This window comes from Segatella copri, assembly GCF_026015465.1.
GTDB lineage: Bacteria > Bacteroidota > Bacteroidia > Bacteroidales > Bacteroidaceae > Prevotella > Prevotella copri_E.
On sequence record NZ_JAPDUQ010000004.1, the window covers coordinates 230685 to 288355 of the forward strand.

Annotated in this window: 51 protein-coding genes and 1 tRNA gene (2 of these 52 cut by a window edge); 22 read left to right on the plus strand and 30 right to left on the minus strand. The window is 46.4% G+C overall.

Going from position 1 to position 57671, the window contains the following annotated elements; all coding sequences use genetic code 11:
- Positions 1 to 1403 carry the 5' portion of a cytochrome ubiquinol oxidase subunit I gene (locus tag ONT08_RS14320; protein WP_264960310.1) on the minus strand. It extends 133 nt beyond the left edge of the window, so 1403 of the gene's 1536 nt are visible here — the first part of the coding sequence; it begins with the start codon at positions 1401 to 1403; its stop codon lies off the left edge, out of view.
- Between the two features lie 80 nt (positions 1404 to 1483).
- The gene (locus ONT08_RS14325; protein ID WP_006847201.1) at positions 1484 to 1744 is read right to left on the minus strand and encodes a DUF4492 domain-containing protein; all 261 of its coding nucleotides are present in this window, start codon (positions 1742 to 1744) and stop codon (positions 1484 to 1486) included.
- Between the two features lie 229 nt (positions 1745 to 1973).
- Between ONT08_RS14325 and ONT08_RS14330 the strand changes: the two genes are divergently transcribed.
- Entirely contained in the window at positions 1974 to 2342 is a 369-nt protein-coding gene (locus ONT08_RS14330; RefSeq protein ID WP_264960311.1) for an MmcQ/YjbR family DNA-binding protein, read from the plus strand.
- A 3-nt stretch (positions 2343 to 2345) separates the two neighbouring features.
- On the opposite strand, the gene ONT08_RS14335 is transcribed toward ONT08_RS14330, so the two are convergent.
- Positions 2346 to 2795: a cupin domain-containing protein gene (locus ONT08_RS14335; protein WP_119235698.1), complete on the minus strand. Its 450-nt coding sequence runs from the start codon at positions 2793 to 2795 to the stop codon at positions 2346 to 2348.
- Positions 2796 to 3057: 262 nt separating this feature from the next.
- Here ONT08_RS14335 and ONT08_RS14340 point away from each other — a divergent pair, with 262 nt between their 5' ends.
- The 3 genes from ONT08_RS14340 to ONT08_RS14350 all read left to right on the plus strand — a co-directional run bounded on the left by ONT08_RS14340 (position 3058) and on the right by ONT08_RS14350 (position 6454).
- Positions 3058 to 3426, plus strand: coding sequence for a winged helix-turn-helix transcriptional regulator (locus tag ONT08_RS14340; RefSeq protein ID WP_119235697.1), 369 nt, complete (start codon positions 3058 to 3060; stop codon positions 3424 to 3426).
- A 211-nt stretch (positions 3427 to 3637) separates the two neighbouring features.
- Entirely contained in the window at positions 3638 to 4615 is a 978-nt protein-coding gene (locus tag ONT08_RS14345; protein WP_118201933.1) for an IS982 family transposase, read from the plus strand.
- Positions 4616 to 4663: 48 nt separating this feature from the next.
- Positions 4664 to 6454 (plus strand): 1-deoxy-D-xylulose-5-phosphate synthase, encoded by a 1791-nt coding sequence (locus tag ONT08_RS14350; protein WP_264960278.1) that lies wholly within the window; start codon positions 4664 to 4666, stop codon positions 6452 to 6454.
- Positions 6455 to 6605: 151 nt separating this feature from the next.
- Here the strand turns inward: ONT08_RS14350 and ONT08_RS14355 are convergent, their stop codons facing one another.
- Positions 6606 to 7145: a hypothetical protein gene (locus tag ONT08_RS14355; RefSeq protein WP_264960279.1), complete on the minus strand. Its 540-nt coding sequence runs from the start codon at positions 7143 to 7145 to the stop codon at positions 6606 to 6608.
- 372 nt (positions 7146 to 7517) lie between these two features.
- Here ONT08_RS14355 and ONT08_RS14360 point away from each other — a divergent pair, with 372 nt between their 5' ends.
- Genes ONT08_RS14360 through ONT08_RS14370 form a run of 3 tightly spaced genes read left to right on the plus strand, consistent with a single transcriptional unit; the run spans position 7518 to position 12868 of the window.
- A complete protein-coding gene (locus ONT08_RS14360) occupies positions 7518 to 8588 on the plus strand; it encodes a metallophosphoesterase (protein ID WP_264960280.1) in 1071 nt (356 codons plus the stop codon).
- A gap of 41 nt (positions 8589 to 8629) precedes the next feature.
- Entirely contained in the window at positions 8630 to 11431 is a 2802-nt protein-coding gene (locus tag ONT08_RS14365; protein ID WP_264960281.1) for a TonB-dependent receptor, read from the plus strand.
- A 42-nt stretch (positions 11432 to 11473) separates the two neighbouring features.
- Positions 11474 to 12868 (plus strand): hypothetical protein, encoded by a 1395-nt coding sequence (locus tag ONT08_RS14370; RefSeq protein WP_264960282.1) that lies wholly within the window; start codon positions 11474 to 11476, stop codon positions 12866 to 12868.
- A 461-nt stretch (positions 12869 to 13329) separates the two neighbouring features.
- On the opposite strand, the gene ONT08_RS14375 is transcribed toward ONT08_RS14370, so the two are convergent.
- From ONT08_RS14375 to lysS, 7 genes are all read right to left on the minus strand, one after another.
- A complete protein-coding gene (locus tag ONT08_RS14375) occupies positions 13330 to 14532 on the minus strand; it encodes a uracil-xanthine permease family protein (RefSeq protein WP_117691623.1) in 1203 nt (400 codons plus the stop codon).
- Between the two features lie 15 nt (positions 14533 to 14547).
- Positions 14548 to 15756: a GDP-L-fucose synthase family protein gene (locus ONT08_RS14380; protein ID WP_264960283.1), complete on the minus strand. Its 1209-nt coding sequence runs from the start codon at positions 15754 to 15756 to the stop codon at positions 14548 to 14550.
- A 27-nt stretch (positions 15757 to 15783) separates the two neighbouring features.
- Positions 15784 to 16893: a GDP-mannose 4,6-dehydratase gene (gmd, locus tag ONT08_RS14385; protein WP_117586001.1), complete on the minus strand. Its 1110-nt coding sequence runs from the start codon at positions 16891 to 16893 to the stop codon at positions 15784 to 15786.
- A gap of 65 nt (positions 16894 to 16958) precedes the next feature.
- Positions 16959 to 17684 (minus strand): HAD family hydrolase, encoded by a 726-nt coding sequence (locus tag ONT08_RS14390; protein ID WP_119235741.1) that lies wholly within the window; start codon positions 17682 to 17684, stop codon positions 16959 to 16961.
- Positions 17685 to 17687: 3 nt separating this feature from the next.
- On the minus strand, positions 17688 to 19043 hold the full coding sequence (locus ONT08_RS14395) for a glucose-6-phosphate isomerase (protein WP_118140204.1): 1356 nt from the start codon (positions 19041 to 19043) through the stop codon (positions 17688 to 17690).
- A gap of 83 nt (positions 19044 to 19126) precedes the next feature.
- Positions 19127 to 20125 (minus strand): NAD(P)H-dependent glycerol-3-phosphate dehydrogenase, encoded by a 999-nt coding sequence (locus ONT08_RS14400; protein WP_264960284.1) that lies wholly within the window; start codon positions 20123 to 20125, stop codon positions 19127 to 19129.
- A gap of 35 nt (positions 20126 to 20160) precedes the next feature.
- Positions 20161 to 21891, minus strand: a complete 1731-nt coding sequence (lysS, locus tag ONT08_RS14405; RefSeq protein ID WP_117587576.1) for a lysine--tRNA ligase — start codon at positions 21889 to 21891, stop codon at positions 20161 to 20163.
- Positions 21892 to 22163: 272 nt separating this feature from the next.
- Here lysS and ONT08_RS14410 point away from each other — a divergent pair, with 272 nt between their 5' ends.
- The 4 genes from ONT08_RS14410 to menB all read left to right on the plus strand — a co-directional run bounded on the left by ONT08_RS14410 (position 22164) and on the right by menB (position 26603).
- Positions 22164 to 22610, plus strand: a complete 447-nt coding sequence (locus ONT08_RS14410; protein ID WP_117587578.1) for a PaaI family thioesterase — start codon at positions 22164 to 22166, stop codon at positions 22608 to 22610.
- Positions 22607 to 23785 (plus strand): chorismate-binding protein, encoded by a 1179-nt coding sequence (locus ONT08_RS14415; RefSeq protein ID WP_264960285.1) that lies wholly within the window; start codon positions 22607 to 22609, stop codon positions 23783 to 23785. Before ONT08_RS14410 ends, ONT08_RS14415 begins: the two co-directional genes overlap by 4 nt.
- A gap of 108 nt (positions 23786 to 23893) precedes the next feature.
- A complete protein-coding gene (gene menD / locus ONT08_RS14420; protein WP_264960286.1) occupies positions 23894 to 25702 on the plus strand; it encodes a 2-succinyl-5-enolpyruvyl-6-hydroxy-3-cyclohexene-1-carboxylic-acid synthase in 1809 nt (602 codons plus the stop codon).
- 79 nt (positions 25703 to 25781) lie between these two features.
- Entirely contained in the window at positions 25782 to 26603 is an 822-nt protein-coding gene (gene menB / locus ONT08_RS14425; protein ID WP_022121706.1) for a 1,4-dihydroxy-2-naphthoyl-CoA synthase, read from the plus strand.
- Between the two features lie 71 nt (positions 26604 to 26674).
- On the opposite strand, the gene queF is transcribed toward menB, so the two are convergent.
- The 3 genes from queF to ONT08_RS14440 all read right to left on the minus strand — a co-directional run bounded on the left by queF (position 26675) and on the right by ONT08_RS14440 (position 30448).
- The gene (gene queF / locus ONT08_RS14430; RefSeq protein WP_264960287.1) at positions 26675 to 27130 is read right to left on the minus strand and encodes a preQ(1) synthase; all 456 of its coding nucleotides are present in this window, start codon (positions 27128 to 27130) and stop codon (positions 26675 to 26677) included.
- A 40-nt stretch (positions 27131 to 27170) separates the two neighbouring features.
- On the minus strand, positions 27171 to 27863 hold the full coding sequence (locus ONT08_RS14435) for a queuosine precursor transporter (protein WP_118065346.1): 693 nt from the start codon (positions 27861 to 27863) through the stop codon (positions 27171 to 27173).
- Between the two features lie 338 nt (positions 27864 to 28201).
- Positions 28202 to 30448, minus strand: coding sequence for an inorganic phosphate transporter (locus ONT08_RS14440; protein ID WP_264960288.1), 2247 nt, complete (start codon positions 30446 to 30448; stop codon positions 28202 to 28204).
- A gap of 694 nt (positions 30449 to 31142) precedes the next feature.
- Here ONT08_RS14440 and ONT08_RS14445 point away from each other — a divergent pair.
- The 8 genes from ONT08_RS14445 to ONT08_RS14480 all read left to right on the plus strand — a co-directional run bounded on the left by ONT08_RS14445 (position 31143) and on the right by ONT08_RS14480 (position 36255).
- Positions 31143 to 31598: a hypothetical protein gene (locus tag ONT08_RS14445; RefSeq protein WP_118255536.1), complete on the plus strand. Its 456-nt coding sequence runs from the start codon at positions 31143 to 31145 to the stop codon at positions 31596 to 31598.
- Positions 31599 to 31610: 12 nt separating this feature from the next.
- Positions 31611 to 31871 (plus strand): hypothetical protein, encoded by a 261-nt coding sequence (locus ONT08_RS14450; protein ID WP_118255535.1) that lies wholly within the window; start codon positions 31611 to 31613, stop codon positions 31869 to 31871.
- A gap of 43 nt (positions 31872 to 31914) precedes the next feature.
- Entirely contained in the window at positions 31915 to 32670 is a 756-nt protein-coding gene (locus ONT08_RS14455) for a leucine-rich repeat domain-containing protein (RefSeq protein ID WP_182429662.1), read from the plus strand.
- A 35-nt stretch (positions 32671 to 32705) separates the two neighbouring features.
- On the plus strand, positions 32706 to 33833 hold the full coding sequence (locus ONT08_RS14460; RefSeq protein WP_118255533.1) for a hypothetical protein: 1128 nt from the start codon (positions 32706 to 32708) through the stop codon (positions 33831 to 33833).
- A gap of 189 nt (positions 33834 to 34022) precedes the next feature.
- Positions 34023 to 34334, plus strand: a complete 312-nt coding sequence (locus ONT08_RS14465; protein WP_118200943.1) for a hypothetical protein — start codon at positions 34023 to 34025, stop codon at positions 34332 to 34334.
- Positions 34321 to 35031, plus strand: coding sequence for a hypothetical protein (locus tag ONT08_RS14470; protein WP_264960289.1), 711 nt, complete (start codon positions 34321 to 34323; stop codon positions 35029 to 35031). The genes ONT08_RS14465 and ONT08_RS14470 overlap by 14 nt, the downstream gene beginning before the upstream one ends.
- Complete coding sequence (locus ONT08_RS14475) at positions 35031 to 35159, plus strand: hypothetical protein (RefSeq protein ID WP_264960290.1); 129 nt, start codon at positions 35031 to 35033, stop codon at positions 35157 to 35159. Before ONT08_RS14470 ends, ONT08_RS14475 begins: the two co-directional genes overlap by 1 nt.
- A 385-nt stretch (positions 35160 to 35544) precedes the next feature.
- Positions 35545 to 36255: an HAD family hydrolase gene (locus tag ONT08_RS14480; RefSeq protein ID WP_264960312.1), complete on the plus strand. Its 711-nt coding sequence runs from the start codon at positions 35545 to 35547 to the stop codon at positions 36253 to 36255.
- A gap of 292 nt (positions 36256 to 36547) precedes the next feature.
- On the opposite strand, the gene miaA is transcribed toward ONT08_RS14480, so the two are convergent.
- From miaA to ONT08_RS14540, 12 genes are all read right to left on the minus strand, one after another.
- On the minus strand, positions 36548 to 37450 hold the full coding sequence (gene miaA / locus ONT08_RS14485; protein ID WP_264960291.1) for a tRNA (adenosine(37)-N6)-dimethylallyltransferase MiaA: 903 nt from the start codon (positions 37448 to 37450) through the stop codon (positions 36548 to 36550).
- Positions 37451 to 37549: 99 nt separating this feature from the next.
- Positions 37550 to 38320, minus strand: coding sequence for an acyl-ACP--UDP-N-acetylglucosamine O-acyltransferase (lpxA, locus tag ONT08_RS14490; RefSeq protein WP_264960292.1), 771 nt, complete (start codon positions 38318 to 38320; stop codon positions 37550 to 37552).
- 105 nt (positions 38321 to 38425) lie between these two features.
- Positions 38426 to 39808: a bifunctional UDP-3-O-[3-hydroxymyristoyl] N-acetylglucosamine deacetylase/3-hydroxyacyl-ACP dehydratase gene (locus tag ONT08_RS14495; RefSeq protein ID WP_301331972.1), complete on the minus strand. Its 1383-nt coding sequence runs from the start codon at positions 39806 to 39808 to the stop codon at positions 38426 to 38428.
- Positions 39809 to 39908: 100 nt separating this feature from the next.
- Positions 39909 to 40940, minus strand: coding sequence for a UDP-3-O-(3-hydroxymyristoyl)glucosamine N-acyltransferase (lpxD, locus tag ONT08_RS14500; RefSeq protein ID WP_264960293.1), 1032 nt, complete (start codon positions 40938 to 40940; stop codon positions 39909 to 39911).
- A 202-nt stretch (positions 40941 to 41142) separates the two neighbouring features.
- A complete protein-coding gene (gene pyrF, locus ONT08_RS14505; RefSeq protein WP_006847232.1) occupies positions 41143 to 41985 on the minus strand; it encodes an orotidine-5'-phosphate decarboxylase in 843 nt (280 codons plus the stop codon).
- 55 nt (positions 41986 to 42040) lie between these two features.
- Positions 42041 to 43150: a peptide chain release factor 1 gene (prfA, locus tag ONT08_RS14510; RefSeq protein ID WP_006847233.1), complete on the minus strand. Its 1110-nt coding sequence runs from the start codon at positions 43148 to 43150 to the stop codon at positions 42041 to 42043.
- 106 nt (positions 43151 to 43256) lie between these two features.
- Positions 43257 to 44420 carry an AIR synthase-related protein gene (locus ONT08_RS14515; RefSeq protein ID WP_118064655.1) on the minus strand — a complete coding sequence of 388 codons (1164 nt, stop codon included), beginning with the start codon at positions 44418 to 44420 and terminating at the stop codon, positions 43257 to 43259.
- Between the two features lie 39 nt (positions 44421 to 44459).
- Entirely contained in the window at positions 44460 to 44819 is a 360-nt protein-coding gene (locus ONT08_RS14520) for a four helix bundle protein (RefSeq protein WP_181985808.1), read from the minus strand.
- Between the two features lie 48 nt (positions 44820 to 44867).
- The gene (locus tag ONT08_RS14525) at positions 44868 to 45611 is read right to left on the minus strand and encodes a shikimate dehydrogenase family protein (RefSeq protein WP_117587649.1); all 744 of its coding nucleotides are present in this window, start codon (positions 45609 to 45611) and stop codon (positions 44868 to 44870) included.
- A 12-nt stretch (positions 45612 to 45623) separates the two neighbouring features.
- Positions 45624 to 46358, minus strand: a complete 735-nt coding sequence (gene ubiE, locus ONT08_RS14530) for a bifunctional demethylmenaquinone methyltransferase/2-methoxy-6-polyprenyl-1,4-benzoquinol methylase UbiE (RefSeq protein ID WP_117587648.1) — start codon at positions 46356 to 46358, stop codon at positions 45624 to 45626.
- 123 nt (positions 46359 to 46481) lie between these two features.
- Positions 46482 to 47432, minus strand: coding sequence for a phosphoribosylaminoimidazolesuccinocarboxamide synthase (locus ONT08_RS14535; RefSeq protein WP_006847238.1), 951 nt, complete (start codon positions 47430 to 47432; stop codon positions 46482 to 46484).
- An 84-nt stretch (positions 47433 to 47516) separates the two neighbouring features.
- A complete protein-coding gene (locus ONT08_RS14540) occupies positions 47517 to 48485 on the minus strand; it encodes a PhoH family protein (protein ID WP_117587646.1) in 969 nt (322 codons plus the stop codon).
- Positions 48486 to 48717: 232 nt separating this feature from the next.
- Here ONT08_RS14540 and ONT08_RS14545 point away from each other — a divergent pair, with 232 nt between their 5' ends.
- On the plus strand, positions 48718 to 49593 hold the full coding sequence (locus tag ONT08_RS14545) for a DUF5715 family protein (RefSeq protein ID WP_254972597.1): 876 nt from the start codon (positions 48718 to 48720) through the stop codon (positions 49591 to 49593).
- A gap of 149 nt (positions 49594 to 49742) precedes the next feature.
- Here ONT08_RS14545 and ONT08_RS14550 read toward each other — a convergent pair whose 3' ends face one another.
- From ONT08_RS14550 to ONT08_RS14560, 3 genes are all read right to left on the minus strand, one after another.
- A complete protein-coding gene (locus ONT08_RS14550; protein WP_264960294.1) occupies positions 49743 to 52004 on the minus strand; it encodes a cation:proton antiporter in 2262 nt (753 codons plus the stop codon).
- Positions 52005 to 52254: 250 nt separating this feature from the next.
- Positions 52255 to 53478, minus strand: coding sequence for a peptidase T (gene pepT / locus ONT08_RS14555; RefSeq protein ID WP_254972594.1), 1224 nt, complete (start codon positions 53476 to 53478; stop codon positions 52255 to 52257).
- 34 nt (positions 53479 to 53512) lie between these two features.
- A tRNA-Arg gene (locus ONT08_RS14560) sits at positions 53513 to 53586 on the minus strand.
- Positions 53587 to 53846: 260 nt separating this feature from the next.
- Between ONT08_RS14560 and asnA the strand changes: the two genes are divergently transcribed.
- Positions 53847 to 54884 carry an aspartate--ammonia ligase gene (gene asnA / locus ONT08_RS14565; RefSeq protein WP_153137598.1) on the plus strand — a complete coding sequence of 346 codons (1038 nt, stop codon included), beginning with the start codon at positions 53847 to 53849 and terminating at the stop codon, positions 54882 to 54884.
- A gap of 539 nt (positions 54885 to 55423) precedes the next feature.
- A complete protein-coding gene (locus ONT08_RS14570; RefSeq protein ID WP_264959240.1) occupies positions 55424 to 56710 on the plus strand; it encodes an IS1380 family transposase in 1287 nt (428 codons plus the stop codon).
- 594 nt (positions 56711 to 57304) lie between these two features.
- Here the strand turns inward: ONT08_RS14570 and ONT08_RS14575 are convergent.
- On the minus strand, positions 57305 to 57671 hold the 3' end of the coding sequence (locus ONT08_RS14575) for a DNA polymerase III subunit gamma/tau (RefSeq protein WP_264960295.1). It continues 1550 nt past the right edge of the window; the window shows 367 of its 1917 coding nt (coding positions 1551-1917); its start codon lies beyond the right edge, outside the window — the gene reads right to left on this strand; its stop codon occupies positions 57305 to 57307.

Genomic DNA, 57671 nt, shown 5'->3' on the forward strand with positions numbered 1-57671 from the left:
GCGCTTACTGGCAGCAGGTCTTGGATGGTCCAAGGCTGGCGACCGATTTCTGCTACTATCCAGCCCGATTCTGAGGCGATGTAAGCCAGCGGAATCATGATGATGGCGGAAATGAGGAACCATCGGTATTGGGCGATTTCCTTCTTATAAACCAGGAATAGGCTGAGGGCGAAGAAGAGGATGAGCAGGCAGCCTACTCCCACCATCAGGCGGAAGGCGTAGAAGCAGATTGGGATGCTCGGCACCAGTTCCTTGGCGTCCTTGATGTAACCATATCCGAAGTATTTCATGTTCTCCCTGAGGATAGGGAGCTGGTCTTGCGCCTTGGTTTCGCGATAGGTTTTCAGGGCAACTATCGCTTTCTTGCCCCGAGCTATCTTTTCCTGCACGGATGGTTCACGTGTACCATCCTCTTTAGTGTAACCCTTGATAATATCGTTCACGCCTGGCACGTAGCCATCGGCTGTGCGGGTGGCTAAGAACGAGAGCATGTTAGGGATGGCGATGCGCATGGCTGGCTCCTGCTCGTTTTCATAATCGGGCTGCTGGAAGGGGTGAACGGCTGCTATAGCCGTAAGACCCTCGCCCTTGCCACCATTATATAATGCTTCCATCGCAGCCAGTTTCATCGGCTGCACCTGTGCCACCTGATAGGCAGAGCTGTCGCCGGTCATCGCAGCCAGCAGGGTGGCGATGAGTCCTACTCCGGCACCCATCTTGATGCTCGCCTTCGCCAGTTGGGTTTCTCTCTTCTTCAGGAGATACCAGCAGCTTACGGCTACTACGAAGGTGGCACCGATGATCCAGGAGGAAGTAACGGTATGGGTGAACTTGTTGATGGCGAATGGCGAGAGTGCCACATCCATAAACGAAGTCATCTCGAAGCGCATGGTGTCGGGATTAAATTCCTGCCCTACAGGATATTGCATCCAGGCGTTGGCTACGAGAATCCACCAGGCAGAAATGGTGGCGCCAAGTCCCGTGAGCCAGGTGGAGGCAAGGTGGAAGCCCCGGCTCACCTTATCCCAGCCGAAGAACATTACGGCTACGAAGGTGCTCTCCATGAAGAATGCCAGGATGCCTTCGATGGCTAGGGGAGCGCCGAATACGTCGCCCACGAACCAGGAGTAGTTGCTCCAGTTGGTGCCGAATTCAAATTCCAGGATGATGCCTGTGGCAACGCCCATGGCGAAGTTGACGCCAAAGAGTTTTTGCCAGAAACGGGTTACGTGCTTCCAGAACGGCTTGTTGGTGCGGTAGTAGCATGTTTCGGCGATGCCCATGATTACTGCCAGTCCCAGGGTGAGCGGCACGAACAGCCAATGGTAGATGGCCGTGAGTGCGAATTGCGCCCTCGACCAGTCGATGGTGGCTGATGTAATGTCTAACAATAGATTTGTCATCATAGTTGAATGGTTTTAAAATTGTTATTATATAATGTTTTTGTATTTCTCTCGATAATATAGGATTGAAATCCATAGCTTTATCTGTTTAGAATTTCCTTGGAAACGAAGCCAGCCTTGTCTCCGTTCTTGGCATTCGTATTGATAAAATCAGGAAAGAAAAAGAGCTTGAGCACTAGGAAGATGATGGCAAGCTTGATGAGGATGATTGTCCAGAGCGTCTTGCCCAGGGTCATCGTCCTGAAACCATCGTAATAGAGATGGAAAATCCGGGACAGCAGTCCTTGTTTCATCGGTTTTACATCCGTTTTCATCAGGTTTTTATCCTTTTTCTTCTGCATAAGTACTCCTTCTTAAAAAAATCTGCAGCAAATCTACAATAAAATTATGTAACTACCAAATATTTTCTTGAAAAAGTTACAAAAAGATTGCTTTCAGGTATCCCATAAGGGAGTTATTTTAAAGTTTTTCTTTTTTTTTATGGAATAAGGCTTGCCGTTTCATCAGAATTTATTATCTTTGTCCCCTAAAACATAGAAACATTTTAATCAGAAATAATCAGAAGAAATGATGAATATAGAATCTGTTAGAGCGTATTGCCTCTCGCTTCCCCTCGTAACCGAGGCTTTTCCTTTTGATGAGCGGACCTTGGTGTTTCGCATCTTGGGCAAAATCTTTGCCTGTGTTGACCTGGAGCGCCCCGAGTGGGTTACGATGAAATGTAATGCCGATTACGCCCTCGAACTCCGGGAAGTGCATCCCGAAATAGAAGGCGCATGGCATTGGAATAAGAAATACTGGAATCAGGTAAACCTTTATGGCACGCTGGAAGATGATTTCATCCAGGCCCTGATTCGCCACAGCTATTCCGAAGTGGTGAAGAAGCTCAAGAAACAGGAAAAGCTTGAGCATCCTGAAATCATGGTGGTGGTGGAGTAGTTCCTACCACTCCACCTTATCATTCAGAATCACGCCGTCGGTTGCATCTTCGGCTGTAAAGGTTTCGGCCTTATACTGCACGCAGAGCATCACGAGTGGTTCTGTACCGTTGTTGCGAACAGAGCGCTTGCCGTCTGGTGCTACTCTCACTACGCTTCCCTCCTGAACAGGGAATACCTTGCCATCCACCTGGAACTCGCCCTTGCCGCTGAGGAAGAAATACAGTTCCTCGTGGTTCTTGTGGGTGTGGAGGAAACCAGTCTCCTGACCTGGAACCATAACCTGGAATGAGAATTCGCTGCCGGTTGCGTTTACGCTCTGACCGCCAAATACCTTTCCGGGAATCTTAATCTCAGGACCCAACTCTAAGGTGTAATCCTTGATTTCACTCATCTTACCAAAATCTGTGGCTGTGAAGTTCTCAGCCTTTGCAATAAGCTTTGTTTCTTTCATCTTTTCTGTTATTTTTAAATGTTTATATTTCTCTTTTTATTTCTGAATTGCGCTGCAAAGATACTGCGAAAAACTGGTTCCTGCAAGAGGGCACTTGGGGGTAAGATGGTTACCAGGAGGTAACTATTGCGTGGGAATGGGAGAAAGAAAAATGAAGCGTTAACTTAGATTAACTTGGTATGTTTGCTGTCTTTTCGGATATTAGTTACTTTTGTAGCCTATTGCAGATTATTAAAGTAGAATAATAAAAAGAAAATAGATTATGGGAAGAATGATAAAAGAAATGGTTGTGCAGGACTGTCCCATCCGTAACGTCCTGGCGCGTGTTTGCGACAAGTGGTCGCTACTGGTAATCTACACCCTGAAATATCATCAGGATGGCCCCCTCCGGTTTAATGCCCTGCGTAAGCTGATTCCGGATATTTCGCAGAAAATGCTTACCAGCACGTTAAAATCGTTGGAGGCTGATGGCTACGTTACCCGCAAGGCTTATGCCGAAGTGCCGCCAAGAGTGGAGTATTCTCTCACACCCCGTGCTGAAACCCTTGTGCCTATTATGGATCATCTGATAGAATGGGCGCTGGATAACATGGCTGTGATTCTGAAGGATAGGGAGAAGGCTGTAGGCTGATTTCCAAGATGAGTTTTCCGAAAAATATTCCAAGATAAGATTTCCGGAAAATCATTCATTTTTTCTGTAGTTGGGGTAATGCGTGTTTTCGGGAGTCTTCGTATCTTTGCACCCGGAAATCATGATCCTCATATAATCATGATTATAATCCTCATATAATCATAATAACTCATTGGCGGAATTAAAATTCGCCTAAAAATTAGTATCTTTTATGGAGAAAAAGTTGTGCATCTCGCTGATTTTTAGTAACTTTGTGGTGTCAAAACATAAAGTTATAATCTTTCACGCTATGCACAACTTGTATGCAAATTTCGTAAAAATTCTTGAGATATGCAAGAATTTCTCCATAAATTTAGTTAATGAGCTAGGAAATATTCCTCGCCCAGGAGTCGTCCCACGTTTTTCAGACCTCGAAGTTGTTGCTTTGAGCTTAACTGCTGAGCATCTAAGTATCGACAGTGAAAACAACTTGTTCGACAGACTGAAGGAGTATAAGACTGAAATGCCAAACCTGATTTCTCGACGTCAATTTAATGACCGCCGAAAATTCACAGCGGAATTATGCGAGACGATTCGTAAGCGCATTGCATCAAAGATGGATGGCGCAGAAGAATATTTCTGCATTGATTCCAAACCGATAGAGGTATGCCGTTTGTCCAGAGGATTGCGTTGCAAGATGAAAGGAACAGACGTGACAAACTCTCCAGCATTTGGCTATTGTGCCACTCAGAAGATATACTATTATGGATTTAAACTCCACGCAGTCTGTGGGTTAAGTGGAGTTATCCACTCGTATGATTTGAGTCCAGCTAATGTTCATGACATTCATTTTCTTAAAGATGTTAAGTTTCAATTTCATGACTGTTGCATCCTAGGTGATCGTGCTTACCTCAGTGCAGAACTACAGCAAGACCTGTTTTCTTCTGTAGGCATTAAGTTGGAAGTTCCATATCGTCTGAATATGAAGAATTGGAGACCAACATTCAAGCCTTATGCAAAGGCGAGAAAGAGAATCGAGACCAATTTCTCTCAACTTTGTGATCACTTCATGCTCTTCAGAAATTACGCAAAGCAAACACCAGGACTGTTTACCCGAATCATCGGGAAAATTAGCGCATTCACAGTCTTGCAATATATAAATTATGTAAACAATAGACCGATTGGCAGGGTTAAATATGCGCTAAACTAATTCCGCCAACAGGTTCATAATAGAATTATAACTATAAGTATAAAAAATATGTATATTGAAAAAATAAAGTCGCCAGCCGACTTGAAGATGCTGGATTTGAAGGAGCTGCAGGTGGTGGCTGATGAAACCAGACAGGCTGTACTGAACCGTGTGAGCAAGCATGGCGGTCATGTGGGACCAAACCTCGGATTCGTGGAGGCTACCGTGGCGCTTCACTACGTGTTTGATGCGCCAAAGGATAAGCTCGTGTTTGACGTAAGCCACCAATGCTATCCGCATAAGGTGCTCACCGGACGAGCTGCGGGATTCCTCGGCGATGTGGATGACATGAATGCCATTTCGGGCTATTCTTCTCCAGCCGAATGTCCGGAATATGATAACTTTGAGGTGGGGCATACTTCCACTTCCGTGAGTCTTGCCACCGGTTTGCAGAAGGCGCGCGACGTCAAGGGTACCGATGAGAATATCATCGCCATTATCGGTGACGGCTCCCTTTCGGGCGGCGAGGCTTTCGAGGGACTGGATGAGGCTTCGGAACTCGGCACGGGCATCATCATCGTGGTGAACGACAACGAAATGTCTATCGCCGAAAATCATGGCGGAATCTATAAGAACCTGCGTGCCTTGCGCCAGAGCAACGGCACCTGCGAGCACAACTGGTTCAAGGCGTGGGGCTTTGAATACAAGTATCTGGAAGAGGGTAACGACATCGAAAAACTCATCCAGGTTTTCGAGAGCGTGAAGGATACGGATAAGCCTACCGTGGTTCACATCCACACAGAAAAAGGTCATGGATTTGCGCCAGCCGTAGCCAACAAGGAGGCTTGGCATTGGGGATTGCCTTTCAACCTGGAAGATGGCAGCCGACCAAGAAAGAATGCCGATGGAACCCTCCCGGAAGTTGCTCCAACAGAGGATTACGGCACATTATTCTCTGACTGGATGCTCAGCCAGATGAAGCAGGATAAGACCCTCATCGCCGTAACCGCCGGTACTCCTACCGCTGGCGGCTTTACTGCCGATAAGCGCCAACTGGCTGGCAATCAGCACATCGATATGGGAATCGCCGAGGAGCAGGCGGTGGCCATGATTTCGGGAATGGCAAAGGGCGGATTGCATCCTGTCTGGACCGTTTACAGCACCTTCATCCAGCGCACCTACGACCAGATAGCGCAAGACCTCTGCATCAATTCCAACCCAGCCGTAATCAACGTGGTAGGAGGCGGAGTGAACTCGATGAACGACATCACCCACATCTGCCTTTTCGATATTCCGATGCTCTGCAGCATTCCGGGGCTCATCTATCTGGCTCCAACCACCTGCGAGGAGTATTTCGCCATGCTCCGCTGGAGCATTCTGCAGGATAAGAAACCTATCGCCATCCGCGTGCCAAGCAATGGCGTGGTTCATACGTCAGAAGCCGTTGATGCTGAGTATGGCTACGAGGCAAAGTCCAAGGTGATGCACCAGGGCGAGAAGGTGGCAGTCATCGCCGCCGGTTCGTTCTATCAGAAGGGCGAGAATGTGGTCCGCCTGTTGGCTGATAAGGGCATCGATGCTACGCTCATCAACCCTCGCTACCTGAACGAGGTGGATGCCGAAGTGCTGGATAGCCTGAAGGCAGACCATCAGCTGGTAGTAACCTTGGAAGATGGTTTTAAGGATGGCGGATTCGGAGAGCGCATCGCCTCTTACTATGGCACTTCAGAAATGAAGGTGATGGTGGGCGGCATCAGAAAGGGTCTCTACGACAGATACGATGTGAAGCAGTTGCTTTCGGATAATCGCCTGCTCGATGAGCAGATTGTGGAAGACATCTTGTTAGTAATTAATGATTAGTAATTAATGATTAGTTAGACGGCATAGTTAGTTTTTATTTAACGAGAAATCCAAGCCGGAGAATGATCTCTAGCTTGGATTTCTTCTGTTTTATCATCGAATGTTTGTCTTAATCTCAGTCTTAATCTTAGTCATCATCCCTGTCATTATCTCAATCATCATCATCATCATCATCCCAATCTCTATCGTGCTTCCACTTCTTGTCGTGTTTGTGATACTTGTGATGCTTGCACGGCTTTCCTGGTCCATAAGTTACATGGGTTCCGCCTGGCCATCCTGGTCTTCCGTAGCTGCACTCAGGGCGAGGGCGGCGCTTGTCGTGTCCCCAGTTATGCTTTGGATACTTGGTGTAAATATGGTGAACATACACATGATTCTGCCAGCCGATAGGGCGATAGAAATAGTAAGAGTCCTTGAATCTCTTCCATTGTCTGGCGGTCATCATGCGCTTGAGCTGCTTGTTGCGGTAATGCCAGCCGTAGGCATCGATGTCGCGATAGCTTCGGATGCCATTGAGATAATTGAGATTGATGTTCAGGATGCTGTTGCGCTGGGCGCTGCTCAATCCCAGTTCCACCACCATCTTATCTGTGATAAAACGGGCTTCTGCCTGAATATTTGTCAGTCTCTGAGCATTCATAGATGTAATCATCATCCATACTGCTACCAATGTCATAATCATTCTTTTCATAACTATCTTCTCTTTAAAGGGTTATTACTGCATTTATTTATTTCTGGTGCAAAGAAAGTGCAAACGAGCACAATGAAAGCTTGCTTTCAAATTGTCGAGTGCAGCCTTTCTTCTAACGTAGTGCAAAGATAGGGAGAATAGCTGAAAACAACAAGGGGAAAACCATAAACCAGCGTATGATTTTCCCTAAAAGCATCGGGGGAAACTCCCGTAATAAAATTGTAGTATCTTTTATCTGCTAATTAAAATCCTTGTAACCTCATTGACACATAATACCCCTACCTTTGCACCCGAAATTTAACAGGAATTACCCGAAAGGGGAAATCTTTAATAAAGGTATTATAGAAAGGTATTATAGTTAGATAAAGAAAAATGGAAAAGAAAGTATCGGGTAAGCATAGCAGCATGAATGGCTTTGCTATGATGAAAGGTAGAGTAGCTACTGTAGTTTTGGCTTCGGCTTTATTGTTGGGCGGAGGTTTGACTGCACAGGCGCAAAACGCAGCATTAACAACCTGCTCTCAGAGTGCAGCAACCGCTATTCCGCAGAATCCTAACTGGAAGGCGAATGCTGCCGAATGGCAGAAACTGAAGGGTGAAATCACCCTCTACATGACCAATGATATGGGCCGCAACGGCTACTATGACCAGAAGTCTATCGCCGAACTGATGGGCGAGATGGCGGGTACGGTAGATCCGGAATGCGTACTTGCCGTGGGCGACATCCACCATTTCAATGGCGTGGCTTCCCCCAAGGACCCTCTGTGGCTTACCAATTACGAATATGTTTATTCTCATCCAGACCTGATGCTCGACTGGTTCCCGGTTTGTGGAAACCATGAGTATCGTGGTAATACTCAGGCTTTTATGGACTATGGTAAGGTGAGCCGACGCTGGATGATGCCAGCCAAATATTACACCAAGGTGTTCGACCACAAGGGAACTACCATCCGTGTCATCTTCCTCGACACCACACCTCTTATCGATTCTTATCGCAAGGCGTCAGAAAAATATCCTGATGCCTGCAAGCAGGATGCAGAGGCTCAGCTCTCCTGGCTCGACGAAACCCTGAAGAATGCCAAGGAAGACTGGGTCATTGTGGTAGGTCATCATCCTATCTACGCCTACACCGAGAAGAAGGAGAGTGAGCGACTCGACATGCAGAAGCGCCTTCTTCCTATCCTCCATAAATATAATAATGTGGCGATTTATGCCTGCGGCCATATCCACAACTTCCAGCACATCCAGAAGAAGGGCGACAACATCGACTACGTAGTTAATTCCTCTTCATCTCTGGCTCGTCCTGTGAAGCCTATCGATGGCACCGTGTTCTGCAGTCCTGCCGATGGCTTCTCTGTATTTACAGCAGATAAGAAGCAGCTGAGAATGTCGATGATTGACAAGGATGGAAAAATCATCCACACGATTACAAAAAGTAAGTGAAGAGTGAAGAACGAAGAGTGAAGAATTCAATAGCGATATAGATGAAAAGAATTTTACTGAGTGCGGCGCTTCTAGCCGCTGCGACTACCTCCATCCAGGCACATACGCTGGATGGTATAGTCAAGGATAACAAAACGGGTGAACCCCTCATCGGAACCGTAATCCGAGTAAAGGAGCTGCCCAACGTGAGTACCACCACTGGACTTGATGGTACTTTCACCCTGAATGAATTGCCTGATAAAGGCAAGTTTACCATCATCGTTTCCTACATGTCGTACAAGACCAGGGAGATGGTAGTAGATGTGGCTAAGAAAGACAAGGTGGATATTCCGATGGATGAAGACCTGAAACAGTTGGGCGAAGTGGTGGTTACCGGTCATCGTGAATACCGCAGCGACCGAAGCGCCATAGAAACCGTGAAGAATGCCGGCAACGTGCTCAACGTGATGAGCCAGCAGAGCATCCAGCTTTCGCCTGATGTCAACGTGGCAAGCGTTCTGCAGCGAGTATCGGGTGTAACCATGGAGCGTGATGCATCGGGCGAGGCTTCCTACGCCATCCTCCGAGGCATGGACAAGCGCTACAACTACACCCTGGTAAACGGCGTGAAGATTCCAAGTCCGGATGATAAAAACCGTTACATTCCGTTGAATATCTTCCCTTCTGATCTGATGGATCGCCTCGTGGTATCCAAGTCTTTGACGGCTGATATGGAAGGCGATGCAGCCGGTGGCGTGGTGGATATGGTGATGAAGGATGCGCCATCCCACTTCCAGATTCTGGCGAATGCAGCCATCGGAGCAAGTGATTATTTCTGGAAGGATGGCAGAGATTATCTTACCAGCAACCGCTCTGATTATACAAAGAAGGCTCCTTACGAGGCTTTCGGAAAAGACTACAAGGCGCAGATGAGTGATTTCAAGAAAGGCCCTGTTCAGCTGAAGAGTCATTCCATGCCATCTCCTAACTTCATCGGAGGTTTGAGCATCGGCAACCGCTTCTGGAACGACCGCCTGGGCGTGATGCTTGCCGGAAGCGTGCAGAATACTTTCCGTGGCACCGAGCGCACCTACAATTCCGTAAAGATGGCTTCGGGCGAGCAGGCAATGTACATTTTCAATCTGCAACATCGCTACTACAGCATCCATGATCTTACCACGGGTGCTCATGCCAAGATAGATTTAACCCTGCCTGGCCACAAGCTGGAATGGTACAACATGTATGTGCGCACCAATTCCAAGGGCACCAGATACAACAATAGCGTCAATACCGAATACATCGGAGCCGACAGCTATACCCAGGACGATGAGGTGCGCTCTCTCTCAACCACCCAGAGCATCTTCGCCACTAACCTGAAGGGTACGCATCATCTTACCAAGGATTTTACCGTAGATTGGTCGGGCGTATTTTCGCAGGCAAAGGAGGAAGATCCGGACAGAACCTACGTAACCCTGACGAATACCGTGAGCAGAAAAGCCGAGAATGGCGGCGATGCCGTTTCGGGTTCCATCTGGGATGCCAATAAGAATATCATTAAGACCCTGCCTAAGGGTGCCGAGCGCCGGTTCCAGCACAACAAGGATACCGATTGGGCAGGCTACATCAACCTTTCTTACGATACCCATTTCGCCAACGATGTGGAGGCTCTCTGGAAGGCGGGTGCGCAGTATCGCAGAAAAGAACGCAGCAATAGATATTATTCTTACATCTTCAATCCTGCCGACATCTCGCAGACGATGGATGGAAACGGATTAGAGCAGTATGCCAATATAGATTGGGTTTGCAAAACTCCTTATTCTCAGGCTTCGCAGCTCAACTACGATTCCAAGGAGCACATCGGAGGCGCCTACGCCATGGTAACCCTGAAGAGCGAGGTGGGTGAACTGAATGCCGGTTTCCGTGCCGAGCATACCAACCAGATTTACACCATGCTCCAGCACTTCCGCAACATGGGACAGGTGGGCGAGCAGAGCTACTGGGATTATCTGCCATCGGCATCCATCAAGTGGACGCCAACCAGGAAGATGAACGTGCGTCTCTCTTACTATCGCTCCATCAACCGTCCGGGCTTCTATGAGATTGTGCCTTATCAGATTATGGGCGAGGAGTATCAGGAAAAGGGTAATCCAAACCTGAAGCGTGCCCGCATCGACAACATCGACCTGCGCTGGGAGTGGTTCCCAAGCAAGACCGAACAGATTCTTGCCGGCGTATTCTATAAGTATCTGAAAGACCCTATAGAACAGGTGTTCGTAACATCGGATGGCAAGATTGGAGCCGGAACCGATGCCTATTACATGCCTGATAACCTGGGTAATGCCAAGAACATGGGCTTCGAAATCGATGTGATCAAGTACATCCGCCACTTCGGAGTAAAGGCGAATTATACTTACACCCATTCTGAAATCACCACTTCGAAGCGTGAGTACAAGGAGGGTAGTGCCGAGTATAAGACGGGTGTAACCCAGACCCGTCCGCTGGTTAACCAGGCTCCTCATACCGCCAACATCTCCTTATTATATAAGGATACGGAGAATGGCTGGAATGCGCAGTTGGCCTCTTCCTTCACGGGTACCAAGCTCGCCCTGGTTTCTCCCTTCAAGGATGCCGACCAGTGGGATAAGGCTATGTTCGGTCTCGACCTGAGTGCCGAGAAGCAATTCAAGAACGGCATCTCTGTCTTCTTCAAGGCAAACAATCTGCTCGATGCCAAGCGCGAGAGATACTTGAAGACCGTGAACAAGAGCAACCTGGAGTATGAGGGCCAGAAGAGCGATAAGACCATCGTGGGAACTTATCAGTATGGCAGAACCTTCCTGCTGGGAGTAAGATACAAGTTATAAAAGGTAAAAAGAAAAAAAGGTAAAAAGAAAAAAAGGTAAAAAATGAAAAAGATAAATACTTTAGCTTGCATGCTTATGATGGCAGCAGCTGCAATGTTCTCCACATCTTGCGAGAACGATAATATAAATCCATACGATTACGTGAATAATGGCGCTAATGGAAGTGATGGCAACCAGAACCAGGGTTCTAAAGATGTCATTACAACTAAGGTGGCAGAATATCCTAAAGGCTCTCTGGTTTGGAGCAAGGATACTACCCTCAGCGAGAGCGTGGAGATTCCTGTAGGAACATCGCTCTACATCGAGCCGGGCGTAACTGTTACCTGCAAATCAGAGGTTCAGGTACCGGTAGAAATCGTGGTATTGGGCAATCTCTATTGTCTGGGAACCGCCGAGAAGCCAGTTACCATCACTTCTGATACCAAGAAACCAGCCGATTGGGGCGGCATCATCTGTGGCTACAATTCAGAAGAAGTGGTACTCAACCACGTGGATGTGGCCTATGCCGGAGCTACTCCTACCGAGAGTTCTGCTTCTTTCCAGAACAAGCTTTTCAAGACTACCATTGATGGTGGTGTGCCAGCCTTCCACTTCTGTAATGTGAATGGTAAGTTCGTGATGGCAAACAGTTTCTTCCACGATAACTACAACGACCAGACTTACTTTACTGGTGGTAACGGCGTGATTATCAACAATATATTTGCTGATAGCGGAAATGCAGCCGATGGCGGCGAGGCTATCAACGTAAAGGCGGGTTGCAAGCTCGATGTAGCCAACAACATCATCTACAACGCCTGCACCAACGCCTTCAAACTCTCTAATGCCGGCAATAGTGAGGTGATTCCGCTTACCGAGATGACTGCTTACAACAATACTGTAGTTAATTGCGGATGGCGCCGTGCCAAGAACAAGAAGGGTGGTTCTGTATGGGTAGAGAAGGCTGCGAAGCCAATCTTTGTGAACAACCTCATCTATGATTCACGTTTCGGCCTGAAGCAGCCAAAGAAGGATGGTGCTGATATGGAGCACAGCCGTTTTACTCCAAACTACTACTTTGCATCTACAGAGACAGGAGTAGAGCAGATGGCGAAGGATGCAGCTTTGGGCATCTGGTTTGATACTGATATCAAGAGCAGCGTGGCTGGTCAGTTCAACCCTCTCTTCAAGAGTTTCACTCAGAGCGACAAGATGAATATCAACTGCGAGATTGATAAAGTGGAGAATGGTGCTCCATTGGCATTCGATAAGACTTGGAATTTCGATTATCAGGATAACAGTCCTGCTCTCTCTGGTGGTGTAACCGATTTTACTCCGCTCTTCCCAGAGGGTCTGCCATTCTTCGGTATGAAGCAGGTGAATTTCCTGGATAAGAATAACGACCAGAACTATTACTTTGCCGCCCCATTGCCAAGCGCAAGATTCGGAGCGAGATTGTAAAAAGCTATTATATATCATAGCGCGATTAAATAAAAAGAGGATGCGTGCAGGCGACAGAGATGTAGCTTGCACGCTTTTCTAGTATAATCGGTTTAGTTCAAGATAGAAACAACGTCTTTTCTTCATCTCTCTTATCTCCTTTCTTCCTTCTTTCTGTATTAATAATGTGTTAATCTCAGGAAAAGTCTTGGTTGATTATAGGATAAAATGTTCTTTAACCCTATTGAAATCTCCGTTCATAGACGTTGAATGGCGGTTCAGCGTCTTTGAACGGCGGTTCAATGTCTTTGAACGGACATTCAACGTCTATGAACGGAGATTTTATCTAGGTATAAATGCTTTTTTTCTTAGTTGAAAGAACTGTTTTAGTAGGTTAAAATCCTTGTTTTACCCCTCTTTTTGTTCTAATAAAAAAAGAAAAAGCTTTGAAAACAATCTCGTTTTCAAAGCTTTTTCCTTATTTATGCCTCTTTCTTCTTCGTCTTAGGAAGAACGAGGTTGAGAACTACGCCGATGACGGCGGAAAGACCGATGCCGGAAATGGCAAAGGAACCGGATGAGAGAACGGCGCCACCCAAGCCCATCGTCAGCATCACAGAGATGATGATGACATTGCGGGTTTCATTCATGTCTACCTTGTTCTGCATCAGATTCTGAACGCCCACACTTGCGATGGTTCCGAAAAGCAGCAGCATGATACCACCTAAAACCGCCTGAGGAATGCTCTGCAACAAAGCACTCAACTTGCCCACGATAGAGAAACAGATGGCGGTGGCTGCGGATATGCGAATCACGGCAGGACTCGTTACCTTGGTGATAGACATCGCACCTGTTACCTCTGAATAAGTGGTCTCAGGAGGTCCGCCCAGAAAGGCTGAACAGAGACATGCCAGTCCATCGCCCAACATCGTGCGATGCAATCCCGGATCTGCCACGAAATCCTTCTTGGCTACGGCACTCACCACATATACATCGCCGATATGCTCCAGCACCGGAGCTATCGCCACGGGCAACATATAGAGGAATGGAGCCCAGGAGAAATGGGTGATGGTATCGAAGGATACAGGACAGGAGAACCATGATGCCGCTGCCACGCCCGAGAAATCTACCTCGCCCATGCAGATGGCGATGACATAGCCCACTATAACCCCCGAAATGATAGGAACCAGCTTCATCAAGCCCTTGCAGAAGGTAAGCACCAGGATAGCGGTGATGAGCGATGCAAAGGCGAGAATCCAGTTGGTCTTTGCCATATCCACAGCGCTGCCCGAAAGGGAGAGACCGATGAGAATGATGGCGGGACCGATGACTACCGGAGGAAAAATCCTGTCCAGCAGTTTCTTGCCCTGCCATTTCACTAGGGCGCTCATGACGAAATACACCAGAGAAACGCTGGTTAGTCCGGCGATTGTTCCCGGCAGTCCCCATTGCTTGGTTGCAGCGATGATAGGGGCAATAAAGGCGAAGGAACTGCCCAGAAAAATAGGCACCTTACCCTTGGTGATGAAGTGAAAAAGAAAGGTTCCTACACCAGCGGTGAAGAGAGCCGTTGCCGGATCGATGCCTATCAGAAGAGGCACCAGAACCGTTGCACCGAAAGCCACAAACAGGAACTGTACTCCCACAAGGGTTTTCTTGGTCATAGAAAGTTGTTCTGTATCCATAGTCGATATTCTTTATTAGTCTTTCAGACTCTCCTGATACCAGTCGAAGAGTTTCTTCACACCATCCTCAATCTCTACCTTATGCGTCCATCCGAGGCTGTGGAGCTTATCAACAGAGATGAGCTTGCGCATGGTTCCATCTGGCTTGCTGGCGTCAAACTCTACCTCGCCTTCGAAACCTACTGCCTTTACTACAAGCTCAGAAAGTTCACGGATGGTGAGCTCCTTGCCGGTACCCACGTTGATGTGGCAGTTGCGAATCTCACCGAGAGAAGGGATAGCGCCACCACGGCCCTCAGAGTTGTTTCTATCCACAGCACCATCTACCTTGGCACCATAGAATACAGAACTGTACTTCTCGATACCGATGATGTCCTTGAAATCTACATTCAGTAGCACGTGAACGCTGGCATCTGCCATATCCTCGCTCCAGAGGAATTCACGCAATGGTTTGCCTGTTCCCCAAAGCACTACCTTGTTGTCGTAGATGCCATAGAACTCCAGCGCCTTCAGAATGCGCTCGTGAGAGTTGCTGCCGTCTACGTTACCCTCGCCGATGATTTCGCGGAGCTTATCAGTAAGGTTGATAGGGCGCTTGTTCATATCCACCTCGATGCTGTGCCAGTCGCCATCGTGGATGAGTTTGGCAAGATAAATCTTGCGCATCATCGCAGGCATTACGTGGCTGTTCTCCAGATGGAAGTTATCGTTAGGGCCATAGAGGTTGGTTGGCATCACAGCGATATAGTTGGTACCATACTGAAGGTTGTAGCTCTCGCACATCTTCAGTCCGGCAATCTTGGCGATGGCATATTCCTCGTTGGTATATTCCAGCGGAGAAGTAAGGAGCACATCTTCGCTCATAGGCTGCGGTGCATTCTTAGGATAGATGCAGGTAGAGCCCAGGAAGAGGAGCTTCTTCACGCCATGAGAATAAGCGTTGCTGATTACGTTGCATTGCATCTTCATGTTCTGCATGATGAAGTCTGCACGATACAATGAATTCGCCATGATACCGCCTACGAAGGCAGCAGCCAATACTACTGCATCAGGCTTTTCCTCATCAAAGAACTTCTCTACTGCATACTGGTCGGTCAAGTCGAGTTCTTTGTGAGAACGACCTACCAGGTTGTTATAACCTCTCTTCTTGAGGTTATTCCAGATAGCAGAACCCACGAGTCCGTGGTGTCCTGCTATATAAATTTTAGAATCTTTTGATAACATTGTTTATTTACTATAAACTATCAATAGTTACTTTACAATACCTTTCTCAAGATATTCTGCAAGATTGCAGCGAACCTTCTGACCGGCATCCTCAGCAGCTACCTTAGCCATATCGCTCTCTACCATGATCTTTACGAGATCCTCGAAAGAGGTGGTGTTAGGATTCCAGTTGAGCTTAGCCTTAGCCTTTGTTGGGTCACCCCAAAGGTTCACCACGTCGGTAGGACGGTAGAAATCAGGAGAAACCTCAACGAGTGTCTTGCCGATGAGTTCCTCAGGACCCTCAACGCAGATACCCTTCTCGTTCTCTTCCTTGCCTTCCCACTTCAGTTCGATTCCTACATAGTGGAAGGCCAGCTGGGCGAACTCACGAACAGAATGCTGCTTACCTGTTGCAATCACGAAGTCCTCTGGCTTCTCAGCCTGGAGAATCAGCCACATACACTCTACATAATCCTTGGCATAACCCCAGTCGCGGAGTGAATCCAGGTTACCGAGATAAAGCTTGTCTTGCTTGCCCTGCTTGATGCGGGCTGCAGCCAAAGTAATCTTGCGGGTAACGAAAGTCTCACCACGGCGTTCACTCTCATGATTGAAGAGGATACCAGAGCAGCAGAACATATCATAAGCCTCACGATACTCCTTGACAATCCAGAAACCATACTGCTTGGCAACAGCGTATGGAGAATAAGGGTGGAATGGAGTGTTCTCGTTCTGAGGAACCTCTTCTACCTTACCGTAGAGCTCAGATGTTGAAGCCTGATACATGCGGCAGGTCTTCTCCAAACCGCATTGGCGGATAGCCTCCAGAATACGGAGCACACCGGTAGCATCTACATCTGCTGTAAACTCAGGGGAGTCGAAGCTCACCTGTACGTGGCTCTGAGCCGCAAGGTTGTAAACCTCTGTAGGTTTCACCTTGTTCATTACCTGGATGATACTCATAGAGTCACCGAGGTCAGCATAGTGAAGATGGAAGTTAGGTGTACCCTCCAAATGAGCAATTCTTTCGCGGTAGTCGGTAGATGATCGGCGGATAGTTCCGTGAACATCATACCCTTTTTCCAACAATAATTCAGCCAAGTATGAACCATCCTGGCCTGTAATACCTGTAATTAAAGCTACTTTTCTATTCATGTCATTATATGTTTTTAATGATGTCTTTTTATTGAATAAGTCAGAATATCTGTGGGTGAACCGGATTAAGCCTTAGCAATCAGGTTTTCAAAGTCATCACAGAATTCAGTCATTCGGTGATAGAGTAGATTGCAACCTTTATTGGATAATTCATCATCTGGTAGCGGACCGCTGTTGATAGCCACCGTAAAGATGTTGGCAGCTACGCCGGCACGTACGCCCAAGGGAGCATTTTCTACCACGATGCCTTCCCAGGGTTTCAGATTACCTGCTTTCTGCAATCCCATGAGATATGGGTCAGGATTAGGCTTCCCGCGCTTCACATCATAAGCAGTTACGATGTGTGTTTCATCCAGAAAATCACCGAAGTCGTTGAGCAGTCGCATGATGAGCGGGCGCTGTCCGCTTCCGGTTACCACTCCCACCTGCATGCCGGCCTCTTTAATCTTCTGCATGATTTCCTTTACGCCAGGAAATATTTCGGCAGTAGGCATCGAGTGGAATATTTCGGTCTTCACATCATACATCTTCTGTGCTTCGTCCAGCGTGATGTCGATGCCCTTCTGCTTCTTCACCATCATCTGAATGGTGTCAATGCCTCGGGCTCCTTCGGTGGCATAAGCATCGGCTGCTGTCATGTGGATATCAAACTGTTTCATCGATTCCTGCCATGCCACAGCATGATTTGGCATACTGTTGTACAGTACGCCGTCCATATCAAAAAGCACGGCTTTAGGGTTGAATTCCCCAAAGCCGTGTTCTTTCATATATTTAAAAATAATTTCCTTCATCAATTATTCATTCTTCAAGCGCTCCTGGATAGCTTTGCTCTCTGCCTCATAACCTGGCTTGTTGAGCAATGCGAACATATTCTTCTTGTATGCCTCAACACCAGGCTGGTTGAATGGGTTCACCTCTTCCAAGAGACCGCTGATACCGCAAGCCTTCTCGAAGAAGTAGATCAGCTGACCGAGGTAGTAAGCGTTCAACTCTGGTACGTTAACCAGGATGTTAGGAACACCACCGTCAACGTGAGCCAGACGTGTACCGAGCTCTGCCATCTTGTTCACCTCGTCAACACGCTTGCCCTCGAGGAAGTTCAAACCGTCGAGGTTTTCATCGTCGTGAGGGAAGAGCAACTTCTCGTTAGGAGTCTCTACGCTGATAACAGTCTCGAAGATAGAGCGCTCGCCCTGCTGAATCCACTGGCCCATAGAGTGAAGGTCGGTAGTGAAGTCGCAAGCTGCTGGGAAGATACCCTTCTGGTCCTTACCCTCGCTCTCACCATAGAGCTGCTTCCACCACTCTGCGAAGTAGTGAAGTTTAGGCTGGAAGTTGCATACAATCTCAATCTTCTTGCCAGCCTGAGTATAGAGAGCCTGACGTGTAGCTGCATAGATAGCTGCAGGATTCTCCTCGAAAGCTACGTCCTTGCCGCAAGCCTTCTCCATGTCAGCCGCACCAGCTACGAGCTGCTTTACATCGAAACCTGCTACTGCGATAGGCAACAAACCTACTGGGGTCAAAACAGAGAAGCGGCCACCTACATTATCAGGGATGATGAAGCTCTTGTAGCCCTCCTTGTCAGCACAAGTACGTGCAGCACCCTTCTTGGCGTCGGTTACAGCTACGATAACATCCTTAGCCTCTTCCTTACCGCGCTGATCCTCGCATTGCTTCTTCAGAAGACGGAAAGCGAGAGCAGTCTCAGTAGTGGTACCAGACTTAGAGATATTGATGACACCAAACTTCTTGTCCTTCAAGAAAGAAGTCAACTCGAAGAGGTAGTCCTCACCGATATTGTTACCTGCGAAGAGGATAGTAGGGTTCTTCTTGTCGTTTACGAGCCAAGCGAAAGAGTTGCCGAGGCCTTCGATAACGGCGCGTGCACCGAGGTAGCTACCACCGATACCTGCTACAACAACCACCTCACACTTTTCGCGCAAAGTATTGGCAACAGCCTGAATCTCATCGAGGAACTCAGGAGTGATAGAAGATGGCAAATGCAACCATCCCAAGAAATCGTTACCTTCACAAGTGCCGTTCTCAAGAGCTTCCTGAGCGGCCTTAACCTTAGGCTCGTAAGCCTTTACTGCACCTTCTGCAAGGAATGATGCAGCCTTTGTAATGTTTAAGCTGATACTTTTCATTTTTCTTTTAATATCTAAATGAATGTGTTAATGTTACTACTTGAAGACAAACTCTTCTGCCGAAACCGAAGGATAGGATGTGTCTATCTGAACGAGTCGGTCAAGAGCTTGATTTCGATTTGCGGACTGATGCGCTCGTACAATATATTATATACAGCATCGAGAATCGGCATGTTGACGTGCATGTGGCGATTGATTTCCTTCATACACTTGGTGCCGAAATATCCTTCTGCAATCATCTCCATCTCTATCTGCGCACTCTTCACGCTGTAGCCCTTGCCTATCATGGTTCCGAAGGTGCGGTTGCGGGAAAAGTTGCTGTAACCTGTTACGAGCAAGTCGCCCAGATAAACTGAGTCGTACATGCTTCGGTCGATAGGGTGGACGGCTGTCAGGAAGCGGTGCATCTCCTGAACGGCATTTGACATGAGTACCGCCTGGAAGTTGTCACCATACTTCAGACCGCCACAGATACCTGCTGCGATGGCGTATACGTTCTTCAGAACCGAAGAGTATTCGATACCGATGACATCGCTCGAAGTCTTGGTCTTGATGAATTCACTCGCCAGACAATCGTTGGCGAAGGCACGCGCCTTTTCGGTATCGCTACAGCCCACGGTGAGATAGCTCAGTCGCTCCAGTGCCACTTCCTCGGCATGAGAAGGACCTCCGATGCAGGCGAGGTTTTCGTAAGGCACATCGTAAACCTGATGGAAATACTCTGAGCAAACGAGGTTTTCATCTGGCACAATACCTTTAATGGCTGTGATGATGAACTTGTCGCTTAGTCGCGTCTTGAGTTTTTTGAGATGATTCTTCAGATAAGGCGACGGGGTGACGAACACGAGGGTATCGTAATTCTGCACTATCTTGTTGATGTCGGAAGAGAAGTAAATCTCATCTACATTGAATCGTGCCGACATCAGATAGGCAGGGTTGTGCCCCATGCGCTTGAAGTCCTCGATGCGGTCATCGCGACGCATATACCAGCCTATGTGATGAGTATGACCCACCACAATCTTGGCTATTGCCGTAGCCCAGCTACCGCCGCCAATTATCGCTATTTTACCGCAGTTGAACACTTCGAATGAATTTATAATTAATTATGCATTATCAATTAAGCATTTGCTGCATTAATCCAGCCCTGGATATTGTCAACAGAAGGCTTCTCGTAGCCGAGCTTGTACTTCTTGTTGATTTCTCCAATCTTCTGCTGCAAGCCTTGTGCTTTTTCTTCACGGATATCAGAGATGAGGTTGAAGCCTGCCTTGCGGAGCACGTATGCCCAATCCTCTGGCACGCCAATCTCTGCCCATTCCTTGATGGTGCTCTGTGGCATCTTCTTCTCTGGCTTCATCTGTGGGAAGAACAGTACCTCCTGAATGAAGGTCTTGCCGGTCATCAACATGACCAAGCGGTCGATACCGATACCGATACCTGATGTTGGAGGCATACCATACTGGAGGGCACGGAGGAAGTCCTGATCGATAATCATTGCCTCGTCATCACCCTTGTCAGCAAGCTTCATCTGGTCGATGAAACGCTCTTCCTGGTCAATTGGGTCGTTGAGCTCAGAGTATGCATTGGCAAGCTCCTTACCGTTTACCATCAACTCGAAACGCTCGGTCAAGCCTGGCTTAGAACGGTGCATCTTGGTCAATGGAGACATCTCTACAGGATAGTCGGTGATAAAGGTTGGCTGGAGGAAGGTTCCCTCGCAGAACTCACCGAAGAGTTCATCAATCAACTTACCCTTACCCATGGTCTCATCTACATCCATGCCCTTCTCCTTGCAGAATGCGCGAATCTCTTCCTCGGTCTTGCCGTTGCAGTCGAAACCGGTCTTTTCCTTGATGGCATCGAGGATAGGAAGACGGCGATATGGAGCCTTGAAGCTGATGATGTTGCCATCAATCTCGCGCTCTGGCTTGCCGTTTACTGCGATACAAATCGTTTCGAGTAACTTCTCTGTGAAAGCCATCATCCAGTTGTAGTCCTTGTACTGAACATAAAGCTCCATACAGGTAAACTCAGGGTTGTGGTTGCGGTCCATACCCTCGTTGCGGAAGTTCTTGCCGATTTCATAAACACCCTCGAAACCACCTACAATGAGGCGCTTCAGGTAGAGCTCGGTAGCGATACGCATGTACATATCCTGATCGAGCGCATTGAAGTGGGTGATGAATGGGCGGGCAGAAGCACCACCGGCAATGCTCTGCAGGGTAGGAGTCTCTACCTCAGTATAACCTGCGTTGTCGAGTACGCTGCGGAGTGTGCGGAGTACGGTAGCACGCTGCAGGAAAGTATCCTTTACGCCATCATTAACGATGAGGTCAACGTAGCGCTGGCGGTAACGCAACTCTGGATCATCGAACTTGTCGTAAGCCACGCCATCCTTATACTTCACGATAGGGAGTGGCTTCAAGCTCTTAGAGAGCAGGCACAGTTCCTTGGCGTGAACAGAAATCTCGCCAGTCTGTGTGCGGAATACGAAACCCTTTACACCGATGAAGTCACCGATATCGAGGAGTTTCTTGAAAACAGTATTATAAAGGTCCTTGTTCTCGTCTGGACAAATCTCGTCGCGGGCGATATAAACCTGGATTCTTCCCTTTGAGTCCTGCAACTCAGCGAAGCTAGCTTTACCCATTACGCGGCGCCCCATCATACGTCCGGCGATAACTACCTGGCGTGGCTCGTCCTCGTCCTTGAATTCAGCTTTGATATCTGTGCTGAATGCATTGGTTGGAAACTCTGCTGCTGGGTATGGGTCAATACCCATCTCGCGCAATGTCTGAAGACTCTGTCTGCGAACGATTTCCTGTTCGCTTAGCTCTAAAATGTTCATATTCTATTCAGATATATCTTTTATTTTCTTATTTTTGGTGCAAAAATACAAAATAAATCTGAACTATATGCCGTTTTTTATGTTTTTTATTATTAAAGAAAGGAAAAGGTATGTAAAGTTTGCCCTTCATCAAATAAAAAGTGCGATAAATTTTGTTTTCTCTAAAGAAAGTCTTACCTTTGCGTTGAGTTTATCAGAAACATACTTTGGAGCGAAGAGAAAACGAATAGCTCTGAATCAATAACAAAATACGAAAAATAGGAGATCATAAGATGAACATAGATGAATTAGTAAAAAGAATCAGCAAGACTGATGGATTATCCAAGACCCTCGGAATGCATTTCATTTCTACCCCTGAGCCTGATACGCTTCAGGCAACGATGAAGGTAGATGAGCGTAATCGCCAACCTTTCGGCTTCTTGAGTGGAGGTGCTTCTCTGGCTCTTGCCGAGAATGTGGCGGGTATCGGTTCCCTGGCGCTCTGTCCGGGACAGATTGCCGTGGGTATCAACGTGAGCGGTACTCATGTTCTGGCGGTCAGCGAGGGCGATATAGTTACTGCCTTTGCCAAGATTGTGCACAAGGGCAGAACCTTGCATACCTGGCAGGTGGATATCAAGAATACGGCTGGTGAGGTAATCTGTACCGTACAGGTAACCAACTATGTGTTCACTCCAAAGAAAGACAATCAGAAAAAGGGGGCAGAAACTAAGGTATGATAGCTTTTGCGTATTATCGTCTGCCTTATCTGCACCATGCTACCTATGTGGCTCAGCATGAGGGAGAACCTGAGGTACTCTCTTCTGTGGCAGAACTGAATGGCAAGGAAGGTTTCGTGATAGCTCCTTTCGCGCCATCCAGCGAATGTCCCGTGGTGCTGATGCATCCGGATGAAAGCAAACTGATCTCTGCCGAGGGGGCTGAAAATGCATCGCGATGCGGCACTTCCTACGTCGTGACGCAGCAGGATTTACGTCGTGACGTAGCAGACTCTACGTCGGGACGTAATTTTGAAGCCTATGCAAGGGAGTTTGAATGCTTTCACCAGCAGCTCTCTGAAGGTAAATTCAGCAAGATTGTTCTGGCAAGAAAACTGCGTATTCAGAGCAATCGGCAGCCTTTAGAATCAGTCCATACTTCAGCAGCGCAAGATGCCGGCAAGACTTCAGATGTGCAGAATACAGCCAATGCTTCAGTTGTGCAGGATGCAGACTCTTTAAAGGCTCTGTTTCTGAAAACCTGCCGGATGTATCCCCGTCTTTTTGTAGCCTTGGTTTATACACCCCAATCGGGTTTATGGCTGATGGCTACACCTGAAATTCTGCTCAAAGGTGAACAGAATCAGATGGCAACCATGTCGCTGGCAGGCACCCAGAAGGCTGAACCTTCCAAGACCGTAGCCGATTATCCGGTAGAAGGGATAGAATGGTCGGAGAAGAACAGAGAGGAACAGCAGTATGTAACCGATTATATCGAGGATTGCATCAAGGTCTTTTCGGATGAATATCAGAAGAAGGGACCTTATACCACGATGGCTGCCAATCTCTATCATCTCCGTACCGATATCGCTTTCCGTCTGCATGATACGGGGCGTTTGGGCGATGTGCTCGATGCCTTATATCCTACGCCTGCCGTCTGTGGGATACCGAAGGATGAAGCTCGCCGGTTTATCCTGCAGCATGAACATCAGTCGCGCAAATACTACAGTGGTTTTGTGGGACCGATTTCGCCGAAGGGAAAGACGCATCTCTATGTTTCCCTGCGCTGCATGAACATTCTGGATGACGGCTCCTGCGAACTCTATGCCGGAGGCGGATTGCTGAAGGAAAGCGAGATGGAGAAGGAGTGGAAGGAAACTGAAGCTAAGATGCAGACCATCCTGTCGGTCCTGTAAAGGTCTTGCAGAGAAAATGATAGGGATTCATTCTGATTTTATAATGCTAAAAGACAAAGGCTCTTCAAGAATCTGCAAACATAAAAATAACCTAAAAAATAAGGTGAAATGTATAGCAATAAAGAAAACGTCAATATTTTGACAAGTTTACTGGTAGCGCATGGTGTTCGCCATGCTGTGGTGTGTCCGGGCAGCAGAAATGCAGCCATAGTTCACAATCTCAACGAGTGTGAAGACATCACTTGCTATCCTGTAACCGACGAACGTAGTGCCGGCTTCCAAGCTCTTGGACTTTCTATGGCTGAAGGTTATCAGCCTGTCGTAGTGTGTGTGACTTCGGGTTCTGCATTGCTCAATCTTTATCCGGCAGTAGCTGAGGCTTATTATCAGCAAATCCCGCTCATCGTGATTTCTGCCGACAGACCGGCACAGTGGATTAACCAGCTGGATGGTCAGACGCTTCCTCAGCCTGATGCTTTGGGGCAGATGGTAAGAAAAGCAGTATCTCTGCCAGAAGTGTTCGAAGGTGAGCAGCAGGAAGAGATGCATTGGTATTGCAACCGGTTGGTCAACGAAGCGCTGTTGAAAAGCATGGGGCGGGTAAAGGGACCTGTACACATCAATGTACCTATCTCTGAGCCTTTCTATTCGTTTACGAAAGAAGCTTTGCCCGTAGAGCGCAAGATAGAGGTTGCTTACTGCAGGGCAAATATTGACACATTTGATGGGACCCCTTTTGAATGTGTGTTAAAAGCCAAACGTCCATTGTTGGTAATAGGCCAGTTGGACAATACCGAAAAATATGTAGACTTGTTGGCTTATATTGACCGGATGCCTATATTATGGGAATCTCTGGCAATGCCACCTTATCTATATAAGGTTCAGGAAGAACTGGGAGAAGATTGGAATAAAACCACCCTGTATGGCGCTTTCGAGAATTTGCTGGATGAAATAAAGGACGATGAAAGATTCCGTCCTGACCTGGTGGTTTATATAGGTGGACATATTGTGAGCAAGAAGCTGAAATCTTATCTGCGTTCGCTTAAAGGAGTTGAGCAGATAAGAATCTCGCAAGAGGCTGATATCGAAGATACGTTCATGCATCTTACTAAAGTGATGGATTTGCCAAACAGTGATGCTATGTCATGGTTGGGTAATTTTGGCTGGCACAACCACTGGGAGGATTATCGCAAATTGTGGATGGATGCGTTGGCTAAAAGCTATGAACGCAAAGAGAACTTCAAGCCTGAGTTCAGCAGTCTGGCTACCGTAAAGGAATTCTTCAGCCAGCTTCAGAAGGTTGAGCCTCAGGATTTCAAAGCGTTCACCTTAGGCGGTAAAGATGCTCAGGACGATGGTATCTATGACCGCGAATTCGATACATTCCTTCCTGGTCTGATGAGCAGCGTCATCTCCGGCAACAGTTCTGCCATCCGGTTGATGAATCTGTATGCCGACCGCCATGTTTACTGCAATCGTGGTGTGAACGGTATAGAAGGTTCTCTTTCTACGGCTGTAGGTTTCTCGATGTGCAAGAACATGTCTGATAAGCATGTATACTGCGTTCTCGGCGACCTGAGTTTCTTCTATGACCAGAATGCGCTCTGGAATAGAAATCTGAACGGCAAGCTCCGTATCATCGTGCTCAATAATGGTGGCGGTGCCATCTTTGGCAAGTTCCGGGGATTAAAGGAGAGTCAGGCTCGTGAAGAAATGATAATGGCAAAGCATCATGCAACGGCTGAAGGAATCTGTAGTCAGAATGAGGTAAAATATCTCGCAGCTCATACGATGGAAGAGATGGAACAGGGCATCAGCCAATTGATTCATGTCGAGAGCGAGCGCCCGATGCTCCTGGAGGTTTTCACAGATATGGATGTAGATAATGAGATGCTGGAAGCCGTTCAGAAGTGCTGATAGAGGACCTGTAAGGAACTATAACTGATAGTTCTTTCAAAAGAATAAGATAAATAGTAATCATAAAGTTCAAAGTAAAATGAGAGAATGGAAAAAGATAGAAGGTTTTGATTTCAAGGAAATCATCTTCGAGGAGTATAATCATATCGCTAAGATAACCATCAACCGTGAGCGCTACCGCAATGCTTTCACACCGTTGACCACTTGGGAGATGGCGCAGGCATTCAACTATTGCCGCGACTGTCTGGATATCCGTGTGGTCATTCTGACGGGTGCCGGCGATAAGGCATTCTGTGCAGGTGGCGACATGCATGTAAAGGGCCGAGGCGGTTATGTGGGTAACGATGGTGTGCCTCGCCTGAATGTGCTCGATGTACAGATGCAGATTCGTCGTTTGCCAAAGCCGGTCATCGCTATGGTGAATGGTTATGCCATCGGTGGCGGTCATGTGCTTCATGTGATGTGCGACCTGACTATCGCTTCAGAGAATGCCATCTTTGGACAGACCGGTCCTAAGGTGGGAAGCTTCGATGCCGGTTTCGGTTCTTCTTATCTGGCAAGAATGGTGGGTCAGAAGAAGGCTCGTGAAATCTGGTTCCTCTGCAAGCAGTATTCTGCCAAGGAGGCTGAAGAGATGGGAATGGTGAACAAGGTGGTGCCTCTCGAAAAGTTGGAAGATACCTGTGTAGAGTGGGCTGAAATCATGATGGAACGTTCGCCTCTGGCACTCCGTATGATCAAGGCTGGCTTGAATGCCGAACTGGATGGTCAGGCTGGTATTCAGGAGTTGGCTGGCGATGCCACGATGCTCTATTATACGATGGATGAGGCTCAGGAGGGTGGCAAGGCGTTCCTTGAGAAGCGCAAGCCTCGCTTCGAGGATTATCCTCAGTTCCCATAAATTCATCATCTATAAACAATAAAAACCTCGGAAGAAAAGCAATCTGCCAATCTTCCGAGGTTTCTTGTTTCTTATTCGTGAGTAGCGAATCTCTGTTCTGCCAGTTTCTCGTATTTGGTGCCTGGCTTGCCATAGTTGGCATACGGCCAGATGCTGATGCCGCCACGAGGAGTAAAGATGCCTGTTACCTCTATATATTTAGGGTCCATCAGTTTGATGAGATCCTTCATGATGATGTTCACGCAGTCTTCATGGAAGTCGCCATGATTGCGGAAACTGAAGAGATAAAGTTTCAGACTCTTGCTCTCTACCATCTTTACGTCAGGAATATAGCTGATGCGAATCTCAGCGAAATCTGGCTGACCCGTAATAGGGCAGAGCGATGTAAACTCAGGGCAGTTGAAACGTACCCAGTAATCATTGCCAGGATGCTTGTTCACGAAAGTCTCAAGCACTTCTGGCGCATAATCCATTCTATATGTAGTCTTGGCACCTAATGCCTTAAGACCGTCTTCTTTTCTATCCACGCTTGGTAATGTTTTAATGTTTGCTATTTACTGATGTCTTTTAGCCGAGGCTGAAGATTTTGAATACATTGTAGGAGATGTTATTGTCGTATGCATCTTCACCTTCATGCTTCTTCACGTATTTCACTACACGGATGGTCAGAGGCAATACCACAATCTCGTAGGCTGTCTTCAGTATCACCTGCCAGAGCATGAGCCAAGGCAATTCTGATGCAGGCACCACACCGCCCAGGGCAAGTGGGAAGAAGATAAGACTGTCGCAACTCTCACCTGCAATGGTACTGAGGATGGCACGGGCAGAGAAATGCTTGCCACCATCGCGGATTTTCATCACGCTCATTACATAGGCATTGGCAAATGAACCGATGATGAAGGCTACGAAAGAGGCTGCTGCAATGCGGGGTGCCAGACCGAAGATGGCATGAAAACCGGCATCGTTGGTCCAATAAGGCGCTGCAGGAATGGCATCGCAGATAGCACCCAGCGCCACGAAGAAGAAGTTCATCGCAAAGCCGGTCCAGATCAACAGACGCGCTTTCTGATAGCCCCATACTTCACATACCACATCGTTGATGATGTAGCTTACAGGGAATACGATAAGTCCACCGGTAAGGGAAACTGGCCCGAAGGCGATTTGCTTTGTTTCGAGTACGTTTGCTGCAATCAGGCAAACGCAGAAGAGGATGCTGAAAAGCATAAACAGCACGCTCACTTGAGTTTTTTTCTTGTCCATTTTCTTGTTTTTTACGAGGTTTACCAAGCACTCGGGTTATTGAATATGATGATTCTTTTCAGAAATCGGCTGCAAAATTACAACATTTCTTCTTAATAGCCAAATATTTGGGCAAAAAAATGGCTCCAAATACTAATCACTAGCACTTGGAGCCCTTATCTAACTAAAAACCTAAAACTTTTTTCTAAAAACTAAACCTAACAATCTTAACCTATGAGAAACTAACCTTTTCAGATTATATTGTGATAGCGAAATAACACTCTTGTTATCCGCTGTCATCTGTCATCAAGCAACAGATATACCAAAAAGTAGTTTCATGACAAGATGTCAGAGAAAATTTACTTTTCCATAAACTTCTTTGCAGCTCTTAACTGATGCCTCATCACACTCAGGAATTCCTGACTCTCCTGCAGTACGTTGAGATAAACCAGAGAAATCTGCATCAGCGTATTGTCAGTCATGTGCTGGATGCGGTCGATATGCTTCTTGCGGAGAACTGAAAGCTCGTCTTTGCAGGCATCTGCCTCGGCAAGAATCTCGCGATAGCTGTCATATCTGCCGGTTTCAATCAGTTCGCAGCTCATGCGCATCAGGTCGTTGATCTTCTGGCGTACAGGAGTAAACTCCTTGATGTATTCAGCAGGAAGCGGATTGAAGTTGTTGTCAACATGTTCCTTGATAGGTTCGAGCATACGGCGCAGAGAGTAGATAAACTGCTGGTTGCTGTTGGCACCCAGATGGAACCAGGTGTTGCGCTCGATGGCAATCTCGATAGGCGATTTCTTCAAACCGAGCATCTCCTGACGGCGGAACTTCTTCAGCATATCCTGTTCCTTCTTCAGATCCTTGTTGGCATGACGAAGGTTGCGGGTATTCTCGTTAGCAAGACCATCCATAATCTGGTTGAACTCGTTCAGGGCGAAGTGGCAGACGTAAGACTGGGTGCGTGAAACCTGACGGCGAAGCAAATCCCATACAATCTCTGGGTCGCGGGAACGCATCATCAGCTGGAAGGTACTACTCTTGCCCTCTTCCTTAGCCTTCTTGTTATACTTGATGTTGCTGCGGATGAGCAGGTAGATAACCAAGCCCATGAAGCAAGCCTGGATGCCCACACCACCGAAGTGCATGATGATACAGACAATGGCGCAGGCTGCGAAAGCTACACCGGCTGTGATGAACCAACCACCGATTACACTCAATACACCTGTTACACGGAATACGGCACTCTCGCGGCTCCATGCTCTATCAGCAAGTGAAGAACCCATAGCTACCATGAAGGTAACGTAGGTGGTAGAGAGAGGCAACTTGAGGTTGGTACCGATGGTGATTAGCATAGAAGCAAGTACCAGGTTAACGGCTGCACGAACCACGTCGAAAGCTGCACTCTCCTCGAGTTCAACATCATTCTTGTCGAAACGGCTGTTAATCCAGTTCATCAGCGCCTTTGGCATAAACTGCTTCAACCATGAATCTGTAGCCTGGCAGTTGCGTACAATCACGCGAGCTGCAGAAGAACTGCCGAACATCTCATCGCCCTCATCTTGACGGCTCAAGTCAACAGAAGTCTTGATTACGTTCTGTGCTTTCTTGGATGTCGCCATGGCGATAATCATCACGGCACCGGCAGCAAGCAGGAAGCCAGGAGTAGTCTTGGCACTCTCCATCAATGAAGTCATCATAAACTGGTCTGGCGCTGCACCGTTGGCATTTGCCATATAGTCCTGATAAGAAGAAAGACCAGCCAGAGGCACACCGATGAAGTTGACCAGGTCGTTACCTGCGAAAGCCATAGCCAGGGCGAAAGTACCCATCAGCACCGTAAACTTGAAGATGTTGACACGGCAGAGGTGCAGGAATTCCATTACAACAGCAGATACCACGAAGGTGATGCAGATGAGGAAACCGAGATTCTGGTCGATGTAATCGCGCACCTCAGCAGGCAGGTAAGGACTCTTGCCCAAACCCTTCATGAAGATGAAGTAAGAGAGGGCCGTAAAGGCGATACCGCCGAAGATAGCGATGCTGTAGCGGCTGTGCTTGCGGTAGTTGAAGGTGAAAACGATACGTGAAAGCCACATTACAAAGGCACCGAATACGAAGGCGATGATGACAGATGAGAAGATACCCATGATTACCTCCAAAGCCTTGTTGCTGTTGAGCAATACGCCATAGTTGAGGCTGTCGTCGCCATACATCTTCAATGTTGCGAGGATGAAAGCACCACCCAGCAACTCAAATACCAGAGAGACGGTAGTAGATGTCGGCATACCTAAGGTATTGAACACATCCAGGACGATAATGTCAGTCACCATGACCGCCAGGAAGAGCGTCATTACCTCTTCGAATGTAAAGTGGTCAGGACTCATGATACCATGGCGGGCGATATCCATCATTCCCGATGACATGATGGCTCCGAGAACCACACCGCAGGATGCGATAATCAGCACCGTGCGAAACTTAGCCACCTTAGCTCCGATGGCAGATTGCAGGAAGTTGACAGCATCGTTGCTGACTCCTACGAAGAGATCGAACACTGCTAAACAGAGCAGGAAGATCACAATACATAAATAAATTGTACCCATATATTTTACTATTGTTTATATACCTTATTATATAGGGGGATCTCAACATAGCTAGATACATTTCTCCCCTTGATTTTCCGGGTGCAAAGGTACGAGTACAATGTTACAGGTGATTTAAACAGGTGTTACAATATTGTTAAGATGTTGTTGTGCTGGTGAGGTCTAAATAATATGTTTTTCGTGAAAATTGGTTTGTAAGGGTGAAAAGTCAATATCTTTAGTCTAAAATCGTAAAAATGAAAGAATTTATCCACAAAGATAAAGAAATATGCGAAAATATTTGGAAGTTACAGAAGTATTTTATATTTTTGCATTGTCCTCACGCTGAAGTTGCATGTCGTATGTGACGTGGAGGCTGAGGGCATATATACATAAGGCGTTACTGGACGCTTTGGTTTTGACTGTAGAAGAACTTCGCAAACTCATCTGATTGTCAAAAACAAAGCAACGGAAACGCCCCAAGGGTGTAGTATAATATTACGCTTGCATTATCATAATGTTTGTGATAGTGTGGGAGTTCTATATATGCATCAGCGTGGGGCTTTCGTCGTTGCTCGTTTCGACAATCAGGGCAATGCGAAGGCCTTTCTACAGTGGAACGAGTGACAGGACTGGCTCCACGTTTTTTGTATATATGTAACATGTGTAATTATTGCTGCAAAGGTAGCCAACAGCACTAATAATCTAAAGCTCTATGGATAGATGGCCTATTTTTCAAACTCTGACGTTCAGAGAGTTTCCATTTCCTGTTGAACGATATGAGGAGTATGTCGACGGTAAACTCATCTCACAAGGTGAAGTGCATTTTGAAATTCGTTTCAAACAGCATAATGGTGGTATCTTTACGAAGGCAGGATTGATTACTGTTAATTTACAGAATAATCCTATTCCTGAGAAAATTCTATCAAAGTTTGAGTTTGATAATTGTATCACAAACAATGATCGACTCGTGTTTTACATCAATGCAGAGCAATCCAACATTAACGATGCAGGACTTTCGGCGATAGGCATGGTGATGGGGTATTCTCGAAAGAAAAAGAAATATGTTGAGAATGAACCTATTATCGGCAATGTTTTTACTATCGACCAAAAGGTCGCAAAAGTAGCGTTCCGTTTCGTGAATCCTGATAGATTAATTGAATTTTACTAAAATAAGATAGTTATGGATGAAGTAAAAGGATATTTGGAGTATGATGGGGACATTTATAAAATTCAATCTGTCGAGCAACTTCAAGAATTTATGGATAGTTTAGAAGACGATACAGATGAATTTGATGATTTTTGTAATGAGGATGATTATTACAATGAATGGGATGATTATGGTACATCTGGAGAAAAATATGGCTACTATAACGGATATAGTGATGATGTCATAGATGATGCATTTGATGGATGTCCAGAAGCTACATGGAACGTAGATTGACAAAGACTATTAATTACAAGGAACGTAAATATAAATGGAAGTTATGAAAGAGTTAAATGGATATTTAGAGCATAATGGGTTGATTTATAAGATTCAGTCCATAGAGCAACTTCGAGATTTTATGAATGGGCTCGGAGAAAGAGCAAAGGAGATGACAGAGCAAGAGCTTGCGTCTTTATGTGTTAATCCAAATCCTGGTAAATATGTTGATAAGGAATATAGTGATAGCTGTGGCGTGCGTTATTACTATGATGGGACAAAATTGATACAAGGGCGTGCGGATTTAAAAGAATATAAAATAGCTGATGGTACTGTAGCTGTTTGCAATTATGCTTTTAATTTGAATGGAACAATGCATAATAGAAAAAAGATATTTTGTCCAAATACGCTTGTGGCTATAGGAAAATGGGCTTTTAGTAACGCATGTGTAAGAGAGATAAAATGGTCTCCAAATTTGAAATATATTGGTGATAGTGCTTTTTGTGGTTGTGCTTTTCTTAATGCAGAACAAGAATTGCATATGCCACAAGTGTTAGCTTATATTTGTGCAAGTGCATTTGAAGGATGCAAGAAAGTGACAAGTGTTGTCTTCCCAGACTCGATAGTAAAAATAGATAGCCATGCTTTCAGAAATTGTGAATCGTTAAAATGGGTCTATATTCCTGATACGATTAAAGAGATTGGCTCTGGTGTATTTGATGGCTGTACAAGTCTTAAGGAGATAAAAATTCCAAAAGGTAGTCACACAAAGTTCGAGAAGTTATTGCCATTTTCGGTTGATAAGTTTGTAGAAGTGTGAACCCTGTAATAGAGATAAAAAAATAGATAAAAGCTATGAGTGATTATAAAATCAAAAGTATCGGAAAAGTTGACTTCCGAACATATAAGGATGTAATTAGAGTTATAGCTATAAAAGAAAGAGGCTTTTGGACTTCTTTGTTCTCTTCTCCAAAAGAAGCATATTTTATTTTGTCGGATGAAAGTCCGTTGTATGGAGCGGTGAATGCTGCGAAAAGCAATGAGTCTATTTGGGATGTTTCAGAAAGTTCCTTCACGGTCGAAAGAGTGAATGGGACATTTTATAGCGTGGAAAAATCTATAGCTCTTTATGAAAATAAGAAGGCTAAACGAATTGCAGAAACTAAGCGCAAGGCAGATGAAGCAAAAAAGGCTAAAGAACAGCAAACTCAACGAAAAAAAGAAGAAACTGCTAAGCGAATAGATGAAGCGTTTAAAAAGGCAACAGTGCAAAAGGTAAGATTGTCTGATTTTCAGGTCAGTGTGGATGAGAATGCTAGTTTTTCAGATCAAATGGCAGGAATAGCAGGCAATGTGAATCTTTGTTTTGTTACAGGAAACAAGCAAGGAGTTACTGATAATCTAGTAAAGCTATATACAAAGGTACAGGGATATAATAGTCATTTGCTAAAGAATGTTGAGGCTAAGGATGGTCAAATTGTTGGCCTTGCATTTATAAAAATGGCATTGTATTTCACGAATGGAAATTTTCTGGTTAATGAAATTGCTGCTCAGAATGCATACTACTGCATAGCGAAGAACTTCCTAATTGCGAAAAATACATATGCCTTACCTGCTTTATTTACATTGTTTGTAAAAAGACCACAAACGCTAGTTGATGAACTTTATAATGTAAATCCTGATCCAACTTTATTGGGTTTGGGGGGAATGACACCTTCTGCATCATATAGAAGAAAAGATAGGGCAATGGAGAACAGATTGCCTATAATGACATATATCCTATCTAAATTTTATGATGAGAACAAAAAGGTCTTTTTGATAGATACCTCTCTACCATATCATATTCCAAATCAAGAGGACATTAATGCTTTTCATAAAGAATTGAGAACTGCTAAACTTGGTAATAAAAAGGAAATTTTAGACAAAGGTGAGGAGTATTTTCACGAATTATATGAAATAATAGATGATCATCTAAATCTTTAATGATGCCAAAAACTGTTTCTTTATATGTAAAGATAATAAATATAACTCGTCTATAGTTTATATGTTAGCAAAATGTGCTGTAGTACAGGGTGTCAGTAAGCCTTGTGAATGAAAAGATCAAGGCTTGCTGATACAACTTATCGATTTTTTGTTTAATTTTGCAATCGATATTAATAATGCTACTATAATATGGGAAATGATACAGAAAATATAAAGATATTGTGCATCGGTGTCGGTGGGGCTGGCACTAATGTAATCAATCGTATGAAGGATATTGGTATTCCGAATGCAGAGTTTCTGACATTTGGAGGATATCGCTATGACTATAGCCATCCAGAAATTCCTCATTATAATCTTATAGAAGTCAATGAAATTGATAGCTTGCCTAATGGCTCTGGGCCAAAGGTCTTTGAAAGATTGGCTAATAATGTTGCCGATGATATAAAGGAAGTTCTTTTGTATCATTTAAACTCTCGTAAGTTAGAAAATGAAAGAGTGTAAATATTGGATAGTTGTACTGCTACAGCTGTGCTTTCTTTCTATCAGCTGTGGAGAAAAGGGGGCAAAACAAGTTGCTCCTGCTCAAGATCATGTCATTTTGAAATTTGAAAATAATGAAGATGGAAAGTATTCGCAAGCGATGATAGCACAAATCATCAAACATTTTCATCTGCCAAATAATACTGTTGTAACAGATGAGGATGTTGATGCAATCTTGTTGAGAAGCGTTGATGGGGGAGATGGCATTTGTGGCGGTGACGTAGTTACCATTTGGAAGTATTATAAGAAGCAGAATGATATTCAAGAAATAGTTACGGCGCATCCTATGGCAGATTTGTTATGGTATAATCCGGATAAAAAACATGGTGTAACGATAGGGCTAGATTCAGTTTTTGTGGCAAGTGAAGCCATGCTTGTCCCTCTAAATCCTGATGTGGTAGTTGTAAATGGAACAACAGACAAGATGAATACAATTTATACTTTTATAGTAGATAAGGATGCGGGAGAGGCGATATTGTTGCCGTCAAATCGTGGCTGCGTAGGCTTTACATCAGAGGAGGGCCTGCCTATATGCTTATCTTTCAGGCATCATGCTAATGGCGAGTCTGGTAGGTATTCTGTAGTGTCTGTTTATGATGAAAAAGGAAACCTCGTCAAGGAAATGTCGTTTGAAGATTATAAAAAAGATGAGAAGTAATGACATATTCAATAGAAGAGAATCATCATTCGGGATTGGAGTTGTATTTCATGCCTCGTTTCTTTGTCTATAATCCTTGTTGTGCGGAGCCTCATACCCATGAGTTCTACCAAATTTTCTGTGTCTAAAATGTAAATTCGTTTATTCCGCTATGAAAAGCTATTGGTTGTGACGTAAGAATATAGTAATGATGATGCAAGAAGTCCTTTTTTGCAATCGCACGACATATGTCATGTAGTCGCACGGCATATGCCGTATGATTGAATGATATATGTCGTGCGATTGTATGACGATTGTCATGGCATCTATGAAAAGGCTTTCTTGCACCAAGAAATATAAGTTCTTACATTACGTCATATATATTCCGTCAACAGCATTAGCCTTCATATTGTTGCTTTATTTGAATTTTTGGCAAAGTTACGAAAAATATTGGTATATGCAAAAGAAAGCAGAATAAATTGTTTTCCTTTTCGGATAAAAACATTAACTTTGCAACTAAAAGAAATGAAAAGTATGGAAAAACTGAAGAATATCAAGGCGATAGCCTTCGATGCCGATGATACGCTCTGGGCATTACAAAACTATTTCGAGGACGTGGAGCATGAATATTGCGAACTTCTTTCTGAATACGGAAAAGAGAAAGAAATCTCTGCCGCTCTTCTGGAGACGGAGAGTGGTAATATGGCTGACTTGGGGTATGGCTGCAAGGCTTTCACCATTTCGCTGGTAGAGAATGCCGTGAAGGTAAGTAAGGGCAAGGTTTCTGCCTATGTGATTGCTCAGATTATAGGGCTGGGAAAGAGTCTGCTGCATCTTGATGCCAAACCGCTGGAGGGGGTAGAGGAGACGCTGGCTCTGCTGCATGAAAAGAAGAAAGAGGGCAGGGGATTGAAACTTGCCGTCTTTACGAAGGGAGAGTTGCAGGATCAGGAGAATAAATTATGGCGCTCGGGTTTGCAGCGTTATTTTGATGTGGTAAGTATCGTGAGCGACAAAAAGCCTGAAGCTTACCGCCGCCTCTGCAGGGAACTGGATGTCCAGCCTTCAGAACTCGTCATGGTGGGTAACAGTTTCAAGAGTGATATTGCTCCTGCGCTGAGCATCGGCTGTTCTGCCATCCATATTCCTGCCCAATCTATTTGGGCGCATGAGAAGACTGAAGAGTATGAACACCCGAAACTCCGCCGCATCTCATATTTCAAGGAGATTCTTGATTGGATATAGAGGGATGGATATCAGCCTTTCCTCTTTATCTGCTGATACCCATCTACCGTGTTTTACGGTTTCGTGTATGCTAAATATCTGAAAATCAGTTAGTTTGCTATCTTGTTACCGCGTTTTATGGTAGCAAGGTGGTTAAATGTTTGAAAATCAGCTAATTTACTACCTTGTTACGGTGTTTTATCGTATTGTGTATGTTAAGTGCTTGAAAATCAGCAAGTTTACCCACTTGACACCTTAAAATAAGGGGTCAAGCCTTACTTTAGGATAACTCTTAGTAAAAAGGGACTAAGAGTTATCCTATTTCTTTATCAATATACGCAAGGATTTCTTCTTGCTGTTCTGGATGGAACCATTGGATAGTGGTATCCCGCTTAAACCAGGTAAGCTGCTTGCGCATGTATTCACGGCTGTGCGACTGGATTTGTCTGATAGCTTCATCGCGGTCTATCTCGCCGTCAAAGTAAGAGAACATTTCTTTGTAGCCCACGGTTCTCAAGGCGGTGAGACCCTTGTGTGGGTATACGCTGCGTGCTTCTGCCTCCAGACCTTCGTCCATCATCATCAGTACACGCTGGTTGATGCGGTCGTAGAGTTCAGCTCTGTCGCGGTTCAGACCTATCTTGATGATGCGGAAAGGGCGCTGCTTCTTTTCGGCTGTGCGGAAAGAAGTATAAGTCTTGCCGGTCTGATGGCAGATTTCCAGGGCATGAACCACGCGGCGTGGATTCTTCCTGTCTACTATCGCCCAGTGCTCCGGATCCATCTTGTGGAGTTCTTCTACCAGTGCCTCCAGCCCTTCCTCTTCCAGACGCTGTTTCATCCAAGTGCGTATGTCGTCACGAACAGTAGGGATGTCGTCGATTCCTTTGCATACAGCATCGATATACATCATGCTGCCACCTGTAAGCAGCGCCACATCGTGATTCTTGAAGATATCTTCCTGCAGGAGATTCATTACATCAGCCTCATATTGGGCAGCGCTGTAATAATCTTCGATGTGGTGGTTTCCTACGAAATAATGCTTTACCCGCTGCTGCTGTTCGGCAGTAGGGGCTGCGGTTCCGATAGGGAGTTCGGCGAAAATCTGGCGGGAGTCGGCATTGATGATAGGTATAGCGAGATGCTCTGCCAGTGAAAGGCAAAGCTCCGTTTTACCTACACCGGTAGGACCTAAGACCACAATCAATGTTTTCATATATCATTCTTTATATTCAAGAAAAAAGCATCCTTGCTCGTTTCATAAACCTATGCAAGGATGCTCTTTTTACCTTTTTACTTTTTTACCCTTTTACTTTTATCGGATAATGCCTCGCAGAGAACTCTCTACGAAGTCGATAATATACTGAATCTCCTTGGTAACCTCAAGATTCTTCTTGATTTCCTCGATACCTTCCTTCAATATACCCTTGCTGTAGAGCAGGCGATAAGCCTCGTGGATGTTCTGGATGGTCTCATTGCTAAAACCACGGCGACGCAAACCGATGAGGTTGATGCTGCAATAGCGGGTTGGCTCCTTGCCGGCAATGATATAAGGAGGAATATCCTGAGAGAAACGGCAACCACCCTGGATCATCACGTAGCCTGCGATATGGCAGAACTGGTGAACGAGAACGTTGGCGCTGACGATGGCGTTGTCATCTACTACCACCTCACCGGCAAACTTGGTAGAGTTGCCGATAATCAAGCCGCTGCCGAGCACGCAGTCGTGAGCCACGTGAACGGTCTCCATCAGGAGGTTGTTGCTGCCTACTACGGTCTTGCCCTTAGAGGCTGTACCACGAGAGATAGTAACGTTCTCACGGATACTGTTATTATCGCCCACCTCGCAGGTTGTCTGCTCGCCCTTGAACTTCAAGTCCTGAGGCTTGGTAGAGATGCTGGCGCCTGGGAAAAATTCATTATTGTTGCCGATGCGAGCGCCCACGTGGATGGTAACGCTGTTCTGCAATACGTTGTTATCGCCCAAAACGGTGTCCTTGTCGATATAGCAGAAAGGACCGATAATGTTGTTGTCACCGAGTTTTGCCTCTGGATGAACAAACGCTAATGGACTAATCTGATTCATTTCTATTAAGTTTAAAGTTTATAATTTATAGTTTATAGCCTGAACCACCTAAGCAATCTTGCTAAACGGCGCAGCCGCTATAAACTATTAACTATTAACTGATTTTTACTTGTTCTTAACAATCTGTGCAGTGAAAGTAGCCTCTGCCACTACCTGGTCGCCTACGAACATATAGCCCTTCATAGAGCTGATGCCATGACGTACAGGTGCGAGGAGTTCTACACGGAAGAGGAGGGTATCGCCCGGAACCACCTTCTTGCGGAACTTCACATCATCGAGTTTCATGAAGTAAGTGCTCCAGCGCTCAGGCTCTTCCAGCTGGTTCAATACGAGCAGACCGCCACACTGTGCCATAGCCTCTACCTGGAGAACACCCGGCATCACTGGCTCTTCAGGGAAGTGACCGGTGAAGAAAGGCTCGTTGCTGGTTACATTCTTTACGCCCACGATGCTGTTAGGACCCATAGCAATGACCTTATCGACCAGCTGCATAGGGTAGCGGTGAGGCAGGAGCTGACGGATGCGGATATTATCCATGATTGGCTCCTCATTAGGATTGTAGATAGGAGCCTGAATCTCGTGCTTGCGAATCTCCTTGCGCATGAGGCGGGCGAACTTGTTGTTTACGGTATGGCCTGGACGTGTAGCGATGATGCGGCCTTTGATAGGCTTGCCGATGAGTGCCATATCACCGATGATATCGAGCAGCTTATGACGTGTACATTCGTTCTCCCACTGCAATGGACGGTGCTGGATGTAACCCAACTTGTTGGCATCCATGTGAGGCACCTTGAGATGGTCGGCGAGCTGGTCGAGCTGAGCCTGTTCTACCTGGCGCTCGTAGATAACGATGGCATTGTCCAGGTCACCACCCTTAATGAGGTTAGCCTGGAGCAGAGGCATGATGTCGCGTACGAAAACGAAGGTACGGGCTGATGCAATCTCCTCTGCGTATGTCTCCATCTTTTCGAGGGTAGCAAACTGGCTGTTGATGAATTTGCTCTCGAAAGAACACATGGCTGTGATGCTGAAGTCCTCGTCAGGAAGGATGGTGATGACAGACCCATTATCATCTTTCACCTCAATCTTATGACGGATGATGTAGTAGTCTTTCTCAGCATTCTGCTCCTGGATGCCTATGCTCTGGATCTTCTCTACATACGGAGCAGCAGAACCGTCGAGGATAGGGAACTCAGGACCGTTTACCTGGATGAGGCAGTTGTCGATGCCGAGGGCATAGAGTGCTGACATACCATGCTCGATGGTAGAAACGCGGATATCGCCCTTACCGAGTACGGTACCGCGCTGTGTTTCAACAACGTTTTCAGCTACAGCCTGGATAACAGGCTCGCCTTCGAGGTCGATACGCTGTATTTTATAACCGGTGTTCTCTGGTGCAGGATTGAAAGTTACGGTGAGGCTCAAGCCTGTATGCAAACCCTTTCCGCAAAGAGAGAAGCTACCTTTCAGTGTCTTCTGTTTTGACATAACGATTTATTTTAATGTTAGGTGTTAAATGTTAAGTGTTAACTTGTTGGGGCATTCGCTCATTTAACATTTAACACTTTACATTTAACATTGAAAAAAATTACTTTTTCTTTAATTCTTCGATTTCCTTCTTCAGGTCGTTGAGTTCCTTGTACATGTCAGGCAAACGACGGAAGATAGCCTGAGACTTGAAGTAAGCGCGCTGCTCCATAGGAGGAGTTCCGATGAGCTGCTGACCGCTCTTGAGGCTGCCAGGAACACCGCTCTGGGCACCGAGGAACACCTTGTCGCCGATAGTGATGTGGCCGGCAATACCCACCTGACCGCCAAACATACACCATTCGCCTACCTTTGTACTGCCTGCTACACCTACCTGAGAAGACATCACGGTATTGGCGCCGATGTCGGTATTGTGGGCAATCTGTACGAGGTTGTCGAGCTTTACGCCCTTGCGAACATAGGTAGAACCCATTGTAGAACGGTCTACACAAGTGTTGGCACCAATCTCTACATCGTCTTCGATGGTAACTATACCAATCTGAGGAATCTTGTCGTAACCTTCAGGACCTGGAGCGAATCCGAATCCGTCGGCACCGATTACACAACCGGCATGAAGCGTAACGTTATTGCCTAATTTACAGCCGTGATATACGGTAACGTTCGGATAGATGAGTGCATTCTTACCAATCTTCACACCCTCTCCGATGTAGGCATGAGGATAAATCTGGCTACCTTCGCCTACCTCTGCACCATCGCTGATATACGCGAAAGCACCTACATATACACCTTCAGCCACCTTAGCCTTTGGAGATACGAAAGCCAGCGGATCGATGCCGGTCTTCTTAGGCTTCATGGATTCGTACATCTGCAGGAGCTTAGCCACACACTCGTATGCATTCTTCACACGGATGAGGGTTGTGCTGACAGGGTGTTCCAATTCTACGTTCTCATCAATGAGTACGATGCTTGACTTGGTTTCGTAAACATAATGAGTGTATTTAGGGTTAGAAAGGAACGAGATGGCGCCTTCCTTACCTTCTTCGATTTTTGCGAAGGTGTTGACAGTTGCGTTCTCATCACCTTCCACACGGCCCTGAACGAACTGGGCTATTTGTTGAGCGGTAAATTCCATAATTTATCTGACTTCTAGTTTGTTTTATTTAGGTTCCCAAGGCATCATTACCTTTAGGTAACCGCAATTTGTTTGCAAAAATAGCAAAAAAGATTTAGATTCTCGACTTTATTTTGTAATATTTTGCTTTTTCGCCCCATAAAAGGGTATTTTTTAGGCGCAAAGCCTCTTTTTAAAGATACTTTGCGCCTAAATTGAGTTTTTATAACTTAGCAAGTTCTGCTGCCATTTCAGCCTGCAACTCCTTAGCTTTCTGACCTGCTACCTCAGCAAAGTCATCGCCGTTGCTGGCATAGATGATGCCGCGGGAAGAGTTGACGAGCAAGCCGCAATCCTTGATGATGCCATACTTGCAAACTTCCTGCAGGCTGCCACCCTGTGCACCTACGCCCGGTACGAGGAGGAAGTGGTTAGGAGCCACCTTGCGGATGTCTTCGAACATCTTGCCCTGTGTAGCGCCTACTACATACATCATGTTCTCATCGTTGCCCCATTCCTGGCTCTTCTTGAGAACCTTCTCGAAGAGGCGCTCGCCCTCCTTATCCTCGGTGAGCTGGAAGTCGTGGCTACCCTTGTTGCTGGTAAGTGCCAGGAGGATAACCCACTTGCCGTCATACTCGAGGAATGGCTTGACTGAATCCTCGCCCATATAAGGTGCTACGGTTACAGAGTCGATATTGTACTCCTCGAAGAATGTCTGGGCATACATTTTGCTGGTGTTGCCGATATCACCGCGCTTGGCATCTGCGATGATGAAGTGGTTTGGATAGTGGCTGTGGAGATACTTGATGGTGTTTTCGAAGGCAATCATGCCATCGATGCCGCGGCTCTCATAGAAAGCCAGGTTTGGCTTGTAAGCCACACAGTATGGGGCTGTTGCGTCGATGATAGCCTTGTTGAATCTGAATATCATTTCGGCTTCTGCGCCCTGGATGTCTTCACTCTCGGTGATGCACTTAGGCAACTTGTTGATATCTGTGTCAAGACCTACGCACAAGAAACTCTTCTTGGCGAAAATCTGCTCTACGAGTTCTTTTCTGTTCATAATGGATTGATATGATGATTCATCGCCCCGATGTACGGAACGATGAATCGGGGTTTTACAATTCTGTTTCTTTCAGCTTTTCTGCGTTCTCGGCTACAGTCAGGGCATCAATCATGTCCTGAATATCACCTGCCAGGAAACCATTGAGATCGTGAGTGGTGTAACCGATACGGTGGTCGGTAACACGGCCCTGTGGGAAGTTGTAGGTACGGATTTTCGCACTGCGGTCGCCGGTAGAAACGAGGCTCTTGCGGCGGCTGGCGATATCGTCAACATACTTCTGGTGCTCACGGTCGTGGATGAATGTATAGAGGCGGCTCAAGGCACGCTCCTTGTTCTTTGGCTGGTCACGGGTTTCGGTACACTCGATGAGGATTTCCTCTACCTCGCCTGTGTTAGGGTTTTTCCAAGGGTAGCGGAGACGTACACCAGACTCCACCTTGTTCACGTTCTGACCACCGGCACCTGAACTTCGGAAGGTATCCCACTTGATGTCTCCTTCGTTGATGTTCACTTCAAACTTGTCTGCCTCTGGCAATACGGCCACGGTAGCAGCTGAGGTGTGCATACGGCCCTGTGTTTCAGTAGCAGGCACACGCTGAACACGGTGAACACCTGATTCGTACTTCAATGTACCGTAAACGTCAGTACCGCTTACTGCGAAGTCGATTTCCTTGTATCCACCTACTGCGCCTTCAGAAACAGAAGTCACGCTGACGGTCCATCCCTTCGATTCGCAGTATTTCTTATACATATTAAATAGGTCGCCTGCAAAGAGGGCTGCCTCGTCGCCTCCGGCACCGCCTCGGATTTCCATCTGTACGTTCTTGGCGTCTTCTGGGTCCTTAGGTACCAGCGCAATCTTGATTTCTTCTTCGAGTTTAGGCTGCAGCGCCTCGTTCTCGTTGAGTTCTTCGCGAGCCATCTCCTTCATTTCCGGATCGCTCTCGTTGGCAAGGATGTCCTTTGCCTCCTTGATGCTATTCAGGCAGTTGATGTATCGCTTGCGTGCGTCCATGATGTCACCCAGGTCTTTCCATTCCTTGGTGAGCTTCACGTAGCGTGGCTGGTCGGCGATGACATCTGGGTCGGTAATGAGGGTGCTTACTTCCTCGTATCGGCTTTCTAAGCCTTCTAGCTTCTGTAATATGTTGTTATTATCCATTTTATTTTAGTTTATAGTTTATAGTTTATAGTTTATAGCATGAACCACCTATGGCAAGTTTGCTAAACGGCGAAGCCGCTATAAACTATAAACTATTAACTATCAATTAGTATTCGAATGTTCCGAATTCGCTCTTGATGGTCAGGCTGCGCTTGCCTTCTTCGATGTGACCCACAATCTGGGCATCGATGTTGAAGCTCTTGCTGATGGCGATAACTTTCTCGGCAACCTCAGGACGTACGTAGATCTCCATGCGGTGACCCATGTTGAATACCTGATACATTTCCTTCCAGTCGGTCTCTGAGCAGTCGTGGATCGCCTTGAAGAGTGGAGGTACTGGGAACATGTTGTCCTTCACTACCTTGCAGTTCTCGCCTACGAAGTGAAGAACCTTGGTCTGGGCACCACCGGTGCAGTGAACCATACCGTGAACCTCTGGGCGGAGTTCGTCGAGAATCTTCTTGATGACCGGAGCGTAGGTACGGGTAGGAGAGAGAACCAACTCGCCGGCATTGATAGGTGAACCCTCTACCTCATCTGTCAACTTATACTTACCGCTGTAAACCAACTCGTCTGGCACGGCGTGGTCGTAGCTCTCAGGATAGTTCTCTGCGAGATACTTGGCGAATACATCGTGGCGGGCAGAAGTAAGTCCGTTGCTGCCCATACCGCCGTTGTACTTCTTCTCGTAAGTAGCCTGACCTGTAGAAGAAAGACCTACGATGACATCGCCTGGACGGATGTTGGCATTGTTGATGACGTCGCTGCGCTTCATGCGGCAGGTAACGGTAGAGTCAACGATGATAGTACGAACCAGGTCGCCTACGTCAGCAGTCTCACCGCCGGTAGGATAGATGCCGATACCCATCTCACGCATCTCGTGGAGCAGGTCGTCAGTACCGTTGATGATAGCTGAGATTACCTCGCCTGGGATGAGCATCTTGTTGCGGCCGATGGTAGAGCTAACGAGGATGTTGTCTACGGCGCCTACGCAGAGCAGGTCGTCGGTATTCATCACGATAGCATCTTGAGCGATACCTTTCCATACAGAGAGGTCGCCCGTCTCTTTCCAGTACATGTAAGCCAAGCTCGACTTGGTACCTGCACCGTCGGCATGCATAATGTTACAATACTCTGGGTCGCCGCCCAAGATATCAGGTATGATCTTGCAGAAAGCCTGTGGGAAGATACCCTTGTCGATGTTCTTGATAGCGTTGTGAACATCTTCCTTTGCTGCGCTAACACCGCGCATCATATATCTATTATTCATAATTAAAAGTTTAAAATTTATAGTTTATAGCATTCTTGCTTATAATTGATTATTTCTTTTTGTTGTCTTGATGATAGAAGTCAACAATTTTATCAACTCTAAACAATCTTTATTCATGCTATCAAACTTTTTTTTATCAATATACTCTGTTTCATATAATAGTTCTAGCCAATAGTTTGTTTCGTTGGCTTCCTTTAGTGAAATATAGAGTTTTGCTAAAAAGTCGCTGGTGCTTTGAGCATTGAGACCTTCTGTGATGTTAGCTCCTATGCTAGTACCACTTCTTAGGCATTGTTTGCAAAGAATGAATTCCTTCTTTTCTTTTGTCAACCATTGGTACATTCGGATAATCCGAATAGCAAAAGCTTTACTTTTTTCTCTAAGTATACTATATTTCATAGTCAGAAAAGCCCTATTAACTATAAACTATAAACTATTAACTAGTAACTAATCCTGGTGCCAGAAATCCCATGATGCAAAGGCTTGCAACAAGAGCATTTCCAAGCCATTCTTTACTGTGGCTCCGTGTTCTTTGCCCTTCTTCATGAAGAGGGTTTCGTCGGGATTGTAGATGAGGTCGTAGAGCAGGGTGTGGCTGTCCATTGCCTCGTAAGGCAGCGCAGGACACTCGTCTACGTGTGGGTACATGCCCACTGGGGTACAGTTTACGATGACGTTATACTCCTTGATAACCTCAGGGGTGATTTTTTCGTACTGGATAGTACCCGGACGCTCGTATCGACTCACGAAGGCTGTTTCCAGTCCGAGCGATTTCAGACCAAAGTTGATAGCCTTTGAAGCTCCGCCTGTACCCAGGATGAGAGCCTTCTTGTGATAAGGCTCGATATAAGGTTCGATGCTCTTGGTAAAACCGATTACATCGCTGTTATATCCTTTCAGATAAACATCTTCGCCTCTGTGCTCCACCTTGATCACGTTGACGGCTCCGATAGCATTCGCCTCAGGGCTTACCACGTCGAGATAGCTGATCACTTTCTCCTTATAAGGTATTGTGACGTTGAGCCCCTTTAGTTCAGGATTTGAGTCGAGAATCTCGGTAAGATTTTCGATAGAAGGTATCTCGAAGTTGATGTATTGGGCATCGATGCCCTCGTTCTCAAACTTTTCGTTGAAATAGTTCTTTGAGAACGAATGCCCCAGAGGGTAACCTATGAGTCCATACTTGTCCATAATATTTTTGTTTTATTTGGTTGCGAAATAGAGTGTGCAGATACCGAAGGTGAGTCGCTTGAACTCTGCCTTTGCGAATCCTGCCTTTTTGAACACCTCCATCATGACCTCGCCCTGAGGGAATGCCTCGATGGTCTTGTTGAGATAACTGTAGGCGCTCTGGTCTTTGCTGATGAGTTTGCCATACATCGGCAAGACAGTGTTGCTGTAGATACTGAACAGCTGCTTCATCGGGAAACTGACCGGCGTGGTGAGTTCTACGATGCAGAGATGTCCGCCTTTTTTCAGTACCCGGCACATTTCCTTCAGTCCCTGGTCCAGGTTCTGGAAGTTCCTGATACCGAAGGCTGCGGTTACTGCGTCGAAGCTCTCGTCCTGGAACGAGAGGTTGAGGCAGTCTTCCTTGGCAAAGGAGATGGTGTTTTCCAGTCCCAGCTGCTTTACCTTCTGTCTGCCTATCTCCATCATGCCTTCCGAGATGTCTGCTCCGATTAGCTGGTCGGGATGTAGCATCTGTGCAGCTAGGATGGCGAAATCGCCGGTACCGGTAGCGATGTCGAGCATCTTTTTAGGAGAGAAGTGCGCAAGACGCCTGATTGCCTTCTTGCGCCATCCCTTATCGATATCCCACGAGAGACGGTGGTTCAGGGTATCGTAGGTAGGGGCGATGTTGTCGAACATCTCCTCTACCAGCTTGCCCTTGTCTCCTGTGCCCTCGTAGGGCTTTATCTGTTCTTGCTTATACATTTATATATAGTTTTTTACAGTTTCTAATTTATAGTTTATAGTTTATAGCATGAACCGCTTTGTTGCTCAACGGCGTAGCCTCTATTAACTGTAAACTATTAACTGTAAACTATTAACTAAAAACTACTTGTGTGCAGCAAGCCACTCGCTTACGTTCTTCTCGATGCGGGCAGCGATGTCGCCTTCCTCAGCAGCCTTGTCAAACTTCTCGCCGGTGATGTGCTCGTAGAGTTCGATGTAGCGGTCGGATACGCTCTCTGCATACTCGTCGGTAATCTCTGGCATGGTCTGGCCTGGCTCGTTCATGAAGTTGTGCTCGATGAGCCACTGGCGAACGAACTCCTTAGAGAGCTGGCGCTGTGGTTCACCCTTCTCAAACTTCTCCTCGTAACCGTCAGCATAGAAGTAGCGGCTAGAGTCTGGAGTGTGGATCTCGTCGATGAGGTAAACCTTGCCGTCGCGCTTGCCGAACTCGTACTTGGTATCTACGAGGATCAAGCCCTGCTTGGCAGCGATTTCCTGACCGCGGGCGAAGATGCGGCGTGTGTAGTCCTCCATCACAGCGTAATCCTCTGCACTAACAATACCCTGGGCGATGATCTCTTCCTTAGAGATATTCATGTCGTGACCCTCGTCGGCCTTTGTAGTAGGGGTGATGATAGGCTCTGGGAAACGCTGGTTCTCGCGCATACCGTCTGGCAACTTCACACCGCAGATCTCGCGGCAGCCCTTCTGATACTCGCGCCATGCACTACCGGTGAGGATAGAACGGATGATCATCTCCACGCGGAAACCTTCGCACTTCAAACCTACGGTAACCATTGGGTCTGGAGTAGCCAACTTCCAGTTTGGACAGATGTCTGTAGTTGTGTCCAGGAACTTAGCTGCAATCTGATTGAGCACCTGTCCTTTGAAAGGGATACCCTTAGGCAGAACAACGTCGAACGCTGAGATTCTGTCGGTAGCGACCATCACGAGGAGGTCGTCGTTAATGTCATACACATCACGTACTTTACCGTGGTAAACACTCTTCTGTCCATCAAAATGGAAATCTGTCTTTGTTAATGCTTTCATTTTATTTAATTTATAATTTATAATTTACAATTTATAATTGAGCCTGCCCCTAGAGCAGTACTGTTAATTATTAATTATCAATTATTAATTTTTAATTGTTTTCTTTTCTTCCGCTCTCTCCTTGTCATACTTGTCGTATGCGTTAACGATGCGGGTTACGAGTTTGTGGCGCACGATATCCTTCTGTCCCAGCTTCACCACTCCGATGCCTTCCACTCCGTCCAGAATCTTGAGCGCCTCCTTCAGTCCGCTTCGCTGTTCGCGTGGCAGGTCAATCTGTGTCAGGTCGCCGGTGATAATCATCTTGGTGTTCATGCCCATACGGGTTAGGAACATGCGAATCTGTTGGGAGGTAGTGTTCTGCGCCTCGTCGAGGATGACGACGGCATCGCTGAGTGTGCGTCCGCGCATAAAGGCGAGCGGAGCAATCTGGATAATGTGCTTTTCCATCATATCCTGCAGCTTTACGGCAGGTATCATGTCTTCCAGCGCATCGTAGAGCGGCTGGAGGTATGGGTCAATTTTGTCTTTCATATCGCCAGGCAGGAAACCGAGCTTTTCGCCGGCTTCTACGGCTGGTCGTGAGAGGATGATTTTCTTGATGGCTTTTTCCTTGAGGGCCTTTACGGCAAGGGCGATGCTGAGATAGGTCTTACCGGTACCGGCTGGTCCCACGGCAAATACCATGTCGTTCTTCTCGTAAGCATCTATCAGCTGCTGCTGGTTTTCGCTGCGGCTCTTGATAGGTCGGCCACTGATGCTGTATACCAGTACGCCTTTCACGCTGTCCGCCTTGGTCTGTTTTCCTTTCACGATGTCCAGGATGTCTTCATCATTGAGCATGTTGTATTTAAGCAAGTGCTTGCGCATCTGCTCAATATCCTCTTCCACCTTTGCCATTTCCTCTTCGTCGCCGAGCACACGAATCACGTTGTCGCGTGCTACGATACGCAACTTAGGATACAGCGATTTAATCATCTGCAGGTGGGCGTTGTTCACACCGTAGAACATCACTGGATCGATATCTTCGAGTACAATATGTTTCTCTATCAAAATGTCTTAATTCTATAAAGTTTAAACTATCCTATCTAATATTTTGTTATATAACGCTGCAAAATTACTACTTTTCCATGAAATGAGCAAATTTCGGCGAATAAAACATTCTTTAAATATTAAAAAAGCTATTTTTTCGAGAGATTTTGTTACCTTTGCAGCTAAATTTGGCGATGCGGTTCCCGTTTTGCCTGAAGAATATAGAATATTATTTCTTGAAAATAAGATAATTATGAAGATTAGTAAGAACAGATATTTACAGGGTTTTGGTATTGTGGTTTTGCTTCTGGCGCTGGTAAGAGTCATCTTTCCGGGAGTAGCAAAACCGAAGGTTGCGGCTGCTGGTGCGGCTGATTCTACGCTCGTGGCAGCGAAGGATTCGGCTGCTTCTGATGCTTCTTCTGCTGAGATTTCTGATGCATCGGCTGATGCTGAAGGGAATGTGGCTGAGGACCTGAAGGAGGATGAACTCTCTGTTATGCCTGATACGGCACAGAGCGGCAAGCCTTCTATCTTCTTCGACAAGGATGGCAAGGAGGTGAAGCATCGCATCTTCTCGGTGCCTCATTTCGGCAATACTTTCCCCGACCAGCAGGATGTGCAGATTCTGGCGGCTACTAAGCATGGTGTGAAGCCGGTACAGAACCGTCTGGAGGCGGAGAACAGCAAGGGCAAGCTGGTGTATGTGGGCAGCAACCCTTTCTTTTATGTCGACAAGCTGAGCAACAGTATTCCTTACCTGGTGCCTCGTGCCTCTGTGCTGCTCCAGGATATTGGTCGTGCCTATTTCGATTCGTTGCAGATCAAGGGCATTCCGCTGCATAAGATTATCGTGACGAGCATTCTGCGTACCAAGGATGATGTGGCGAAACTGCGTACCCGAAACGGTAATGCTACCGAGAATTCGTGCCATCTTTATGGTACTACCTTCGATATCTGCTACAACCGTTACAAGCAGATTCAGACCCGTGAACAGCCTCGCCGCCAGGTGCAGAATGATACTCTGAAATGGGTGTTCTCCGAGGTGCTTCGCGATTTCCGCGACAAGAACCGCTGCTATATTAAATATGAGGTGAAGCAGGGGTGCTTCCATATCACCGTGAAGTAAATCCCTGGAAAATGTCCCCACACGCGCAGTGGGTATAAATAAAGGCACGGATTACACGGATTACACGGATTTATGGCGCTCATGTAAATTAAGCGATTTATCATCTCATAAAAAATCCGTGTAATCCGTGCCTAAAAAACTCAAGTTTATTAGCTCTTTTCCTGAATTTTCTGAAGGTCAGCCTCTTCGCCTACCAGCCAGATGATATCGCCTTTTTCGAATACTCGGGTAGGCAGAACACGGGTCAGGTTCTCCCGGCCCTCTTCCAGTCCTACCACCATACAGTTGTATTTATCCCTTATTCCGCTTTCTATCAGTGTCTTTCCCAGGAATTCGCTGCCGCCGCTGATGATGAGCTGGCTAAGTTTCATCTCGCGCTTTTCTATTTCAGCCTCCTCAGGCAGCAGGTCGCTCTGCAGGGCTGTGTTGAATTTCTGCAGCTGGTCGTCGTTGCCGATTACCTGCAGTTTGTCGCCCGGGAAGATGATCATGTTGCCGTTCGGGATGTTCAGCCGGTGAGAGCCGCGGTGAATGCTGCTCAGGTCTACACCGAACCGCTGGCGCAGATGCAGTTCTCGCAGCGATTTGCCAGTCCAACTGCTATCTTCAGGCACTTCAAATTCGCTGATGTGGATATCCCGGTCTAGCAGTCTGCCCTCGTAGAGCGGCCGCTTTTCGCCATTCACCTGAGCCGCAATATCGCGCGAGCGGAGGTTGTGAACGAAGACGCGCTCCATCACGATGCTACGCTTCTTGATACGGCGGGAGGTTATCATCAGCATCACTACTGCTGCACCGATGCAGACAATCAGCGCATTGGTAAAGCGCGAGAGGAAATTGATGATGTAGAAGATGAAAGCCAGTGCTATCATAAAGCGCACGAACACCGTAAAGAGCAGCGGCACGCGGTTGATGCTGCTCTCCACCCAGAGGCGTTTCCACTCGGCACTGTGGTTCTTCTTCATCACGATGGCGCGCAGGAACGGCGAGATGAATAGGACGGTGAGCAGACCGGTGATGGCGTTGGCATACCAGTGGAGATGCCAGCCGGGCAGCAGATTGCGCATCAACGGCAGCACGAAGGTGAACATCAGGGCGATGACGGCTGCCGAAAGGATGGAGTAGGCGGTGGTGTTGACCAGCATCTGTCGGATCAGCGATTTCCACTTGCTCTGCTGCTGCGTCTGGGGATGACTCATCGCAAAATGGTTCAGAATATGGATGAGCTTGTCGGGCAGATGTTTCTCCATCACCTGATAGGTAGGTGTGGCAAGACGGATCATATAAGGTGTAAGGAAGGTGGTGATGACGCTCACTGCTACCACTACCGGATAGAGGAACTTGCTGATGACGCCGAGCGACAGACCCAGCGAGGCGATGATGAAAGAGAACTCACCAATCTGAGCCATCGAGAAACCGCAGCGCATCGCCGACTTCAGCGACTCACCTCCGAGCATGAATCCGAAGGTGCCGAATATCGCCTGACCTACCAGTATCGTGCCCACCAGGGCGAGGATAGGAACGGCATATTCTACCAGAATCTTCGGGTCTACCAGCATACCTACCGATACGAAGAAGATGGCTCCGAAGAGATTCTTTACCGGTTCTACGAGTTTGATAATCTTCTCTGCCTCAATGGTTTCTGCCAGTATGCTGCCCATGACGAAGGATCCGAAGGCGCTGCTGAACCCCACCTTGGTGCTCAGTACCGCCATGCCGCAGCACAGACCCAGCGAAACGATGAGCAGGGTTTCGGCATTGATGAGTTTCCTCACCGAACGCAGGAACCACGGAATGGCGAAGATGCCCACGATAAACCACACGCCCAGGAAGAAGCCTATCTTCACGATAGAGGCAAGCATCTGCCCGCCGTCGGGACTGCTTCCGCTCGCTATCGCCGACAGCATCACCATCATCACGATAGCCAGGATATCTTCCAGTATCAGTACGCTCATCACCATCGAGGCAAACTTCTGGGTGCGCAGCCGCATATCATCGAATGCCTTATATATAATAGTGGTGGAGCTCATGGCGAGCATACCGCCCAGGAAGATGCAGTCCATCCTTCCCCAGCCGAAGCCGTGGCCTACGCTGATGCCCAGCATCATCATGCAGAACACGATGACCACGGTGGCGATGATGGGAGAGGCACCCATCTTCACGATTTTCTTGAACGAGAAGTCGAGACCGAGCGAGAAGAGGGTGAAGATGACACCGATGTCGGCCCAGGTCTGGATATCCGTCTCGTCGACTACCGACATGGTGTAGGGCATGTGTGGCGAAACCAGGAATCCCGCCATGATGTATCCCAGCACCAGCGGCTGCTTGAGCCTTTTGAAGATGAGGGTTACGATGCCTGCTACCATCAGGATGAGGGCAAGGTCTTTTACTAAAAAGGGAATATCTGCCATTAGTTATAGTTTATAATTTATAATTTATAGTTTATAGCGGCTTCGCCGTATTATTTATAGTTTATAGTTAATAGTTAATAGCGGCTTCGCCGTATAGGGGCAAACTTGCTTAAAGAAGAAGGATGCTGATAAAAATAATAGTTTATAGTAGATAAGACGCTTGCTTTGCAGCAAGAAAGCCCTATTAACTATAAACTATTAACTATAAACTAGTTGAGGCTTCTCCTTTGCAGCAAGAATGCCCTATAAACTAATCATTAAATTCTTCTGTGATTTCCGCTATCTTCACGATGGTCTTCACTACCTTCTCCATTACCTGGATGCTCACAAACTCGTGAGGGCCGTGGAAGTTGACACCGCCGGCGAAGATGTTAGGACAAGGCAGACCCTTGAAGCTCAGCTGGGCTCCGTCGGTACCGCCGCGGATAGGTTCTACGCGAGGTGGAACGCCGCTCTCCTGCATCGCTCTGAGCACGATGTCGATGACGTGCATGTTAGGATCAATCTTCTCCTTCATGTTATAGTACTGGTCGTAGATAACCGCCTTTACGGTTCCGTCGCCATACTTCTCGTTCATCTTGTTTACGCAGTCCTCGATGAAGTCCTTGCGGCTTTCAAACCTGTTGCGGTCGTGATCGCGGATGATGTAGCTGAGCTTTGCCTCCTCGCAGCGGCTCTCGATGCCGATGAGGTGGTAGAAGCCCTGGTAGCCTTCTGTCTGCTCAGGAGTCTCGTTCTCAGGAATCATGTTCTGGAATTCCACAGCCAGTCGGCTTGCATTCACCATCTTTCCCTTGGCATAGCCTGTATGAACGCTCACGCCCTTGATGATGATTTTAGCTCCGGCTGCATTGAAGTTCTCGTATTCCAGGTCGCCCAGGTCACCGCCATCTACGGTGTAAGCCCAGTCGCAGCCAAACTTCTCTACGTCGAAATGATGTGCACCCATACCGATTTCCTCGTCAGGATTGAAACCTACGCGGATATCTCCGTGCTTGATTTCGTCGTGGTCGCGCAGATAGCACATAGCCTGTACGATTTCAGCGATGCCCGCCTTGTCGTCAGCACCCAGCAGGGTAGTACCGTCTGTCACGATGATATCCTCTCCCTTGTGAGCCTTCAGCTCTGGGAAAGTCTCAACGCTTGAGATGATGCCCGGGCTCAGCTCGATGTCGTTGCCGTCATAGTTCTTGATGACGCGCGCCTTTACATCCTTTCCGCTGGCATCAGGCGATGTATCCATGTGTGAAATAAATCCGATGGTAGGAGTCTTTTTCTTGGTATTGCTCTTCAGGGTGGCATAGATATAGCCCATGTCATCCATTTCGACATCGCTCAGTCCTTCGTTCTCAAGTTCCTTCTTCAGGTACTTGGCAAATTCGAGCTGTTTTGCCGTACTAGGCACGCTGGTCGATTCTTCGCTCGACTGTGTGTCGAATTTCGTATAGTTTATAAATCGTTCTACTAAATCCATGTTTTCAATTATTAATCATTTCTGTTGTTTCGGGTGATCTCGGTGGGATTCAAACCCACGACCTTCAGAACCGGAATCTGACGCTCTATTCAGCTAAGCTACGAGACCCTCTTTTCTGCCGCCCGTTTCTCCGGTTGTGTATGACATCGAAACGGGAAGTCGACTGCAAAATTACTGCTTTTATTTGAAATAACCAAATATTTTGGGCAGATTTTTTTATATATATAATGTGTATTTGCAAATTGTTCTACAAAATGCTACTAAAAAACTTAAAAATGCTATCATTTTGCGAAAAAATACGGAAAAATGCTTGCAGATTAATTATTATTTTGTACCTTTGCAGCGCAAATACTAAATATGAAATAAAAATGAGCAATTTGATAAAACCTGAAGGGTACAAGGCGCTGCTGGATATGCGCCAGACCGAAATGGGTATTAAAATGATAAAAGAATTCTTCCAGCAAAACCTGAGCACCGAGCTCCGTCTGCGTCGCGTTACCGCTCCGCTCTTCGTATTGAAGGGTCTTGGTATCAATGATGACCTGAACGGCGTAGAGCGCCCTGTAAGTTTCCCTATCAAGGATTTGGGCGAAGCCCAGGCTGAGGTGGTTCATTCTCTTGCCAAGTGGAAGCGACTGACGCTTGCCGAGTATGAGATTGAGCCTGCTTATGGCGTATATACAGATATGAACGCCATCCGTGCTGACGAGGAGCTGGATAATCTTCATTCGCTCTATGTTGACCAGTGGGACTGGGAGGCTGTGATTACCAAGGAAGACCGTACCATCGCCTTCCTCGAGAATATCGTGCGCCGCATCTATGGTGCCATCTTGCGTACCGAGTTCCTGGCTTGCGAGCATTATCCTCAGCTGAAGCCTTTCCTGCCTAAGGAGATTCATTTTATTCATGCGCAGGATTTGCTCGATATGTATCCAGACCTTTCTCCTAAGGAGCGTGAGGATGCTATCTGCAAGAAGTACGGCGCTGTATTTGTAGAGGGCATCGGAGGTAAGTTGAGCGATGGCAAGAAGCATGATGGCCGAGCTCCTGACTATGATGACTGGAGCACCGTGGCTGAGAACGGCAAGATGGGACTGAATGGTGATATCCTCATCTGGTATCCTGTTCTGGGTCGCAGTTTCGAGCTCAGTTCTATGGGTATCCGTGTCGACAAGGAGAGTCTGCTGCGTCAGCTTAAGCTGGAGGGCAAGGAGGATAGAGAGAAGCTTTACTTCCATCAGCAGCTCCTGAACGACAAGTTGCCTCTGAGCATTGGTGGCGGTATCGGCCAGAGCCGTCTGTGTATGGTATTGCTTCATAAGGCTCACATTGGTGAGATCCAGGCTAGCATCTGGCCTGAGGAGATGCGCAAGGAGGCTGAGGAAGCGGGCATGAACCTCATTTAAGCTTTTCTGCCGGTGCGTCATGGTGTATACTGTGATGTGCTGCATATTCAGTTGATCTTTTTAAGATAATAATAATTTGCTTACGAAGGCTCCTGGTGCTTTTCTGCATCGGGGGCTTTTTTTTGTTTTATACCTTGAGGCTGTGTTTTACAGCCTCAAGGTTTGACGTTGTGTTTCGCAACGTCAAACCTTGCTTTTCGCAGGGTGTAAAACCTTGATGTCGCGTTTCGCGACATCAAGGTCTGCGCTTCATGGAAAAAAATGAATACGGTGCAAAAGTACTACAAAATTTCTGAACCGCCAAATTTCACCCTGCAGAGTTATGTTAAACCGATTTTAACATTCCGGCTTTCGTAGTTAAACAAAAAAAGTCGTAGAGTTGCGGGGGAGAAAACTATATTTTTCTAATTTCCGCAACACTATAATTTAATATTTTTTATAAGCACCTGAGCAACAAAAAGTTGCTCAGGATTTTGCCATGTCAGAAATTTCACTTATCTTAGTGTTGCAAAATAAAAACAAACAAAATTCTGAATGACATGGCAAAAGTACAAATAAAATCTGAGAAACTCACTCCTTTTGGGGGAATTTTTTCGATTATGGAGCAATTTGATGCTCTTTTAGCTCAAACCATAGATTCCACCTTGGGATTGAGATGCACTATGTTTGGTTATCAATATAGCGAGATTCTACGCTCTCTGATGTGCGTATATCTTTGTGGTGGCTCATGTATTGAGGATGTTACAACTCACCTGATGAAACATTTATCTCTTCATCCAACTCTTCGCACTTGCAGCGCAGACACCATATTACGTGCTATCGAAGAACTGACCTTTAAGAGCATCACCTATAAGTCTGCTTCTGGCAAATCCTATGATTTCAATACTGCAGACAAGATGAACTGCTTACTGGTCAATGCCCTGCTTGCTACTGGTCAATTGAAATCCGGTCAAGAGTATGATTTTGACTTTGACCATCAGTTCATTGAAACAGAGAAGTATGATGCAAAACCAACCTACAAGAAGTTCTTGGGCTATAGTCCAGGTGTAGCTGTCATTAACGACATGATTGTTGGTATTGAAAATAGAGACGGCAACACAAACGTGCGCTTCAACCAAAAAGAAACTTTGGAAAGAATCTTCAAGCGATTGGAGGCTTCGGAAATATATATTTCTCGTGCCCGCATGGATTGCGGCTCATGTTCGGAGGAAATCGTAGATATGGTAGAGGCTCATTGCAGGTATTTTTATATTCGTGCCAACAGATGCTCTTCTTTCTACGATTCCATGTTTGCCTTAACTGGATGGAAAACTGTTGAAATCAACGGTATTGAGTTTGAGTTGAATTCTATCCTTGTTGAGAAATGGAAAGGAAAACCGTATCGTCTTGTCATACAGAGACAAAGGCGAATAGATGGAGACCTTGACATTTGGGAAGGCGAATATACCTACAGATGTATACTGACTAACGATTACAAGTCGAGTGCAAGAGACATCGTGGAATTCTACAATCTTCGTGGTGGCAAGGAACGCATCTTCGATGACATGAACAATGGCTTTGGCTGGAATCGATTGCCAAAATCGTTCATGGCACAGAATACTGTATTCCTGCTTATGACAGCTCTCATCAGAAACTTCTACAAAGCTATTATGCAGAGATTGAAAACCCATGAATTTGGATTGCGTGCCACCAGCAGAATCAAGACCTTTGTTTTCAAGTTCATCTCTGTTCCTGCGAAATGGATTAAGACATCACGTAGGCATGTATTGAACATTTACTCAGACAACAATGCTTATGCCAACCTGTTCAAGACAGACTTTGGTTAAAGACCATGCTTTTCTGGTTAAACCAGCGTATTACCTCAAGTCGCTTTATGGGGTAAGGGGATTTTGTGTCTGCGACATTTCTGTTGTGCAAGAAATATGTACAATAAAATGAATTTTGTCGCTTTGCAAGCAAAATCCCACTAAACCCTATAGGTTGCGGATTTGAGGATTTTGTAAAATGTTTCTCTGTGTGTTTTGAGCAAGGAAACAATGCGATGCTATAAAAAAGCCATTCCTTCTGACTACTTCCTTTTTACCCAGAAAGCGTTACAGTTGTGACAGTTGTGACAGTTGTGACAGTTTTCAGCGCCTACCCCCTCCTTCCCTTTCTTTAGAGGTAAATTATTATATATAAATATATATATAATAATTTAAATATATATACTTATAATTTGATAGCTGCAAACTCGCAATATACCCCCTCCGCTGAAAACTGTCACAACTGTCACAACTGTCACGCTGTAACGCCCCTTGGTCTTTCACTTTTATGTATCTCTTATAGCACCAAGTCTCGATATTTGTAAAAACATTTTCTACACTCCGTATAGGTTGTCCTACATGGAGTGGAGAATTTCGTATCGTGTGGAGTATCTTCTATGTCATGACCAGATCCAGGTCCTTTGTGAGTTTTTTCATCGCAGGGTTCTTCTCCATAAGAAGTTCCAGAACTTCATTCTTGGTCAGAACCTTGCCTACCTCTTCCTGGTCGGCAAGGCGGTAGCTGATGCTCAGTTCGCTGTTGTGAAGCCCTAAGACGAAAGTCTTGAGAATGCGGTTCTTGATGTTCAAAACGTCGTCTAGTAAGAGCTGGTTGTTGATGATAACCTCTATCTGCGGATAGTTGGTTATCTTCGGTACAATACTCTTCATGCGGTTGGCTAAGCCTATGAAATCCAACTTGTTCTGCATTCTCATGCACATACTGAACCATGTTGCTTCCACCTGCTCCTGGGTGAACTCG

Bases quoted from the DNA above. Each gene is read 5' to 3' on its own strand.
- ONT08_RS14325 (WP_006847201.1), bottom strand. From the start codon at position 1,744: ATGCAGAAGAAAAAGGATAAAAACCTGATGAAAACGGATGTAAAACCG.
- ONT08_RS14330 (WP_264960311.1), top strand. From the start codon at position 1,974: ATGAATATAGAATCTGTTAGAGCGTATTGCCTCTCGCTTCCCCTCGTA.
- ONT08_RS14335 (WP_119235698.1), bottom strand. From the start codon at position 2,795: ATGAAAGAAACAAAGCTTATTGCAAAGGCTGAGAACTTCACAGCCACA.
- ONT08_RS14340 (WP_119235697.1), top strand. From the start codon at position 3,058: ATGGGAAGAATGATAAAAGAAATGGTTGTGCAGGACTGTCCCATCCGT.
- ONT08_RS14345 (WP_118201933.1), top strand. From the start codon at position 3,638: ATGGAGAAAAAGTTGTGCATCTCGCTGATTTTTAGTAACTTTGTGGTG.
- ONT08_RS14350 (WP_264960278.1), top strand. From the start codon at position 4,664: ATGTATATTGAAAAAATAAAGTCGCCAGCCGACTTGAAGATGCTGGAT.
- ONT08_RS14355 (WP_264960279.1), bottom strand. From the start codon at position 7,145: ATGAAAAGAATGATTATGACATTGGTAGCAGTATGGATGATGATTACA.
- ONT08_RS14360 (WP_264960280.1), top strand. From the start codon at position 7,518: ATGGAAAAGAAAGTATCGGGTAAGCATAGCAGCATGAATGGCTTTGCT.
- ONT08_RS14365 (WP_264960281.1), top strand. From the start codon at position 8,630: ATGAAAAGAATTTTACTGAGTGCGGCGCTTCTAGCCGCTGCGACTACC.
- ONT08_RS14370 (WP_264960282.1), top strand. From the start codon at position 11,474: ATGAAAAAGATAAATACTTTAGCTTGCATGCTTATGATGGCAGCAGCT.
- ONT08_RS14375 (WP_117691623.1), bottom strand. From the start codon at position 14,532: ATGGATACAGAACAACTTTCTATGACCAAGAAAACCCTTGTGGGAGTA.
- ONT08_RS14380 (WP_264960283.1), bottom strand. From the start codon at position 15,756: ATGTTATCAAAAGATTCTAAAATTTATATAGCAGGACACCACGGACTC.
- gmd (WP_117586001.1), bottom strand. From the start codon at position 16,893: ATGAATAGAAAAGTAGCTTTAATTACAGGTATTACAGGCCAGGATGGT.
- ONT08_RS14390 (WP_119235741.1), bottom strand. From the start codon at position 17,684: ATGAAGGAAATTATTTTTAAATATATGAAAGAACACGGCTTTGGGGAA.
- ONT08_RS14395 (WP_118140204.1), bottom strand. From the start codon at position 19,043: ATGAAAAGTATCAGCTTAAACATTACAAAGGCTGCATCATTCCTTGCA.
- lysS (WP_117587576.1), bottom strand. From the start codon at position 21,891: ATGAACATTTTAGAGCTAAGCGAACAGGAAATCGTTCGCAGACAGAGT.
- ONT08_RS14410 (WP_117587578.1), top strand. From the start codon at position 22,164: ATGAACATAGATGAATTAGTAAAAAGAATCAGCAAGACTGATGGATTA.
- ONT08_RS14415 (WP_264960285.1), top strand. From the start codon at position 22,607: ATGATAGCTTTTGCGTATTATCGTCTGCCTTATCTGCACCATGCTACC.
- menD (WP_264960286.1), top strand. From the start codon at position 23,894: ATGTATAGCAATAAAGAAAACGTCAATATTTTGACAAGTTTACTGGTA.
- menB (WP_022121706.1), top strand. From the start codon at position 25,782: ATGAGAGAATGGAAAAAGATAGAAGGTTTTGATTTCAAGGAAATCATC.
- ONT08_RS14435 (WP_118065346.1), bottom strand. From the start codon at position 27,863: ATGGACAAGAAAAAAACTCAAGTGAGCGTGCTGTTTATGCTTTTCAGC.
- ONT08_RS14440 (WP_264960288.1), bottom strand. From the start codon at position 30,448: ATGGGTACAATTTATTTATGTATTGTGATCTTCCTGCTCTGTTTAGCA.
- ONT08_RS14445 (WP_118255536.1), top strand. From the start codon at position 31,143: ATGGATAGATGGCCTATTTTTCAAACTCTGACGTTCAGAGAGTTTCCA.
- ONT08_RS14450 (WP_118255535.1), top strand. From the start codon at position 31,611: ATGGATGAAGTAAAAGGATATTTGGAGTATGATGGGGACATTTATAAA.
- ONT08_RS14455 (WP_182429662.1), top strand. From the start codon at position 31,915: ATGAAAGAGTTAAATGGATATTTAGAGCATAATGGGTTGATTTATAAG.
- ONT08_RS14460 (WP_118255533.1), top strand. From the start codon at position 32,706: ATGAGTGATTATAAAATCAAAAGTATCGGAAAAGTTGACTTCCGAACA.
- ONT08_RS14465 (WP_118200943.1), top strand. From the start codon at position 34,023: ATGGGAAATGATACAGAAAATATAAAGATATTGTGCATCGGTGTCGGT.
- ONT08_RS14470 (WP_264960289.1), top strand. From the start codon at position 34,321: ATGAAAGAGTGTAAATATTGGATAGTTGTACTGCTACAGCTGTGCTTT.
- ONT08_RS14475 (WP_264960290.1), top strand. From the start codon at position 35,031: ATGACATATTCAATAGAAGAGAATCATCATTCGGGATTGGAGTTGTAT.
- ONT08_RS14480 (WP_264960312.1), top strand. From the start codon at position 35,545: ATGGAAAAACTGAAGAATATCAAGGCGATAGCCTTCGATGCCGATGAT.
- miaA (WP_264960291.1), bottom strand. From the start codon at position 37,450: ATGAAAACATTGATTGTGGTCTTAGGTCCTACCGGTGTAGGTAAAACG.
- lpxA (WP_264960292.1), bottom strand. From the start codon at position 38,320: ATGAATCAGATTAGTCCATTAGCGTTTGTTCATCCAGAGGCAAAACTC.
- ONT08_RS14495 (WP_301331972.1), bottom strand. From the start codon at position 39,808: ATGTCAAAACAGAAGACACTGAAAGGTAGCTTCTCTCTTTGCGGAAAG.
- lpxD (WP_264960293.1), bottom strand. From the start codon at position 40,940: ATGGAATTTACCGCTCAACAAATAGCCCAGTTCGTTCAGGGCCGTGTG.
- pyrF (WP_006847232.1), bottom strand. From the start codon at position 41,985: ATGAACAGAAAAGAACTCGTAGAGCAGATTTTCGCCAAGAAGAGTTTC.
- prfA (WP_006847233.1), bottom strand. From the start codon at position 43,150: ATGGATAATAACAACATATTACAGAAGCTAGAAGGCTTAGAAAGCCGA.
- ONT08_RS14515 (WP_118064655.1), bottom strand. From the start codon at position 44,420: ATGAATAATAGATATATGATGCGCGGTGTTAGCGCAGCAAAGGAAGAT.
- ONT08_RS14520 (WP_181985808.1), bottom strand. From the start codon at position 44,819: ATGAAATATAGTATACTTAGAGAAAAAAGTAAAGCTTTTGCTATTCGG.
- ONT08_RS14525 (WP_117587649.1), bottom strand. From the start codon at position 45,611: ATGGACAAGTATGGACTCATAGGTTACCCTCTGGGGCATTCGTTCTCA.
- ubiE (WP_117587648.1), bottom strand. From the start codon at position 46,358: ATGTATAAGCAAGAACAGATAAAGCCCTACGAGGGCACAGGAGACAAG.
- ONT08_RS14535 (WP_006847238.1), bottom strand. From the start codon at position 47,432: ATGAAAGCATTAACAAAGACAGATTTCCATTTTGATGGACAGAAGAGT.
- ONT08_RS14545 (WP_254972597.1), top strand. From the start codon at position 48,718: ATGAAGATTAGTAAGAACAGATATTTACAGGGTTTTGGTATTGTGGTT.
- ONT08_RS14550 (WP_264960294.1), bottom strand. From the start codon at position 52,004: ATGGCAGATATTCCCTTTTTAGTAAAAGACCTTGCCCTCATCCTGATG.
- pepT (WP_254972594.1), bottom strand. From the start codon at position 53,478: ATGGATTTAGTAGAACGATTTATAAACTATACGAAATTCGACACACAG.
- asnA (WP_153137598.1), top strand. From the start codon at position 53,847: ATGAGCAATTTGATAAAACCTGAAGGGTACAAGGCGCTGCTGGATATG.
- ONT08_RS14570 (WP_264959240.1), top strand. From the start codon at position 55,424: ATGGCAAAAGTACAAATAAAATCTGAGAAACTCACTCCTTTTGGGGGA.